General features: G+C 66.2%; 44 protein-coding genes (1 of these 44 running past the window's edge). 22 read left to right on the top strand and 22 right to left on the bottom strand.

Annotated features, from left to right (window positions below):
* The 6 genes from lepA to rpoE form a co-directional block, all read right to left on the bottom strand.
* Positions 1-408, bottom strand: partial view of a translation elongation factor 4 gene (lepA, locus tag ACAW63_RS11220; RefSeq protein WP_275610541.1) — the beginning only. The gene continues 1,392 nt to the left of window position 1, outside the view; the window shows 408 of its 1,800 coding nt (coding positions 1-408); its start codon is at positions 406-408; the stop codon falls past the left edge of the window.
* Between the two features lie 147 nt (positions 409-555).
* Positions 556-1,977, bottom strand: a complete 1,422-nt coding sequence (locus ACAW63_RS11215; protein WP_371233692.1) for a DegQ family serine endoprotease — start codon at positions 1,975-1,977, stop codon at positions 556-558.
* Between the two features lie 36 nt (positions 1,978-2,013).
* Complete coding sequence (locus tag ACAW63_RS11210) at positions 2,014-2,469, bottom strand: SoxR reducing system RseC family protein (RefSeq protein ID WP_371233690.1); 456 nt, start codon at positions 2,467-2,469, stop codon at positions 2,014-2,016.
* Positions 2,466-3,410: a MucB/RseB C-terminal domain-containing protein gene (locus ACAW63_RS11205; protein WP_371233688.1), complete on the bottom strand. Its 945-nt coding sequence runs from the start codon at positions 3,408-3,410 to the stop codon at positions 2,466-2,468. Before ACAW63_RS11205 ends, ACAW63_RS11210 begins: the two co-directional genes overlap by 4 nt.
* Positions 3,411-3,432: 22 nt before the next feature.
* Complete coding sequence (locus tag ACAW63_RS11200; protein ID WP_371233686.1) at positions 3,433-4,020, bottom strand: sigma-E factor negative regulatory protein; 588 nt, start codon at positions 4,018-4,020, stop codon at positions 3,433-3,435.
* 32 nt (positions 4,021-4,052) lie between these two features.
* Positions 4,053-4,637: an RNA polymerase sigma factor RpoE gene (rpoE, locus tag ACAW63_RS11195; RefSeq protein ID WP_015476086.1), complete on the bottom strand. Its 585-nt coding sequence runs from the start codon at positions 4,635-4,637 to the stop codon at positions 4,053-4,055.
* Between the two features lie 460 nt (positions 4,638-5,097).
* Between rpoE and nadB the strand changes: the two genes are divergently transcribed.
* Entirely contained in the window at positions 5,098-6,714 is a 1,617-nt protein-coding gene (gene nadB, locus ACAW63_RS11190; RefSeq protein ID WP_371233685.1) for an L-aspartate oxidase, read from the top strand.
* Here the strand turns inward: nadB and ACAW63_RS11185 are convergent.
* Together ACAW63_RS11185 and ACAW63_RS11180 are read right to left on the bottom strand one after the other, a co-directional pair.
* Positions 6,683-7,135 (bottom strand): protein YgfX, encoded by a 453-nt coding sequence (locus ACAW63_RS11185; protein WP_371233684.1) that lies wholly within the window; start codon positions 7,133-7,135, stop codon positions 6,683-6,685. The genes nadB and ACAW63_RS11185 overlap by 32 nt on opposite strands.
* Entirely contained in the window at positions 7,119-7,373 is a 255-nt protein-coding gene (locus ACAW63_RS11180; protein ID WP_275610534.1) for a succinate dehydrogenase assembly factor 2, read from the bottom strand. The genes ACAW63_RS11185 and ACAW63_RS11180 overlap by 17 nt, the downstream gene beginning before the upstream one ends.
* A gap of 170 nt (positions 7,374-7,543) precedes the next feature.
* Here ACAW63_RS11180 and ACAW63_RS11175 point away from each other — a divergent pair, with 170 nt between their 5' ends.
* Together ACAW63_RS11175 and ACAW63_RS11170 are read left to right on the top strand one after the other, a co-directional pair.
* The gene (locus ACAW63_RS11175) at positions 7,544-8,485 is read left to right on the top strand and encodes a folate-binding protein YgfZ (RefSeq protein ID WP_371233682.1); all 942 of its coding nucleotides are present in this window, start codon (positions 7,544-7,546) and stop codon (positions 8,483-8,485) included.
* Between the two features lie 168 nt (positions 8,486-8,653).
* On the top strand, positions 8,654-9,490 hold the full coding sequence (locus tag ACAW63_RS11170; protein WP_275610532.1) for an HDOD domain-containing protein: 837 nt from the start codon (positions 8,654-8,656) through the stop codon (positions 9,488-9,490).
* An 85-nt stretch (positions 9,491-9,575) separates the two neighbouring features.
* Here the strand turns inward: ACAW63_RS11170 and ACAW63_RS11165 are convergent, their stop codons facing one another.
* Both ACAW63_RS11165 and ACAW63_RS11160 read right to left on the bottom strand, forming a co-directional pair.
* Entirely contained in the window at positions 9,576-10,985 is a 1,410-nt protein-coding gene (locus ACAW63_RS11165; RefSeq protein ID WP_371233680.1) for a sensor histidine kinase, read from the bottom strand.
* On the bottom strand, positions 10,978-11,649 hold the full coding sequence (locus tag ACAW63_RS11160; protein ID WP_275610530.1) for a response regulator: 672 nt from the start codon (positions 11,647-11,649) through the stop codon (positions 10,978-10,980). Before ACAW63_RS11160 ends, ACAW63_RS11165 begins: the two co-directional genes overlap by 8 nt.
* A gap of 216 nt (positions 11,650-11,865) precedes the next feature.
* Between ACAW63_RS11160 and ACAW63_RS11155 the strand changes: the two genes are divergently transcribed.
* The 5 genes from ACAW63_RS11155 to ACAW63_RS11135 are packed head-to-tail and all read left to right on the top strand — an operon-like array spanning position 11,866 to position 17,257.
* Entirely contained in the window at positions 11,866-13,167 is a 1,302-nt protein-coding gene (locus ACAW63_RS11155; RefSeq protein ID WP_371233678.1) for an OprD family porin, read from the top strand.
* Between the two features lie 26 nt (positions 13,168-13,193).
* Positions 13,194-14,171, top strand: a complete 978-nt coding sequence (locus ACAW63_RS11150) for a tripartite tricarboxylate transporter substrate binding protein (protein WP_275610528.1) — start codon at positions 13,194-13,196, stop codon at positions 14,169-14,171.
* 54 nt (positions 14,172-14,225) lie between these two features.
* Positions 14,226-14,693 carry a tripartite tricarboxylate transporter TctB family protein gene (locus tag ACAW63_RS11145; protein WP_371233677.1) on the top strand — a complete coding sequence of 156 codons (468 nt, stop codon included), beginning with the start codon at positions 14,226-14,228 and terminating at the stop codon, positions 14,691-14,693.
* 10 nt (positions 14,694-14,703) lie between these two features.
* Complete coding sequence (locus ACAW63_RS11140; RefSeq protein ID WP_371233676.1) at positions 14,704-16,221, top strand: tripartite tricarboxylate transporter permease; 1,518 nt, start codon at positions 14,704-14,706, stop codon at positions 16,219-16,221.
* Positions 16,214-17,257 carry an AbrB family transcriptional regulator gene (locus ACAW63_RS11135; RefSeq protein ID WP_371233674.1) on the top strand — a complete coding sequence of 348 codons (1,044 nt, stop codon included), beginning with the start codon at positions 16,214-16,216 and terminating at the stop codon, positions 17,255-17,257. The genes ACAW63_RS11140 and ACAW63_RS11135 overlap by 8 nt, the downstream gene beginning before the upstream one ends.
* A 225-nt stretch (positions 17,258-17,482) precedes the next feature.
* Here ACAW63_RS11135 and ung read toward each other — a convergent pair whose 3' ends face one another.
* Positions 17,483-18,175 carry a uracil-DNA glycosylase gene (gene ung / locus ACAW63_RS11130; RefSeq protein ID WP_275610524.1) on the bottom strand — a complete coding sequence of 231 codons (693 nt, stop codon included), beginning with the start codon at positions 18,173-18,175 and terminating at the stop codon, positions 17,483-17,485.
* A 75-nt stretch (positions 18,176-18,250) separates the two neighbouring features.
* Positions 18,251-19,129: an AraC family transcriptional regulator gene (locus tag ACAW63_RS11125; protein ID WP_371233672.1), complete on the bottom strand. Its 879-nt coding sequence runs from the start codon at positions 19,127-19,129 to the stop codon at positions 18,251-18,253.
* A gap of 148 nt (positions 19,130-19,277) precedes the next feature.
* On the opposite strand from ACAW63_RS11125, the gene ACAW63_RS11120 reads away from it, so the two are divergent.
* From ACAW63_RS11120 to ACAW63_RS11100, 5 genes are all read left to right on the top strand, one after another.
* Positions 19,278-20,441: an isobutyryl-CoA dehydrogenase gene (locus tag ACAW63_RS11120; protein ID WP_371233671.1), complete on the top strand. Its 1,164-nt coding sequence runs from the start codon at positions 19,278-19,280 to the stop codon at positions 20,439-20,441.
* Positions 20,442-20,678: 237 nt separating this feature from the next.
* A complete protein-coding gene (locus tag ACAW63_RS11115) occupies positions 20,679-21,497 on the top strand; it encodes an enoyl-CoA hydratase (RefSeq protein WP_275610521.1) in 819 nt (272 codons plus the stop codon).
* A gap of 10 nt (positions 21,498-21,507) precedes the next feature.
* Positions 21,508-22,611, top strand: a complete 1,104-nt coding sequence (locus tag ACAW63_RS11110; RefSeq protein ID WP_371233669.1) for an enoyl-CoA hydratase/isomerase family protein — start codon at positions 21,508-21,510, stop codon at positions 22,609-22,611.
* A 180-nt stretch (positions 22,612-22,791) separates the two neighbouring features.
* The gene (mmsB, locus tag ACAW63_RS11105; RefSeq protein WP_371233667.1) at positions 22,792-23,676 is read left to right on the top strand and encodes a 3-hydroxyisobutyrate dehydrogenase; all 885 of its coding nucleotides are present in this window, start codon (positions 22,792-22,794) and stop codon (positions 23,674-23,676) included.
* Between the two features lie 122 nt (positions 23,677-23,798).
* The gene (locus ACAW63_RS11100; RefSeq protein WP_371233665.1) at positions 23,799-24,440 is read left to right on the top strand and encodes an NAD(P)-dependent oxidoreductase; all 642 of its coding nucleotides are present in this window, start codon (positions 23,799-23,801) and stop codon (positions 24,438-24,440) included.
* Positions 24,441-24,671: 231 nt separating this feature from the next.
* On the opposite strand, the gene ACAW63_RS11095 is transcribed toward ACAW63_RS11100, so the two are convergent.
* Genes ACAW63_RS11095 through ACAW63_RS11085 form a run of 3 tightly spaced genes read right to left on the bottom strand, consistent with a single transcriptional unit; the run spans position 24,672 to position 29,586 of the window.
* On the bottom strand, positions 24,672-26,018 hold the full coding sequence (locus ACAW63_RS11095) for an HlyD family type I secretion periplasmic adaptor subunit (RefSeq protein ID WP_371234644.1): 1,347 nt from the start codon (positions 26,016-26,018) through the stop codon (positions 24,672-24,674).
* 13 nt (positions 26,019-26,031) lie between these two features.
* Positions 26,032-28,188 carry a type I secretion system permease/ATPase gene (locus ACAW63_RS11090; RefSeq protein ID WP_371233663.1) on the bottom strand — a complete coding sequence of 719 codons (2,157 nt, stop codon included), beginning with the start codon at positions 28,186-28,188 and terminating at the stop codon, positions 26,032-26,034.
* Between the two features lie 45 nt (positions 28,189-28,233).
* Complete coding sequence (locus ACAW63_RS11085) at positions 28,234-29,586, bottom strand: TolC family outer membrane protein (RefSeq protein WP_371233661.1); 1,353 nt, start codon at positions 29,584-29,586, stop codon at positions 28,234-28,236.
* 342 nt (positions 29,587-29,928) lie between these two features.
* Here ACAW63_RS11085 and ACAW63_RS11080 point away from each other — a divergent pair, with 342 nt between their 5' ends.
* Both ACAW63_RS11080 and ACAW63_RS11075 read left to right on the top strand, forming a co-directional pair.
* Complete coding sequence (locus ACAW63_RS11080) at positions 29,929-40,680, top strand: retention module-containing protein (protein ID WP_371233659.1); 10,752 nt, start codon at positions 29,929-29,931, stop codon at positions 40,678-40,680.
* A gap of 114 nt (positions 40,681-40,794) precedes the next feature.
* The gene (locus tag ACAW63_RS11075; protein ID WP_371233657.1) at positions 40,795-41,127 is read left to right on the top strand and encodes a tryptophan synthase subunit beta; all 333 of its coding nucleotides are present in this window, start codon (positions 40,795-40,797) and stop codon (positions 41,125-41,127) included.
* Between the two features lie 554 nt (positions 41,128-41,681).
* Here the strand turns inward: ACAW63_RS11075 and lapD are convergent.
* The 3 genes from lapD to ACAW63_RS11060 all read right to left on the bottom strand — a co-directional run bounded on the left by lapD (position 41,682) and on the right by ACAW63_RS11060 (position 46,449).
* The gene (gene lapD, locus ACAW63_RS11070; protein ID WP_371233656.1) at positions 41,682-43,625 is read right to left on the bottom strand and encodes a cyclic di-GMP receptor LapD; all 1,944 of its coding nucleotides are present in this window, start codon (positions 43,623-43,625) and stop codon (positions 41,682-41,684) included.
* 15 nt (positions 43,626-43,640) lie between these two features.
* A complete protein-coding gene (gene lapG / locus ACAW63_RS11065; protein ID WP_371233654.1) occupies positions 43,641-44,339 on the bottom strand; it encodes a cysteine protease LapG in 699 nt (232 codons plus the stop codon).
* A gap of 136 nt (positions 44,340-44,475) precedes the next feature.
* A complete protein-coding gene (locus ACAW63_RS11060; protein ID WP_371233652.1) occupies positions 44,476-46,449 on the bottom strand; it encodes an alkyl/aryl-sulfatase in 1,974 nt (657 codons plus the stop codon).
* Positions 46,450-46,547: 98 nt separating this feature from the next.
* Between ACAW63_RS11060 and ACAW63_RS11055 the strand changes: the two genes are divergently transcribed.
* The gene (locus tag ACAW63_RS11055) at positions 46,548-47,459 is read left to right on the top strand and encodes a LysR family transcriptional regulator (RefSeq protein WP_371233651.1); all 912 of its coding nucleotides are present in this window, start codon (positions 46,548-46,550) and stop codon (positions 47,457-47,459) included.
* A gap of 10 nt (positions 47,460-47,469) precedes the next feature.
* Here the strand turns inward: ACAW63_RS11055 and ACAW63_RS11050 are convergent, their stop codons facing one another.
* Both ACAW63_RS11050 and ACAW63_RS11045 read right to left on the bottom strand, forming a co-directional pair.
* Complete coding sequence (locus tag ACAW63_RS11050; RefSeq protein WP_371233650.1) at positions 47,470-47,646, bottom strand: hypothetical protein; 177 nt, start codon at positions 47,644-47,646, stop codon at positions 47,470-47,472.
* A gap of 122 nt (positions 47,647-47,768) precedes the next feature.
* Positions 47,769-48,026, bottom strand: coding sequence for a DUF1145 domain-containing protein (locus ACAW63_RS11045; RefSeq protein ID WP_371233649.1), 258 nt, complete (start codon positions 48,024-48,026; stop codon positions 47,769-47,771).
* A 247-nt stretch (positions 48,027-48,273) separates the two neighbouring features.
* Between ACAW63_RS11045 and ACAW63_RS11040 the strand changes: the two genes are divergently transcribed.
* The 6 genes from ACAW63_RS11040 (at position 48,274) to ACAW63_RS11015 (ending at position 53,562) form a co-directional block, all read left to right on the top strand.
* Entirely contained in the window at positions 48,274-49,350 is a 1,077-nt protein-coding gene (locus ACAW63_RS11040) for a DUF2157 domain-containing protein (protein ID WP_371233646.1), read from the top strand.
* On the top strand, positions 49,347-50,192 hold the full coding sequence (locus tag ACAW63_RS11035) for a DUF4824 family protein (protein ID WP_371233644.1): 846 nt from the start codon (positions 49,347-49,349) through the stop codon (positions 50,190-50,192). The genes ACAW63_RS11040 and ACAW63_RS11035 overlap by 4 nt, the downstream gene beginning before the upstream one ends.
* 99 nt (positions 50,193-50,291) lie before the next feature.
* Positions 50,292-50,522 (top strand): cysteine-rich CWC family protein, encoded by a 231-nt coding sequence (locus ACAW63_RS11030; protein ID WP_371233642.1) that lies wholly within the window; start codon positions 50,292-50,294, stop codon positions 50,520-50,522.
* The gene (locus tag ACAW63_RS11025; protein ID WP_371233641.1) at positions 50,522-51,217 is read left to right on the top strand and encodes a pseudouridine synthase; all 696 of its coding nucleotides are present in this window, start codon (positions 50,522-50,524) and stop codon (positions 51,215-51,217) included. The genes ACAW63_RS11030 and ACAW63_RS11025 overlap by 1 nt, the downstream gene beginning before the upstream one ends.
* A 146-nt stretch (positions 51,218-51,363) precedes the next feature.
* Positions 51,364-52,416 carry a L,D-transpeptidase gene (locus ACAW63_RS11020; protein ID WP_371233639.1) on the top strand — a complete coding sequence of 351 codons (1,053 nt, stop codon included), beginning with the start codon at positions 51,364-51,366 and terminating at the stop codon, positions 52,414-52,416.
* A gap of 399 nt (positions 52,417-52,815) precedes the next feature.
* Positions 52,816-53,562: a murein L,D-transpeptidase catalytic domain family protein gene (locus ACAW63_RS11015; RefSeq protein WP_371233638.1), complete on the top strand. Its 747-nt coding sequence runs from the start codon at positions 52,816-52,818 to the stop codon at positions 53,560-53,562.
* 336 nt (positions 53,563-53,898) lie between these two features.
* On the opposite strand, the gene ACAW63_RS11010 is transcribed toward ACAW63_RS11015, so the two are convergent.
* Both ACAW63_RS11010 and ACAW63_RS11005 read right to left on the bottom strand, forming a co-directional pair.
* The gene (locus ACAW63_RS11010) at positions 53,899-56,772 is read right to left on the bottom strand and encodes an HD domain-containing phosphohydrolase (RefSeq protein WP_371234642.1); all 2,874 of its coding nucleotides are present in this window, start codon (positions 56,770-56,772) and stop codon (positions 53,899-53,901) included.
* Between the two features lie 2 nt (positions 56,773-56,774).
* A complete protein-coding gene (locus ACAW63_RS11005; protein ID WP_371233635.1) occupies positions 56,775-57,608 on the bottom strand; it encodes a substrate-binding periplasmic protein in 834 nt (277 codons plus the stop codon).
* Positions 57,609-57,671: the final 63 nt, after the last annotated feature.

Raw genomic sequence — 57,671 nt, 5'->3', positions numbered from 1 at the left:
CATCTTGTTCAGCACGGGCATGACTTCCAGGCCCTGCTCGATGGCGGTGTAGCAGTTGGCGACCGATTGCGCCTCCACGCCCTGGCCGGCATCCACCACCAGCAGCGCGCCTTCGCAGGCCGCCAGCGAGCGGCTGACTTCATAGGTGAAGTCGACGTGGCCGGGGGTGTCAATGAAGTTCAGCTGGTAGGTCTTGCCGTCCTTCGCGTTGTAGTGAAGGGTGACGCTGTGCGCCTTGATGGTGATGCCGCGCTCACGCTCCAGGTCCATGGAGTCGAGGACCTGCGCCTCCATCTCGCGGTCGGACAGGCCGCCGCAGATCTGGATGAAGCGGTCAGCCAGCGTCGACTTGCCATGGTCGATATGGGCGATGATGGAGAAATTGCGGATATGACTCAGGTCACTCACGGCTGAACACACTCGAAAGGCTGAAGGCGGCAATCCGCCGAAAAATAGCCGGGGAGTTTACTTGAATCCCGCACCGTCCGCCACGCCTGCGCCGGACGGTCAGGCATGAAAAAGGGCGGTGAAGACCGCCCTTTTTCGGTGCCGAGCTTACTCGGCGAGCTTGAAGGTGATGAAGCTCGCACGGCCCTGGCGCAGTACGCGCATGGAGATGGAGCGATCCTTCGGCAGAGACTTGGCGATCTCGGAGAAGGTCTTGGACGAATCCACCGCGCGGTTGTTCAGGTGGGTGATCACATCCCCCGGGCGCAGGCCGATCATCGCCGCCGGACCACCCTGGACCTCCTTGATCACCACGCCGCCCTTGATATCCAGCGACTTGCGCTGCTCGGCAGTCAGTTCCGCCACGGTCACACCCATGCGGTTGCTGCTGCGCTCGGCGCCCTTGCCCTCGACAGCGGCGACTTCGTCATCCTCGTCCGGCAGGTTGCCGATGGTCATGTTCAGGGTCTGGCGCTTGTTGTCGCGGATGACTTCCAGGGTCGCCTTGTCGCCCGGCTTCATGTTGCCCACCAGATGCGGCAGATCGGCCGATTCATTGATGGTCTGGCCATTCAGGCTGAGGATCACGTCGCCCACCTGCAGGCCGCCCTTGGCCGCCGGGCCGTCTTCGACCAGCTGCGCCACCAGGGCGCCGGACGGCTTCTCGAGCCCGAAGGACTCGGCCAGATCCTTGTTCACCTCCTGGATCACCACGCCCAGCCAGCCACGGCTGACCTTGCCGGCCTTCTTCAGCTGATCGGCGACGTTCATTGCCACATCGATTGGGATCGCGAAGGAAAGCCCCATGAAGCCGCCGGAACGGGTGAAGATCTGCGAGTTGATACCCACGACCTCGCCCTGCAGGTTCAGCAGCGGGCCACCGGAGTTGCCCGGGTTGATCGCCACGTCGGTCTGGATGAACGGCACGTAGTTCTCGTTCGGCAGGCTGCGGCCCTTGGCGCTGACGATACCGGCGGTCACCGAATGGTCGAAGCCGAACGGCGAACCGATGGCCAGCACCCACTCACCCACCTTCAGCTTGTCGGAGTCACCCAGCTTGAGGGTCGGCAGGTTCTTGGCCTCGATCTTCAGCACGGCGACGTCGCTGCGCGGATCGGCGCCCACCAGCTTGGCCTTGTGCTCGCTGCGGTCGGACAGACGCACCAGGATCTCGTCGGCGTCAGCGACCACATGGTTGTTGGTGAGGATGTAGCCATCATCGGAAATGATGAAACCCGAACCCAGGGACTGCGCCTCGCGCTGCTGGCCACGGGGCGCCTGGCCCTGACCACGGGGAATGCTGCGCTCGAAGAATTCGCGCAGGCCCGGCGGCAGGCCTTCCAGGTCCGGAATGCCCATCTGGGCACTGGAGCGATCCGGAAGCTTCTGCGTGGTACTGATGTTGACCACTGCCGGCGACGCCTTCTCGACCAGCGGCGTGAAATCCGGTAGTTCGGCGCGCGCAGTGACCGACAGGCTCAGGGCCAGCAGGGCAATCAGCGCAGCCATGCTGCGTTTCAGGGTTTGCATTGACTACAGCTCCCGTGATGTTGATTGGGAAAGACACTAAACCGGGCCGAACGGCCCACCGACCAGCGCACGCAGCACAACCGGTTGCATCGCCGGATCATCCGAATGGCGTCGCCCCAGGCGACGCATGAGCAGCCAGGCCAGCAGGAATCCCGCAAGCCCGGCCGCAATGACCAGAGGTTCCCCGAAACCGAGCCGCGCCGCCAGTAGTGCAAGCGCGAAAAGTCCGAGCAGAGGGGAAAGATAGAAGAGCAGGGCACTCTTCAGAAGGAGGTCTTCGCCCACGCCCAACACGACTTCGTCGCCAGGCGCCAGATTCAGCGAAGACAAGGCGCGCACGAGACCACGCCGGTTACCGACACCCAACCGCCCCAGGATACCCTGGCCGCAGCCGGCGTTCATTGAACATCCCGAGCAGGTGGAGCGGCGCAGCGTTTCGACCCAGACCACTCCGGACTCGACCGCTACCACCCTCCCCCGCTCCTCGATCACTCCGGCCGGGCTCCCGCCGGCCGCATGGACAGCGCCACCCGCTCGGCCGTACCGCTGGGTATCTCGCCGACCACGGTCACCATGGTGCCGCCATCGTCGCTGGCGTAACGCCGGGATACCACTGTCGTCGGGCCCAACTGAGTGCGCGCATCATCGACCTTGGCGCCATGCAGCGGCTCGAGGAACACCGAGAAACGCGCCAGCCCATCCCCGTAGGCCAGGCAGAGCACCTGGTCGTTCGAGACCGGACTGCGTTGCTGCAGGGTGCTGTTGAGGGTGAATCCCGGAGGAACCCACTCCGAATGCCAGCCGGTTTTCACGCCGGCACTCTTGAGCTCCTTGACCGGCTGACAGCTCGAGGTCGGCTGCAGCTCGGCATCGTCAGGCGCCGTGAGATCGATACGGGTGAACTGCAGGCGCTCGATGATCTGCCCCTTGTCGTTGAGCAGCAGGGACTTGAGCGGCAGGCCGGTTTCCTTGTCCAGATGGAGCTCGAAGCCGTAGCGGTGCTGATCACGCGGCAGCACCGCGAGCACAACGGCCGGGCGATCGGCGACACGCGACTCGCCCGCCACACGGATGTCATACCAGGAGGACAGCTCCTGCGGGTTCAGCTTGTGCGAAGGCCAGAGCTCGCCCACCGACACCTGTCCGGCCATACCGCCACCCACGCAGCGGGTGGCGCCATCGACCCGCACGACCTCCTGGCGCGGCCCGTCGGCCTGCACCAGGCGCTCGCGCACCGAACCATCGGCATCGACCCGATGCCAGACATCGTGCGTCGAGAAAGTGCCGCTGCGTTCGTAGACGAAAGTGCCCTGGAAATTCTGTTGCTGATCCGCCTCGGAGAGGCGCTTGATCCAGTCCAACGCATCGGCGGCCTGGACTGGCAAAGCCAGCAGACCGCCGAGGATGAACAGCAGTGCTGTCGTCGCGCGCATGTCGCTCCTTAAGGTCGCAAAATCAGCGGCTTTCCAGGCTCGCGGCGCGTGCGTAAGGCAGAGCGCTGTCAGTACCGTTTACGGCGGACTGTTGCGCATGTTGGCGCAGATAACCCGGAAGACGCTGCTCATGCCAGGTGGTCTGCCCACCCCGGGCATTGGTGATCACCTGCGGCGCCTCGTCCTGAGTGTAGCCTGCCAGAACCGCCGGACCCTGTACCTGCGGCAGAGCGATCTGCTGGGTGGCAGGGGCCTGCTGGGCCAGGCCGTTGGCGACACCGCTGTCCTGGTGGTACAGGCGAACACCGGCCAGCACGGCCAGGGTTACCGACGCGGCGACCGCCAGGCGGCCAAGGTTACGCCAGGGATTGGGCTTGCTCGGCGCCGGCGCGGCTTCATCGACCAGAGCGGCGGACACGGCGGCAGCGATATCCAGCTTTGGCAGTGCCGGCTCCCGGTGCATCACCGCACGGGCCAGTTGATAACGGGACCAGGTGGCCCGCAATTCGGCGTCCTCGCCGCAGGCTGCAAGCACTCGCCGCAGCTCAAGCTCATCCGCTTCGTTATCCATAACAGCGGACAGCGACTCCTGCAGGGCTTCACGACTCATAGCGGTACCTCTCTTGGCTGTTGCCGCTGTATTCAGACTTCTTCATGCAACAAAGGCTGCAAAGCTTTGTCGATCGCTTCCCGCGCACGGAAGATCCGTGAGCGGACCGTTCCCACCGGACACTGCATCACGGTGGCGATATCTTCGTAACTCAAGCCTTCGAACTCACGCAGGGTCAATGCCGTGCGCAGATCCTCGGGCAACTGCTGAATGGTGCGATGGACTGTTTCCTCGATCTCATCCCGCAGCATGGCTCTTTCCGGCGATTCGATGTCCTTCAGGGCATGGTCGCCCTCGAAGAACTCCGCGTCTTCCGCAGTGACATCGCTGTCCGGCGGACGCCGACCGCGCGCCACCAGGTGGTTCTTCGCGGTGTTGATGGCAATACGGTACAGCCAGGTATAAAAGGCACTGTCACCTCGGAAGTTACCCAAGGCGCGATACGCCTTGATGAATGCTTCCTGTGCGACATCCTGGGCTTCCTGGGCGTCATGCACGAAACGCACGATCAGCCCGAGAATCTTGTGCTGGTACTTCAGCACCAGCAGATCGAATGCCCGCTTGTCTCCGCGCTGTACCCGTTCAACCAGTTGTTGATCCTGTTCCTGGGTTAGCATGAATGCTCCTCTACGAACCTGGAGGAGCTTCGAGCACCCTGGTGAATCGTCCTGCCAAGATAGACTCGGGACGTCTGCAAAAGTTCTCCCCTCCAAGCATGCGCCGCACAGTTTTTTCACAGTGGCGGCAACCGGACCCAGACATGCGTCCGAAGCCCGCTGAATTCAACTGTATCGGGCGAAACACCCGCACCCTCTCCGCGCAGTCCAAGCCTGCGCGAAAGCGACTTAAGGTATTTCGGGTTGGAACCGGAACGACTAAAAAAGTTCCGGCGTTTTGCCACGATCCGTCACCCACGATGCAACGCCAAGGCGCCTGGTTTCACGGCATGAGCGGGAGCCCCTTGGAGCCCGCCCTGCGACTGCCGTACGCTGCAGGCGCCTTCGGTGTCATCGGTTCGCCAGTATTGTGCCGTGACACCCTTCTATATACTAGGGCGCCTTTTTGGTGGAGCCGGACATGGGTCAGCACTTCCAGCATGATGTATTGGTGATCGGCAGCGGGGCCGCTGGCCTGACGCTCGCCCTGACGCTGCCGGCGCACCTGCGCATTGCCGTCCTGAGCAAGGGCGAACTGTCCCAGGGCTCGACCTTCTGGGCCCAGGGCGGGGTTGCCGCCGTGCTGGACGACACCGACACCGTCGAGTCCCACGTCGAGGACACCCTGGTCGCGGGCGCCGGCCTGTGCCGCGAAGACGCCGTGAAGTTCACCGTCGAGCATAGCCGCGAAGCCATCCAGTGGCTGATCGAACAGGGCGTGCCCTTCACTCGCGACCACGAACCGGGGCGCGAGGACGGCGGCTTCGAATTCCACCTGACCCGCGAAGGCGGCCACAGCCATCGGCGCATCATTCATGCCGCCGACGCCACCGGCGCCGCCATCTTCAATACCCTGCTGGAGCAGGCGCGCCAGCGGCCGAACATCGAACTGCTGGCGCAGCGGGTCGCGGTCGACCTGATCACCCAGCGCAAGCTCGGCATGAAGGGCCAGCGCTGCCTGGGCGCCTACGTGCTGGACCGCAACACCGGCGAGGTCGACACCTTCGGTGCGCGCTTCACCGTGCTCGCCTCCGGTGGCGCCAGCAAGGTCTACCTTTATACCAGCAACCCGGACGGCAACTCCGGCGACGGCATCGCCATGGCCTGGCGCGCCGGCTGCCGGGTCGGCAACCTGGAATTCAATCAGTTCCACCCGACCTGCCTGTACCACCCGCAGGCCAAGAGTTTCCTGATCACCGAAGCCCTGCGCGGCGAAGGCGGCCTGCTGCGCCTGCCCAACGGCGAGCGCTTCATGCAACGCTTCCACCCCCTCGCCGAACTGGCGCCGCGCGATGTCGTGGCCCGCGCCATCGACCACGAGATGAAGCGCCTGGGCATCGACTACGTCTACCTGGACATCAGCCACAAGCCGGCCGAGTTCATCCGCGAGCACTTCCCCACGGTCTACGAGCGCTGCCTGGACTTCGGCATCGACATCACCCACGAGCCGATCCCGGTAGTGCCCGCGGCGCACTACACCTGCGGCGGCGTATTGGTCGACCAGCACGGCCACACCGACGTGCCGAACCTCTACGCCATTGGCGAAACCACCTTCACCGGCCTGCACGGCGCCAACCGGATGGCGAGCAATTCCCTGCTGGAATGCTTCGTCTATGCACGCTCCGCCGCCGCCGACATCGTCGCCAAGCTCGACCGTGCGCCCGCCCCCGCCGCCTTGCCCGGCTGGGACGCCAGCCAGGTGACCGACTCGGACGAAGACGTGATCATCGCGCACAACTGGGACGAGCTGCGGCGCTTCATGTGGGACTATGTCGGCATCGTGCGCACCAACAAGCGCCTGGCCCGTGCACAGCACCGCGTGCGCCTGCTGCTGGACGAGATCGACGAATTCTATTCGAACTACAAGGTCAGCCGCGACCTGATCGAGCTGCGCAACCTGGCCCAGGTAGCCGAGCTGATCATCAACTCGGCCATGCAGCGCCACGAGAGCCGCGGCCTGCACTACACCCTCGACTACCCGGACCTGCTGCCCGAAGCCCGCGACACTATCCTGGCGCCGCCCACCTATTGCGGCTGAAGCGCAGCCTCACGCGCAGGCGCCGGTGCATGTCCGGCGCCAGGGCATCGGCCGGCACGCAGACGCTGCGCGCCAGCCACTGGCCGGGACGGCGGAAACGCAGCACGACCAGCACCGGCAGCGCCAGGCTGTCCGGCGCCAACTGCACCGGCTGCCAGCCATCACGCTCGCTCCATAGCTGCCAACCCTCCGCACCGTGGCGCAGGGCGCGCACGGACGCCGCGGAGCGCAGCAACACCTGGCGCGGCAGGACGTACCACGCGTGCAGCGCACAGGCCAGCAGGCCGAGCAGACTCAGGGAAACGGGAATGGCGGCGAACAGCAGCGCCAGGACGGCGAGCGACTGCGCACCGAGATAGGCCGCCAGCAACCCGATGGACGGTCGCCAGCGGCATTCGAAGGGGTCACTTCGGCTGGACACGGTCCAGGATCATGCGAACGATATGGCGCAGGTCGGCATCTTCCGGCTCGCCGCGCTGCATGAACCAGCCGAACATGTCCTGGTCCTCGCACTCCAGCAGCTTGCGGAAGCGTGCCTGGTCCTCCGCCGGCAGGCCGGGATAGACCTCCTGCACGAAAGGCACCAGCAGCACGTCCAGCTCCAGCATGCCGCGGCGGCTGTGCCAGAACAGGCGTTTGAGTTCGATTTCGTCGGTCATCTGCAGGTACCTCGAATAACAGCGGGCGATTACATCGGATCGCTCGCACCGCCACGGGCCGGCGCGAGCCGAGCGGCATTATACGCATGCGGCCCGGCTCCCGGCACCCGCTGACAAGCCTCGGTCCGGGCTCTATCATGAGGCCCCTAACTTTCTTCCAGCGAATCGTGATGACTGCCTCCGCTTCCTTCACCGAACTCGATCACGAAGGGATTCTCGCCGTGCGCGGCGTGGACGCCGCCAAATTCCTCCAGGGCCAGCTGACCTGCAACCTCAGCTACCTGGATGCCGAAACCGCAAGCCTCGGCGCTCGCTGCACCCCCAAGGGGCGCATGACCTCCAGCTTCCGCATCGTCGCCGAAGCCGATGGTTACCTGCTGGCGATGGCCCGTGACCTGCTGGAAAGCCAGCTCGCCGACCTCAAGAAGTACGCCGTGTTCTCCAAGGCCAGCCTGTCGGACGACAGCGCCCAGTGGACGCGCTTCGGACTCTACGGCGCCGATGCCCTGCTCGCCGAGCTGGGCTTGACGCTGAACGGCCAGGCCGATCAGGTGGCGCGCCATGACGGCCTGATCGCCATCGGCCTCGGCCATGGTCGCGTCGAACTCTGGGTACCGGCAGCACGCGCCTCCGAGCTGCGCGAGCGGCTGGACGCCCGATTGGCACAGGGCAGCCTCAACGACTGGCTGCTCGGCCAGGTCCGCGCCGGCGTTGGCCAGGTGTTCGGCAGTACCCGCGAGCTGTTCATTCCGCAGATGATCAACCTGCAGGCCGTCGGCGGCGTGAGCTTCAAGAAAGGCTGCTACACCGGCCAGGAAATCGTCGCGCGCATGCAGTACCTCGGCCGCCTCAAGCGCCGCCTGCACCGCCTGCAGCTGGACGGCGACGAACTGCCGGAACCGGGCCGCGAACTGTTCTCGCCGGTGCACAGCACCAGCGTCGGCGAAGTGGTACTGGCCGCCCGCGCCGCACAAGGCGTGGAGCTGCTGGCCGTGCTGCAGGACGACGCCGTGACCGATGGCCGCGTGCGCCTGGGCGAGGCCGAAGGCCAGCCCCTGCGCCTGCTGGACCTGCCCTACACCCTGGACAGCGACCGCGAGATTCAGCGCTGAACGCTGCCGGGTGGGGAGCCCGGCACAAGGCAAGGTGTGAGAAATACCATTTGGTGATCCACCTAACCGACGCGTCATGCGCCGCCGTGCAAAATGCAGCTCGTCCCTACGGGTTGCCCGGCAACACGACTCATCAAGAAGCGTCATCAGACCCAATCAGGAAGTGCCATGAGCAAGCTTGCCGACAAAGTACAACAGGATCTGCTGCGGGCCATCGAGAACGATGAACTGGTGCTGCCAACGCTGCCGGAAGTCGCCCTGCGCGTGCGCGAGGCGGCGGAAGACCCGGACAGCAGCATCCAGGATCTCTCCAAGGTGATTGGCAACGATGCCGCGCTGACCGCGCGCATCATCAAGGTGGTGAACAGCCCGCTGCTGCGCACCACCAAGGAAATCACCGACCTGCAGATGGCCATCGGCCGCCTGGGCATGAACTACACCTGCAACCTGGCCACCGGCCTTGCCATGGAACAGATGTTCCAGGCCACCTCCGACGTGGTCGACCGCAAGATGCGCGAAGTCTGGAACAAGAGCACCGAGATCGCCGGCATCTGCCACGCCCTGTGCCGTCACTACACCCGACTGGCGCCGGACCAGGCCACCCTCGCCGGCCTGGTGCACCAGATCGGTGCGCTGCCGATCCTCACCTACGCCGAGGAGCACAGCGAGCTGCTGGCCGACTCCATCAGCCTCAACCATGTGATCGAGCGCATCCATCCGATCATCGGCGACCGCATCCTCAAGGCCTGGGACTTCCCCGCGCCGATAGCCTCGGTGCCGGGCCAGCACCTGGACTTCAACCGCGACTCGGTCAAGGTCGACTATGTGGACATCGTCCAGGTCGCCACCCTGCAGAGCTACCTGGGCAGCAATCACCCCTTCACCGAGCTGGACTGGAGCAGCATCCCGGCCTTCGCCAAGCTCGGCCTGGACCCCAACGCCAGCCTCAAGGAAGACGAAGACCTCTCGGCGGCGATGGAAGCCGCGATGAGCATGCTGCAGTAACGAAACCGGGGCGCCCTTGCGCCGTCCGCGATGCACCCGCCCGATAACGGAACCCGCCAGATCTGGCGGGTTTCGTGTTTCTGGCTCAGGCATTTTCCGTCGGGAAGCTCACCCGCACCAGCAAACCACCCAGCTCGCCCTGCGCCAGTTCAATACGCGCGCGATGTGCGCTGCAGATCTCGCCGACGATGGCCAATCCCAGCCCAGTACCCTGCTGGCGGCGGCGATAGAAACGGCGGAACACCTTGTCGCGCTCCTCCGGCGGAATCCCCGGGCCGTCGTCCTCCACTTCCAGGCCGGCCGGCGACAGTACGCGGATGATCACGTTGCCGTCCGCCGGAGCATGGGCAATGGCGTTATCCACCAGATTGCTGAGCAACTCGTTGAGCAGCGTCGGATCGCCCTTCACCCACACCGGATCGTCCGCCTCCAGCGCCAGCGCGACGCCCCGCGCGTAGGCCAGCGGCGCCAGCGCCAGGCCCAGCTCCCGCGCCAGCTGGCTGAGATCGATGTCCTCCCCCGCCCCTTCGGCGATGGCGCGCGCGCCACTTTCGACCCGCGCCAGGGACAGCAACTGGTTCGCCAGCCCGGTCACCCGATCGGTGTTCTGCACGGCGTCCACCAGGGTGGCGCGCCATTGCTGCGGGTCCTGCTCGCGCAGGCCCAGTTCCAGCCGCGCCTTGAGCGCCGCCAGCGGCGTGCGCAGTTCGTGGGACGCCTCGGCGATGAACTGCGACTGCCGGTCGAACAGCCCGCGCAGGCGCACGGTGAAGTGATTGAGCGCCGCCACCAGCGGACGCAACTCGCGCTGCACCCGCACCACCGGCAATGGCCGAAGGTCATCCGGCTGTCGCTCCTCCACCGCCGCGCGCAGGCGATCCAGCGGGCGCAGGCCGGCGCTCACCGCGTACCAGACCATCAGCAGCGCGGCGATGGCCGACAGCGCCAGGTTCAACAGGGTGTCGCCCAGCAGGTTGCGCGCGAGCCGCTCGCGGGCGCCCAGGGTTTCCGCCACGCGGATTTCCGCCATGCCGTTGACCGTCGGCTGGCTGACCGGCTGCAGCAGACTGACCACCCGCACGCCCTGGCCCTGGTACTGGGCGTCGTAGAACTTGGCCAGCGCCGGGTAGTCATCGGTGCGCGGCGTATCCGGTGAGGGAGCGGGCAGGCTCTCGTAACCGGAGATCATCCGTCCCTGAGGGTCGATCACCTGGTAGAAGATGCGGCCGGCGCTGTCGTACTCGAAGGCGTCCAGCGCCACATAGGGCACGTTGGCGCGCAGGGTGCCGTCGCTGGCGTAGAGCCCGTCGGCGATGTCACGCGCCGAGGCCAGCAGGGTGCGGTCGTAGGCGATGTCGGCGGCGTGGCGGGCACGCGAGTAGGTCACCGCGCTGCCGATCAGCAGCAGCACCAGCAGCATGCCGCCCAAGCGCCAGAGCAGTCGTCCGCGCAGGCTGCCGGCGCCGGGAAAGCGCCAGCGGCGCGGCTCAACCATCCTGCGCCTCGAGCAGGTAGCCCAGGCCACGGAAGGTGACGATGCGCACCGAACTGCCTTCGAGCTTCTTGCGCAGGCGGTGCACGTAGATTTCGATGGCATCGGCGCTGGCATCCTGGTCCAGGCCGAACACCTGGGCAGCCAGTTGCTCCTTGCTCATCACCCGCCCCGGCCGGGCGATCAGCGCCTCCAGCACGGCCTGCTCGCGGGAGGTCAGGTTCATCGCCTGGTCGGCCAGGGTGAAGCGCCGCGCGCCGAGGTCATAGACCAGCTCGCCACAGCGCTGCTGCTGTTCACCGCCGAGCACGCTGCGCCGTAGCAGGGCCTTTACCCGGGCTTCCAGCTCGGTCAGCTCGAACGGCTTGGCCAGGTAGTCGTCGGCGCCCAGGTTCAGCCCATGCACGCGATCGCGCACTTCGCCACGGGCGGTGAGCATCAGCACCGGCAGGGTCTTGCCGCGCTCGCGCAGGCGCGCCAGCACCTGGAAACCGTCCAGCCGCGGCAAGCCGACATCGAGGATCGCCAGGGCGTAATCCTCACTGGCCAGGGCCAGGTCCGCGGCTACGCCATCCTGCAGCAGGTCCACGGTCCAGCCGGCGCCCTTGAGCGCCTGGGCGACGCTTTCGCCCAGTTGGGGATGGTCTTCGACCAGGAGGATTCGCACGCGCTTCTACCCCTCGGGGCTACAGGATCTGGCCGGCAGTTTACCCATCCGCAAGCCGCTGTGAATGGGGGAAATTCGCTGAAAACACTGCGAAAGGGAACTGAAAGCCTGGTGAAAGCTTAGCCCGTTAGCATCGCCCCCAAGCGGCGAAGACTGCTCAGAGCGAAAGGCGGCGTGGTGCCCTTTCGTGACAACAACAAGAACCGGAGACCACAGATGACCACTGCCCAGCCCCAGGCTGCACTGGCTGTCCGCAAGCCGTTTTTCCCCTGCCTGTCCCCTGCCCACGCGAGCGCCGTGCTGGCCTTCGCCGGTGTCGCCCCCTTGTGCGATGCCGCAGGTTTCATCGAAGACAGCAGCGCCAGGCTCAGCGCCCAGAACATCTATTTCAACCGTGATTTTCGCGATGGCAGCGGCCAGTCCAAGCGCGAAGAATGGGCGCAGGGCTTCATCCTCGACTTCCAGTCCGGCTATACCCCCGGCACCGTCGGCGTCGGCCTCGACGCCATGGGCATGCTGGGCCTGAAGCTCGACTCCTCGCCCGACCGCACCGGCACCGGCCTGCTGCCGACCCACGACGACGGCCGCGCCGCCGACGAGTACAGCAAGCTCGGCCTGACCGCCAAGTTCAAGGTCTCCAGGACGGAGCTGAAGATCGGCAGCCTGATCCCCGACCTGCCGACCCTGCAACCCAACGACAGCCGCCTGTTCCCGCAGACCTTCGAAGGCGGCCTGCTCAACTCCACCGACCTGCCCGGCCTCGACTTCACCGGCGGCCGCCTGGAGAAGGCCAGGGACCGCGACTCCACCGACTGGCAGGACCTGGCGCTGAACAACAAGAACAAGCGCTTTTCCGGCGGCAGCGCCGAAGGCAACCACTACGACCTGGCCGGCGGCGACTACAAACTCACCGACCATCTAACCGGCCGCTACCACTACGCCTCCCTGGACGACGTCTATCGTCAGCACTTCGTCGGCCTGCTCGCCAGCTACCCGATCGGCCCCGGAAAACTCAGCGCCGACCTGCGCCTGGCGCTCAGCGATGACCAGGGCGCAGCCCGTGGCGGGGAGATCGACAACCGCGCCTTCAACGGCATGCTCGGCTACGCCCTGGGCGCCAACAAGCTCAGCCTCGGCTGGCAGCAGATGAACGGCGACACCGCCTTCCCCTACATCGACGGCAGCAACCCGTACCTGGTGAACTTCGTCCAGGTCGGCGACTTCGCCGACGCCGAGGAACGCTCCTGGCAGTTGCGCCACGACTTCGACTTCGCCGGCCTCGGGATTCCCGGCCTGACCCTGATGAATCGCTACGTCAGCGGCGACGATGCCAGAATCAATGGCATGGACGGCCACGGCAAGGAATGGGAACGCAACACCGACATCAAGTACGTGATCCAGAGCGGCCCGCTCAAGGACGTAGCCGTGCGCGTGCGCAACGCCACCTACCGTTCGAGCTTCGCGCGGGACGCCGACGAGACACGTATCTACCTCAGCTACTCCCTGGCGATCTGGTAAACCAACAACAAGAGAGGAATTGCCCCATGTCCACCGTCCTGCGCAACCTGACCCTCGCCGGCGCCACCCTGCTGTTCGCCGGTAGCCTGATCGCCGAGCCCAAGCGCCCGGAATGCATCGCCCCGGCCTCCCCCGGCGGCGGCTTCGACCTCACCTGCAAGCTGGCGCAGAGCGCCCTGATGGATTCGAAGCTGCTGTCCAAGCCGATGCGCGTCACCTACATGCCCGGCGGCGTTGGCGCCGTGGCCTACAACGCGGTGGTCGCCCAGCGACCGGCCGACGGCAACACCATCACCGCCTTTTCCAGCGGCTCGCTGCTGAACCTGGCCCAGGGCAAGTTCGGCCGCTTCGACGAGAACGCGGTGAAGTGGCTGGCGGCGGTAGGCACCAGCTACGGCGCCATCGCGGTGCCGGCGGACTCGCCGTTCAAGAACCTCGGTGATCTGGTCGCGGCACTGAAGGCCGACCCGAGCAAGGTGGTGATCGGCTCCGGCGGCACCGTCGGCAGCCAGGACTGGATGCAGACCGCGCTGATCGCCAAGGCCGCCGGCATCGACCCCAAGCAACTACGCTACGTCGCCCTGGAAGGCGGCGGTGAGATCGCCACGGCGCTGCTGGGCGGGCACATCCAGGTCGGCAGCACCGACATCTCCGACTCCATGCCACACATCCGCGCCGGCAAGATGCGCCTGCTGGCGGTATTCGCCGAGGAGCGCCTGAAGGATGAAGGCATGACCGACATCCCCACCGCCAAGGAACAGGGCTACGACATCGTCTGGCCGGTGGTGCGCGGCTTCTACGTCGGCCCGAAGGTGAGCGACGAGGACTACGCATTCTGGAAAGGCGCCTTCGACAAGCTGCTGGCCTCGGAAGACTTCGCCAAGCTGCGCGACCAGCGCGAGCTGTTCCCCTTCGCCATGACCGGGCCGGAGCTGGATACCTACGTGAAGCAGCAGGTCACCCAGTACAAGCAGCTCGCCCGCGAGTTCGGCCTCATCCAGTAACGCCCCGCGCGGCGTCGGCGGCCGCCCAAGGTCGCCGACGCAAGGAGTCATCCCATGTCGCAAACCAGCCTCTTCCAGCGGCTGTTCGCCGGCGCCTGGCTGCTCGCCTGCGTCGCCTTCGCCCTGATCGCCTGGAACTACCAGGCGCCCTTCTCCTACGAACCGGTCGGCCCGCGCGCCTACCCCCTGCTCTGCCTGGGTCTGATGGCCGCCGGCCTGGCCTGGCTGATCGTCCGTCCGACGCCGATCAAGCGCGAGGAAGACGAACCCGCGCTGGAAGGCGCGTTGCTGGCCAAGGTGGTGCTCTGCGTTGCCCTGCTGGTGGTCTATGCCGGCCTCTTCGAACCGCTGGGCTTCATCCCGGCCAGCGCCCTGGTCGGCACCTTCATCGCCCTGATCTACGGCGGCCGCCCGGTGGCCAGCGTGGTCACCGCGACGCTGCTCGCCATCGGCCTGTACCTGCTGTTCGACCGCACCCTGGATGTCCCGCTGCCGCTGGGCGTTCTCGAACCCCTGTTCTGAGGAAATGACCATGGATACCTTGAGTTATCTCGGCCAGGGCTTCGGTGTCGCCCTGACCCCTTACAACCTGATCACCGCGCTGATCGGCACCCTGATCGGCACCGTCGTCGGCCTGCTGCCGGGCCTGGGTCCGATCAATGGCGTGGCCCTGCTGATTCCGGTGGCCTTCGCCCTCGGCCTGCCGCCGGAGTCGGCGCTGATCCTGCTGGCCGCCGTGTACCTGGGCTGCGAGTACGGCGGGCGGATTTCCTCGATCCTGCTGAACATCCCCGGCGAAGCCTCCACCGTGATGACCACCCTCGACGGCTACCCCATGGCCCGCAACGGCCTGGCCGGCGTGGCCCTGTCGCTGTCGGCCTGGAGTTCGTTCATCGGCGCCTTCATCGCCACCTGCGGCATGGTGCTGTTCGCCCCGCTGCTGGCGAAATGGGCGATCGCCTTCGGTCCGGCGGAATACTTCGTGCTGATGGTGTTCGCCATCGTCGCCCTCGGCGGCCTGGCCGGTGACCGTCCGTTGAAGACCCTGCTGGCCGCCCTGCTCGGACTGTTCCTCTCCAGCGTGGGCATCGACGCCAACAGCGGCGTGTACCGCTTCACCTTCGACAGCATCCACGTTTCCGACGGCATCCAGTTCGTGGTGCTGGTGCTGGGCCTGTTCTCGGTGAGCGAGATCCTCCTGCTGCTGGAGAAGACCCACCACGGCCACAAGATGGTCGAGGCCAGCGGGCGCATGCTGTTCAACGCCAAGGAAGCGGCCTCGGTCTTCGTGGTCAACCTGCGCTGCGGCGCGCTGGGCTTCATCATGGGCGTACTGCCCGGCGCCGGTGCGACCCTGGCCAGCGCCGTGGCCTACATGACCGAAAAGAAGCTGGCCGGCGACAAGGGCCAGTTCGGCAAGGGCGACATGCGCGGCCTGGCGGCACCGGAAACCGCCATCGGCGGCGCGGCGTGCGGCGCGCTGGTGCCGATGCTGACCCTCGGCGTGCCCGGCTCGGGCACCACGGCGGTGATGATCGGTGCGCTGAGCCTGTACAACATCACCCCTGGCCCGCTGCTGTTCCAGGAACAGCCGAACATCGTCTGGGGCCTGATCGCCTCGCTGTTCGTCGCCAACGTCATGCTGATCATCCTCAACGTGCCGATGGTCCGGGTCTTCACTCGCATCCTTTCGGTGCCGAACTGGGCGCTGGTGCCGGGCATCGCGATCATCACCGCGATCGGCGTCTACGCGGTGCATGCCACCACCTTCGACCTGTTCCTGATGGTCGCCATCGGTATCCTCGGCTACATCCTGCGCAAGCTGGACTTCCCGCTCTCGCCGCTGCTGCTGGGCTTCATCCTCGGTGGGCTGATGGAGCAGAACCTGCGCCGCGCGCTGTCGATCTCCAACGGCGAACTGGGCATTCTCTGGTCCAGCCCGATCACCCTCGGCACCTGGGCGCTGGTGGTGCTCATGCTCGGCCTGCCGCTGTACCGCGCCTGGCGCAAGCGCAGCCGTCGCGCAACGGTCGAGCTGGCCGATGCATAAGCTGGCGAACTGGCGCCTGTTCTGGGCAACGCCCCTGATCGGCGCCCTCGGTGGCTGGCTGGCCTCTCTGGTCGGCTGGCCGCTGCCCTGGATGATCGGCTCGCTGCTGGCGGTGATGCTCAGCCGCTGCCTGCTCGACTGGCCGCTCGCGGAAGTGCCCGGCGCGCGCAAGGCCGGGCAATGGGTGGTGGGTACCGGGATCGGCCTGCACTTCACCCCGGCGGTGGTCGAGCAGGTGCTCGAACATGGCGCCATCGTGGTGCTGGGTGCGCTGGCCACTACCTTGTCGAGCCTCGCCGCCATCGCCGTGCTGCGGCGCGCCGGCGAGGATCGCGCCACGGCGTTCTTCTCCAGCATGCCCGGTGGCGCCAGCGAGATGGTCAACCTCGGCCTGCGTCACGGCGCGCAGTCCAGCCGCGTGGCGGCGGCGCAGAGCCTGCGCCTGCTGCTGGTGGTATTGCTGGTACCAGCGGCCTTCACCTGGCTGCTGGACACCCCGCCGCCAGGCGCGCACTCCGTCACGGTCAGTTGGGGCTGGCTGGCCCTGCTGCTGCCGGCGGGCGCCGTGGTCGCGCTGGTCCTGCAGGCGCTGCGCCAACCCAATCCCTGGCTGCTCGGGCCACTGCTGGTCAGTGCCCTCGCCGCCATCGCCGCCGATCTGCAGATCGGCCTGCCGGCGGGCAGCAGTTCCCTGGGCCAATGGCTGATCGGCAGCGCGCTGGGCTGTCATTTCAATCGCAGCTTCTTCCGCAATGCCCCGGCCTTCGTCGGCCGCAGCCTGGCGTGCACCCTGTGGATGATGCTGGCGGCGGCGCTGGTGGCGGAGCTGATCGGCTGGCTCGGGCCGCTGGATCACCAGTCGCTGATGCTCGGCATGATGCCCGGCGGTATCGCCGAGCTGAGCCTGACCGCCGAGGCGCTGCAACTCTCGGTGCCACTGGTGACGGCGCTGCAGGTGTTGCGCCTGCTGCTGGTGCTGTTCCTCGCCGAGCCCTGTTTCCGTCTCTGGCAGCGTCGCGCCGAGGCGACGGAGTAAGTGCCTGTTCAAGGTCTCGCCGAACGCAGCTCAGGCAAGGCAAAAACAGGCGAGGAAGCGCAGTTTACGAGCTGTAAATGAGCATTCCGAGCCTGTTTTTAACGCCGCATGAGCAAGTGCAGGCAGACATTGAACAGGCGCCAAGTGCCACGCTCGCCGGGCTGAGTTCCCCGGCGATTTCTCCAGGCCCGCCTCGTGCGGGCCTCTTTTTTTGCGGGCGCGCCGTCAGACCGGCGGCAGCGACCAGTCGATGGGCGCCAGGCCGTGCTGTTCGAGGAACTTGTTGGTGCGGCTGAAATGCCCGTTGCCGAGGAAGCCCCGGTAGGCCGACAGCGGCGAGGGGTGCGCCGACTTGAGGACCAGGTGCTTCTGCGCATCGATCAGCTTCTGCTTGCTCTGCGCATGGGAACCCCAGAGCAGGAACACCAGGTTCTCGCAGCGCTGGCTGACCACCTCGATCACCTTGTCGGTGAACAACTGCCAACCGGCCTGGGCGTGGGAACCGGCGCGGGCCTGCTCGACGGTGAGCGAGGTGTTGAGCAACAGCACGCCCTGCTCTGCCCAGTGCTGCAGATAGCCGTGGTTGGGGATCGGCAGGTTGAGGTCGCGCTGCAGCTCCTTGTAGATGTTCTGCAGCGACGGCGGCGTCGGCACGCCCGGCTGTACCGAGAAGCACAGGCCGTGGGCCTGGCCAGGGCCGTGGTAAGGGTCCTGGCCGATGATCACCACCTTCACATGATCCAGCGGCGTGGTGTTCAGCGCATTGAAGATCAGCGGACCGGGCGGGAAGATCACCTTGCCGGCGGCTTTTTCCGCGCGGAGGAACTCGCCCAGCTGCTTCATGTAGGGCTTCTCGAACTCCTCGTGGAGGGCTTCCTTCCAGCTGGCTTCCAGCTTGATCCGATCTTCATTGGTCATGGTGCGTCTGCCTGGTAAAACGAACCGGCACGCTAAGCAAGCGCCCCGGTCAAGTCAAGGCGACCCGCACCGTGACTACCCCGTGTGCAGCGCCCGGTAATGACTGGGCGCCATGCCCACCACGCGCTTGAACAGCCGCGAGAAGTAATAGGCATCTGCGTAACCCAGTTGCTCGGCGACCTGCCGCACTTCCAGGTTGCCCTGGTCGAGCAGGCGGCAGGCGTGGGTCATCTTCAGGCGGATGAAGTCCTGGATCGGCGCCTGTCCGGTCAGCGCGCGGTAAGTCTTGGCGAAGTGAAAGCGCGACAGGCGGAACTGCGCGGCCAGCTCGTCGAGATTCAGCGCATCGTGCAGGTGCTCGCGCATCAGGGCCTGCACCGCCTCCACATCCAGCACGCGCCCGGACTTCAGCCGCGCCCGCGCCGGGCGCAGCGCCAGCGAGGTCAGCAGGCTCTGCAGCAGGTGCGCGGCATGGATGAAGTGCGGCAGGCTCAGGCCCTGCCGGCGCAGCGCCAGCAATGCGTCGAACTCGCCGAGCAGGCGCGGCTGCACACCGACGCGCAGGCGTGGCGACTTGCCCAGCGGGCGCAGGAAGTCCTCGGCCAGCCGCCCTTCCAGATGCACCCAGAAGATCGACCAGGGCCGCTGCACATCTGCGCCATAGGCATGGGCACGGCCCTTGGGCAGCACCAGCAGATCGCCGCCGGCAACCTCGAATCGTCCATCCGCCGTTTCCAGCCAACCGTGACCGGCGCTGCAGTAGATCAACAGATGATCGTCCGGATTCTCCCGCTCCATGCGGTGCCCGACTGCCGCCGGGTAATAGCCCAGCGCCAGCGGATAGCAGGACTGGCCCAGCGGATGACGCTCCAGCGCCCGGCGCAGGCGCGGCGGCGTGATGAAACGGACGCCCTGCTGGGGCAACGGCCAGGACGAGGTGAGGGGACGGGACATGGCGAGGATTCCGCGCGCTTGAATGCCAAGATCGTCCATCTCCCGAGCAAGATCGTCAATCCACAGCCGCCCCTGCAACCGCTATAACCGATGGAAATCCGCGCACCGCGCGACGATGTGGCCGACAAGAACAATCCGAGGTAGCTGCATGCATTTCGATCTGTCCGAAGAACAACGCCTGCTGGTGGACAGCGCCCGCGCCTTCGCCAGCCGCGAACTGGCCCCCCACGCCGCCGACTGGGACCGCCAGCACCACTTCCCGGTGGAGGTGATCCGCCGCGCCGCCGAGCAGGGCTACCTGGGCCTCTACATCGCCGAGGAAGATGGCGGCCTGGGGCTGTCGCGGCTGTCCGCCTCGCTGATCTTCGAGCAGCTGGCCGCCGGCTGCGTCGCCACCACCGCCTACATCACCATCCACAACATGGCCACCTGGATGCTCGCCAGCTTCGGCGACGCCGCGCTCAAGGACCAGTGGCTGCCGGGGATGATCGGCGGCGAACACCTGGCCTCCTACTGCCTTACCGAGCCGGACGCCGGCTCCGACGCCGCGCACCTGCGCACCCGTGCCCGCCGCGACGGTGATGAGTACGTGCTGGACGGGGCCAAGACCTTCATTTCCGGTGCCGGTTCGACCGACGTGCTGATCGTCATGGCGCGCACCGGAGTGGACGGCGCCAAGGGCATCTCCTGCTTCCTGGTGCCGGCCAACGCCGAGGGCATCCGCTACGGCCGCAACGAGGACAAGATGGGCTGGAAGGCCCAACCTACCCGCACCATCACCTTCGAGGGCGTGCGCATCCCGGCGGGCAACCGCATCGGCCCGGAAGGCCAGGGCTTCGTCTACGCCATGAAAGGCCTGGACGGCGGCCGCCTGAACATCGCCAGCTGCTCCCTGGGCGCGGCCCAGGCGGCGCTGGAGCAGTCGCTGCGCTACGTCGAGGAGCGCAAGCAGTTCGGCAAGGCGCTGGCCGAGTTCCAGGCCCTGCAGTTCAAGCTCGCCGACATGCTCACCGACCTCACCGCCAGCCGGCAGATGGTGCGCCTGGCCGCCCACAAGCTGGACCACAAGGACGGCGAGGCGACCCTGTATTGCGCCATGGCCAAGCGTTTCGCCACCGACCGCTGCTTCACCCTGTGCAACGAGGCGCTGCAGCTGCACGGCGGCTACGGCTACCTCAACGACTACCCGCTGGAGCGCTGGGTGCGCGACAGCCGCGTGCACCAGATCCTGGAGGGCACCAACGAGATCATGCGGGTGATCATCGCCCGCCGCCTGCTGGAACAGGGTGGGATGCTGGATCGCCTGCTCTGAAGGCTCTTGTGTAGGAGCGAGGGGGACGCCTTCGTTATTGCTCGCGAACAGTCTCCGCAGCGGGGTTGGTTCGCGAGCAAGCTCGCTCCTACGAAAAGTACACAACTGCCGCACTGGAAAAACCGCCCGCCCACGCGGGCGCAATCGAACAGATAGGACATGGACGCGCCCCATCGCGCGCGCCTAGAGTCCAGGCACATGCGTCCGCCCGCCGGCGGCACCGACAAGGAGATGCCCATGAGCAACGCCCTCGAGCCCTACAAGCCCGGAGTCTTCGACCTCACCCACAAGCTGACCGTGGAAAAGCACGGCCATACCGCGCTGATCACCATCAACCACCCTCCGGCCAACACCTGGGACCGCGACTCGCTGATCGGCCTGCGCCAGGTGATCGAACACCTCAACCGCGACGACGACATCTATGCCCTGGTGGTAACCGGCCAGGGCCCGAAATTCTTCTCCGCCGGCGCCGACCTGAACATGTTCGCCGACGGCGACAAGGCCCGAGCCCGCGAGATGGCCCGCCGTTTCGGCGAAGCCTTCGAGGCGCTGCGCGACTTCCGTGGCGTGTCCATCGCCGCGATCAACGGCTACGCCATGGGCGGCGGCCTGGAATGCGCCCTCGCCTGCGACATCCGCATCGCCGAGCGCCAGGCGCAGATGGCCCTGCCGGAAGCCGCCGTGGGCCTGTTGCCCTGCGCCGGTGGCACCCAGGCGCTGCCCTGGCTGGTGGGCGAAGGCTGGGCCAAGCGCATGATCCTCTGCGGCGAGCGCGTCGACGCAGACACCGCGCTGCGCATCGGCCTGGTCGAGCAGGTGGTGGATACCGGCGAAGCACGCGGCACCGCCCTGCTGCTGGCGGCCAAGGTCGCCCGTCAGAGCCCGGTCGCGGTACGCACCATCAAACCGCTGATCCAGGGCGCCCGCGAACGCGGCCCGACCACCTGGCTGCCGGAAGAGCGCGAGCGCTTCGTCGACCTGTTCGATGCCGACGACACCCGCGAAGGCGTCAACGCCTTCCTGGAAAAACGCGAGCCGCATTGGCGCAACCAGTAAGGGACTGATCATGAACGTGATGTTCGAAGAGCGCCCCGGCCTGCACGGCTTCCGCATTGGCATCGCCACCCTCGACGCCGAGAAGAGCCTGAACGCCCTGAGCCTGCCGATGATCGAAGCGCTGAGCCATCAGCTGGGCGTCTGGCAGAACGACCCGCAGATCGCCTGCGTAGTGCTGCGCGGCAATGGCGGCAAGGCCTTCTGCGCCGGCGGCGACGTGCGCAAGCTGGTCGACGCCTGCCGCGAGCAACCCGGCGAGGTACCGACCCTCGCCCGCCGCTTCTTCGCCGACGAATACCGCCTGGACTACCTCATCCACAGCTACGGCAAACCGCTGATCTGCTGGGCCCACGGCTACGTGATGGGCGGCGGCATGGGCCTGATGCAGGGCGCCGGGGTACGCATCGTCACTCCGTCCACCCGTCTGGCCATGCCGGAAATCAGCATCGGCCTGTACCCGGACGTCGGCGCCAGCTGGTTCCTCGCCCGCCTGCCCGGCCGCCTCGGCCTGTTCCTCGGGCTGACCGCCACGCAGATGAACGCCCGCGACGCATTGGACCTGGACCTGGCCGACCGCTTCCTGCTCGACACCCAGCAGGAAGACCTGATCGAGGGCCTGGTGCAGCTGAACTGGCGCGAACAGCCCGCCGTGCAGCTGCACAGCCTGCTCCAGGCGCTGGAGCACGAGGTCCGCGGGGAACTGCCGCAAGCCCAGCTGCTGCCGCGCCGCGAGCGCATCGATGCGCTGCTGGACTGCGCCAACGTGGTGGAAGCCTGGCACGCGCTGGCACCGCTCACCGAGGACAGCGATGCGCTGATCGCCAAGGGCGCGAAGACCCTGGTTTCCGGCTGCCCGCTGACGGCCCGCCTGGTCTGGGAGCAGATTCGCCGCGCGCGCCATCTGTCGACGGCCGAGGTGTTCCGCATGGAGTACGCGATGAGCCTGAACTGCTGCCGCCATCCGGAATTCCCCGAAGGCGTGCGCGCCCGGCTGATCGACAAGGACAACGCCCCGCACTGGCACTGGCCGGATATCGCTGCCATACCTGATGCTGTGGTGAATGCGCACTTCGACGCGACCTGGGAGGGCGAGCATCCGCTGGCGGATCTCTAGGTCCCTTCCCCCGTAGGAGCGAGCTTGTGAACCACAGGGATGTGGGAAATGCCGAAATCCGTCGGGAACGGATTCGGCCTCGCGAACCGGCCTCGCAGCGAAGCCGTTCGCGAGCAAGCTCGCTCCTACAGGTATCTACCTTGCGCTGGAGTGCCTGTGGTTCAACAGGAGGAAACCAGCATGCAAACCATCGCCTTCATCGGCCTCGGCCACATGGGCGCCCCCATGGCCGCCAACCTGATCAAGGCCGGCTACCTGCTGCGCGTGTTCGACCTGGTGCAGAGCGCCATCGACGGCTTGGTCGCCCAGGGCGCCAGCGCGGCGCGCAGCGCCCACGACGCGGTCGACGGCGCCGACCTGGTGATCACCATGCTGCCGGCCAGCCAGCACGTCGAGGGTCTCTACCTGGGCGCCGAAGGCCTGCTGACACATATCACTCCCGGCACCCTGGTGCTGGAATGCTCCACCATCGCCCCCGCCTCCGCGCGCAAGGTCCACCTGGCCGCCGCCGAGCGCGGCATCCCGATGCTCGATGCACCGGTCTCCGGCGGCACCGGCGGGGCCGTGGCCGGCACCCTGACCTTCATGGTCGGCGGCGACGCCGAGGTGCTCGAACGCGCCCGCCCGGTGTTCTCTGCCATGGGCCGCAACATCTTCCACGCTGGCAGCGACGGCGCCGGCCAGGTCGCCAAGGTGTGCAACAACCAGCTGCTCGCCGTGCTGATGATCGGCACCGCCGAATCCCTGGCCCTGGGCGCCGCCAACGGCCTCGACCCGGTGGTACTGTCGGAGATCATGCGCCGCAGCTCCGGCGGCAACTGGGCGCTGGAGGTCTACAACCCCTGGCCCGGCGTGATGGAAACCGCCCCCGCCTCGCGTGGCTACACCGGCGGCTTCATGGCCGCGCTGATGACCAAGGACCTGGGCCTGGCCCAGGAAACCGCGCAGGTCAGCGGCAACAGCACCCCCATGGGCAGCCTGGCCCTGGCGCTGTACCGGCTGCTGGTGAAGCAGGGGCATGGCGAGCAGGACTTCTCGGTGGTGCAGAAGCTGTTCGACCAGTAGCCGGGCGATTGTGAAGCAGGGCTTACGAGTGCATGGCGGCGACGGCCGTTTATCCGCAGCCGTCCAGCACCGAAGATGAATCACCGGCCGCACCCCAGCGGCACTTCTCGAAAGGTGATTCCATGAACATTGCCCTGATCGGCGCCACCGGCCATGTTGGCCATTACTTCCTCGAAGAGGCCCTGCGTCGTGGTCACCGGGTGACCGCCCTGGTACGCGACCCGGCGAAACTGCCGGCGCGCGAGCACCTGAAGGTGGTTCAGGCCGATGTCTACGATCCGGCCCAGGTCGCCCATGCCGTCGCCGGCCAGGAGGTGGTGATCAGCGCCTTCAACGCCGGCTGGGGCAATCCGGACATCCGCGATGCCCACGCCAGGGGCAGCCGCGCCATCCTCGACGGGGTGAAGGCCGCTGGCGTGAAGCGCCTGCTGGTGCTCGGTGGCGCCGGCAGCCTGGAGATCGCCCCCGGCCAGCGCCTGGTGGACAGCCCGGAATTCCCCGAGCAATGGAAGCAAGGCGCACTGGGCGCGGCCGATGCGCTGGACCAGTTGCGGGCGGAGAAGGAACTGGACTGGGCCTTCCTCAGCCCGGCGATGCTGCTCGACGGCGAAACCCGCACCGGCAGCTTCCGCCTCGGCGGCGATCAGGTGTTGTTCGATGCGCAGGGCGAGAGCCGTATTTCCCTGCCGGACCTGGCGGTGGCGATGATCGACGAGGCCGAGCAGGCCAATCATCACCAGCAGCGGTTTACCGTTGCATATTGATGGCTCGGCGCATTTTACTGGGCTGGGGCGGCGCTAGTTGTTCGTCTTGTTCGGTGTTCTTGCGCCGCTTCGGCGTGCTCGGATGTTTCTTGTTTCGCCCCCTCGGGCGAAACAAAAAGTCTCATCCCCCACCGAAGCGGCGCAAAAACACCCAAACGAAAAACATCGCAGACAGAGTCCGCTCCTACGAAGACCGGGCAACCCGAGCCGCAGGAGCGGATGCAAAGTCGATCACCGCTCCCGCAGCGCCTCCGCCTTGGCCCGCAGGATGGGCTTGAGCAGGTAGCTCAGGATGCTCTTCTTGCCGGTCATGATGTCCACCGTGGCGATCATGCCGGGGATGATCAGCAGCGGCTTGTCATCGGTGCCCAAGTGGCTTTTGCGGGTGCGCAGCTTGATCAGGTAGAAGCTGTTGCCATCATCGTCGGTGACGGTGTCCGCGCCGATCTGCTCGAGGTCCGCCTCCAGCCCGCCGTAGATGGTGTAGTCATAGGCAGTGAACTTGACCATCGCATGCTGCCCCGGCCGCAGGAAGGCGATGTCCTGCGGACGGATGCGTGCCTCCACCAGCAGGGTGTCGTCCAGCGGGACGATTTCCACCAGATCGCTGCCCGGCTGGATCACGCCGCCAATGGTGTTGACCAGCAGCTGCTTGACGATGCCGCGCACCGGCGAGGTCACCAGGGTTCGGCTGACCCGGTCCTCCAGCGCCTTGCCGGTTGCCTCGGCCTTGCTCAGTTCAGTGCGCGCCTCGTTGAGTTCCTTCAGGGCGTCGCTGCGGAAGCGCGAGCGGGTCTCGGCGACCTTGCGCTCGACTTCTTTCACCGCGGCCTCGGCGCGGGGAATCGCCAGGGTGGTGGCGTCGAGCTGGCCACGGTTCTCCACTTCCGAGCGCTTCAGGCGCAGCAGTTCCACCTGGGACATGGCGCCCTGCGCCACCAGCGGCGCGGACATGGAGATTTCCTGGCGCAACAGCTCCAGGCTGTTGCGGTATTGCGCCTGCTTGGAGACGAACTCGCGCAGCTCCTGCTGCTTCTGCACCAGTTGCTGCTCGAGGCCGGCGACCTCGTCCTTGAGCTGCTGCTGGCGGCTGTGGAACAGCGCCTCTTCGCTGCTGGCCTGGCCGGGCACCTTGGCGCGCACGTCGTCGGGGACGTTCAGCGCGCGGTCTTCGACCTCCGCGGAGAGTCGCTCCACCCGCAGGAACATGGCCAGGCGGTCGGCCTCGGTCTCGCCGACGTTGGACTGGAAGCGGGTCGGGTCCAGGCGCATCAGCGATTCGCCGGCCTGCACCACCTCGCCTTCGTGGACGAAGATCTGCGAGACGATGCCGCCTTCCAGGTTCTGGATCTTCTGCACCTTGGACGAGGGAATGGCCTTGCCTTCGCCACGGGTCACCTCGTCGATCTGGGCGAAGTGCGCCCACAGGCCGAGGAACAGGACGAAGCCGATCAGCACCCAGATGGTCAGGCGCACCACGCGCGGCGCGTCTTCCACCAGTGCCTTGCTGACTTCGGGAAGCGGCTGGCCGGAGAGGTTGTCGCCGCCCTTGAAATAACCGCCGATGCTGTGGCGAATGCTGCCTTTGGGATCAAGCGACACTGATCTGCCCCTTCTTCAATGCGTCCATCACCACGTCCTTCGGGCCGTCGGCGATGATGCGTCCCTTGTCGATGATCACCAGGCGATCCACCAGGCTGAGCATGGAGGCGCGGTGGGTGACCAGCAGCAGCGTCTTGTCGCCGATGATCGAATGCAGGCGCTGCTTCAGGCGCTCTTCGCCGGCGTTGTCCATGGCGCTGGTGGGTTCGTCGAGCAGCAGGATCGGCGGATCGAGCAGCAGCGCGCGGGCCAGGGCGACGTTCTGCCGCTGGCCGCCGGACAGGTTCAGGCCGCGTTCGCCGACCTGCAGCTCGTAGCCCTGCGGATGCAGGCGGACGAACTCGTTCACGCCGGTCAGCTCGGCCACTTCCAGCACCCGCTCGTCATCCACGTAGCGCGCCCCGCAGACCAGGTTGTCGCGCAGGGTGCCGCTGAACAGGCTGATGTCCTGCGGCACGTAGCCGATGTTGTGGCGCAGCTCGCTGATGTCCAGCTGGCGCACGTCGGCGCCATCCACCAGCAGGCTGCCCTTGTCCGGTTGGTAGAGGCCGACGATCAGCTTGGCCAGGGAGCTCTTGCCCGAGCCGCTGCGGCCGACGATGCCGACCTTCTCGCCGGGGCGGAACTGCAGGTTGATGCCGTGCAGCGCCGCCACCTGCTGGTTCGGGTAGACGAAATCCAGCTCGCGCATCTCGATGCCGCCGCGCAGTTGCGAGCGGGTCAGCGGACGCTCGTCGGCGCTGCGCTCCTGCGGCAGTTCCATCATCTGGTTGGTGGTTTCCATGGACAGGCGCGCCTGCTGGTAGCGCTGGATCAGCCCGGAGAGCTGGGTCAGCGGGCCGAGGGCGCGGCCGTTGAGCATGTAGCAGGCGATCAGGCCACCCATGGACAGGTCGCCGGCGATGATCAGGTAGACGCCGCCGATGATCATCACCACTCCGGCCAGCGCCTGGATCAGCACGGTGCTGTTCATCGCCAGGGACGACAGCAGCTTCACCCGCAGTTCCAGGCGGCTCAGGGTGCCGATGGTCTGCTCCCAGAGGTACTGGCGCTCGCTCTCGGCGTTGTTCACCTTCACCGCGTCGAGGCTGGCCAGGGTCTCGATCAGGCTCGACTGGCGCTCGGCGGACAGCGCCATGGTGCGGTTCATGGTCTCCACCAGCGGCTTCTGCAGCATCCAGCCCAGGCCCGCGGCCAGCGGGAAGGCGACCAGCGGGACGAACACCAGCGGCCCGCCGATGATGCCGATCACCAGCAGGATCAGCAGGGTGAACGGCAGGTCTATCAGGGTGGTGAGCGTCAGCGAGTTGAGGAAGTCGCGCAGCGTCTGGAATTCGTGGATGTTCTGCGCGAACGAGCCGACCCGAGCGGGCCGGTATTTCATGCTCATGCCGACGATGCGCTCGAACAGCGTCGCCGAGATGATCAGGTCGGTCTTCTTGCCGGCCAGGTCCAGGCACAGGCCGCGCATGGTCTTGAGCAGCAGGTCGAACAGGTAGGCGCCGCTGATGCCGATGGCCAGCACCCAGAGGGTGGCGGCGGCCTGGTTGGGTACCACGCGGTCGTAGACGTTCATCACGAACAGCGGCGCGGCCAGGGCGATCAGGTTGATCAGCAGGCTCGCGGCCACCGCGTCGACATACAGCCAGCGCGAGCGCTTCAGGGTGTCGCGGAACCAGCTCTTGGCACGGGGAATGAGCTCGCCGTGCTGCAGGTCGAACTTGTGCTGCGGCTGGGCGAAGAATGCCTGGCCGCTGTAATCCTCCAGCAACAGCTCACGGGACACGCGCACCTCGCCGCCGTCGCTCTCGCTGAGCAGCAGGCGCGCCTGGCCCTCGCCTTCCCAACCCAGCAGCACCGCGCAACGCCCCTCGCGCAGCAGCAGCATGGCCGGTAGCGCAAGCACCGGAATCTGCTCCAGGCGCCGTTGCAACAGGCGTCCCTGCAAACCCGCGCGGGCCGCTGCGCGCGGCAGCAACTCGGCGGTCAGGCGTTGCTCGGGCAGCGGCAGGCCGCTGGTGAGCATGGCGCGGCTGGCCGGCTTCTGGTGCAGTTGGCAGAGCGTCAGCAGGCTGTCCAGCAGCGGGTCATCGAGCAGACCGCGCGGATCGTGACGTGAGGAAACTCGACTGACTTCTTGATCCACGCGGGAGCACTCTAGGTTGGGGCTGGCTTGGGGCCGGAGACCTGATCAGTTCAGGCCCGGCAGCTGGACTTGCGGCTTGAGGTCGGTGCTCACCACGGTCGCCATCGGCGCCACCACGCCCTGGCTCTTGAGCAGCTCGCCCAGAGTGGCCTTGATGCGGTACTGGGTGAACAGCTCGGTGTACTTCAGGTCGACGGCGCGACGCGACGCGTTGAACAGTTCGTTCTCGCTGTCCAGCAGGTCGAGCAGGGTGCGCTCGCCGATGGTGAACTGCTGCTGGTAGGCCTCGCGCACACGGGTGCTGTAGTCCACGTACTGACGGGCGATCGGCAGCTGCTCGCGGGCGTTTTCCAGGGCGTTCCAGGACAAGCCGAGTTCCTCGTTCAACTGGCGCAGGGCGTTGTTGCGAATATCCAGTGCCTGGGTGGCCTGGTACGACTTGGCTTCCAGCTCGGCCTTGTTGCTGCCGCCGGCGAACAGGTTGTAGCGCATGCGCAGCATGGCCTGCCATTCGTTGTTGTGGCCCGGATCGCCATCGATGTTGTTATCGGCACCGCGGGAAAGTTCTGCATCGAATCTCGGATAGAAGGTCGACTTCGCCGCTTCGTACTGCTTCTCCGCCGCCGCCACGTCCGACTCCGCCGAACGCAGGATCGGACTGTTTTCCAGCAGTTGGCGGCGCGCCGCCTGCAGGTCCGCCGGCAGTTGGCCGTTCAGGCCGGAGGGGTCGGCCAGGTCCACCGGCTCGCTGCCCACCACGCTGAAGTAGTTGGTGCGGGCATCGGCCAGGTTGGTCTTTTCGGTGAACAGGTTGTTCTGGGCCTGGGCCAGGCGTGCCTCGGCCTGGTCCTGGTCGGCCAGGCGACCGACGCCGCGCGCGCTGCGCAGGCTGATCTGGTCGTACACCTGCTGGTGGCGCTTCAGGTTGGCTTCGGCCAGACGGACCATCTCCTGGCGGCGCAGCACGTCGGTGTAGACCTGGGCCACTTCCAGCGCGGTGCGCTCGGAGGTGCCGAGCAGCGCGTAGGCGCGGGAGTTCACGGTGGCCTGCTGGCGCCCCACTTCGCTGGAGGTGGCGAAGCCGTCGAACACCATCTGCTGCAGGCGCAGACTGGACTCGCCACGGTTCATGGTTTTCCAGTGGTCATTGCCCTCGGCCCGGGTGCTGGGCGAGTCGGTGCCTTCGCGACCGTAGCCACCGAGCAGGTCAACCGACGGCAGATAGCCACCCTGGGCGGCGCGCAGCTGCTTGTCGGCGGCCAGCCGGCTGTTCACGCCAGCCTGGATTTCCGGGTGGTAGTCGATGGCCTTCTGCATCGCCTGGTTGAGCGTATCGGCATGGGCGGGAAGCACGAATGACAGGGCAAAGGGCACTACTTGAGCGAATCGCAGACGCATGAGGAAAACATCCTTATCAGTGAGATTGCGGCAGCGATTCGATTGCCGCAAAGCGCGTCAAAAGACCGGCGAATACGCTGCAAGGACCCATCGAGAAACGTGACCCATTTCACGAAAAATATTTTGGACAGCACTTCGATATCAAAGTGACATCGATTTGCCAATTGTTTAGGATGGCACGCGAATGGTCAATAGATTGGCATATAAGCAATTTCGTTTTGACATAAAGCCAATTTGCTGACGCCAAATATTTCGCTCTGAATGACAAGGAATGCCCCTGGCGCCGATACGGAAAACGGCCGCCCGGCCGGCACACCAGGTAAGCCTCATCAGGAGAAGTGCATGAGCAGCGTCGTCGCCGTCGTCAAAAGCATCATCGGGCAAGTAGTCGCGGTATCTCCCGAAGGCGCCCAGCGCGTCTTGGTCGAGGGTGACCGCATCTACCAGGGTGAGCAGCTGGTCACGGGCGCCGCCGGCGCCGTGACCCTGGATACCGGCAACGGCCGCGTGGTCGACCTGGGCCGCGACAGCCAGTGGAGCGGCACCGACCAGCCGCACGTGGCGCCCGCGCACGCGCAGGCACAACTCTCCGTACCGAGCACCGAGGACCTGCAGAAAGCCATCGCCGCCGGCCTCGACCCGACCCAGACCCTTGCCCCCACCGCGGCCGGTCCGACCGCGTCCACCGGCGGCTCCGGCGCTGCAGGCGGCGGCCACAGCTTCGTGATGCTCGGCGAGACGGGTGGCCGGGTCGACCCGAACATCGGCTTCTCCACCTCCAACGACGGCCAAGCCTTCGGCCGGCAGCAGCAGGAGCTGGGCGGGCAAAGCCAGCGCGGGCCGAACCACGACCCGCGAGGCCAGGACACCACCCTTCGCACCGATGAAGACACCCCGGTCAGCGGTCGCCTGCGCGCCAACGACCCGGACGGCAATCCGCTGCGCTTCGACCTGGGCGACGCCCCGCGCAACGGCACCGTCGTGGTCAACGCCGACGGCACCTACACCTACACCCCCGGACAGAACTTCAACGGCAACGACAGCTTCACCGTGGTGGTCGATGACGGCCAGGGCGGCCGCGACACCATCACCGTCAACGTTGGCGTCACCCCGGTGAACGATGCACCGGAGGCCGCCAACGACGGCCCCGTCGCCGTCACCGAAGACACCCCGGCCGCCGGCAACGTGCTGACCAATGACCACGACGTCGACGGCGATGCCCTGACCGTCACCGGCTTCAGCTTCGGCGGCAGCAACTACGCCGCAGGCCAGACCGCCACCCTCAATGGTGTGGGTTCGCTGGTGATCAATGCCGACGGCAGCTTCACCTTCACCCCGGCGCAGAACTACAACGGCCCGGTGCCGAGCGCCACCTACACCGTCAGTGACGGCCGGCTGACCGATACCGCGCAGCTGAACTTCGGCGATGTCAGCCCGGTGAACGATGCACCGGTCACTGCCGACCAGTCGCAGACCACCGCGGAAGACACCCCGGTCACGGGCCAGATCGTCGCCACCGATGTGGATCAGGACACGCTCAGCTACACCCTGAAGCCGGGCACTGAACCGGCTCACGGCACCCTGGTGCTGAACCCGGCGACCGGCGAGTACACCTACACCCCGAGCAAGGACTACAACGGCAGCGACAGCTTCACCGTGGTGGTGAGTGATGGCAAAGGTGGCTCGGTCGAATCGGTGGTCAACCTAACCGTGACTCCGGTGAACGATGCACCGGTCACTGCCAACCAGTCGCAGACCACCGCGGAAGACACCCCGGTCACGGGCCAGATCGTCGCCACCGATGTGGATCAGGACACGCTCAGCTATACCCTGAAGCCGGGCACTGAACCGGCTCACGGCACCCTGGTGCTGAACCCGGCGACCGGCGAGTACACCTACACCCCAGCCAAGGACTACAACGGCAGCGACAGCTTCACCGTGGTGGTGAGCGATGGCAAAGGCGGCTCGGTCGAGTCGGTGGTCAACCTCAACGTCACCCCGGTAAACGACGCGCCGGTCGCCCGGAACGATGGTCCGATCTCGGTGACTGAGGACGCCCCGGCCGCCGGCAACGTGCTGGCCAATGACAGCGATGCCGACGGCGACAAGCTGACCGTCACCGGCTTCAACTTCGGTGGCAAGGACTACGCCGCCGGCCAGACCGCAACTATCCAGGGCGTCGGCAGCCTCGTCATCAATGGCGACGGCAGCTTCACCTTCACGCCGGCCCAGGACTACAACGGTCCGGTGCCGAGCGCGACCTACACTGTCAGCGACGGCAGCGCCATCGACACCGCGCAGCTCGACTTCGCCGACGTCACCCCGGTGGACGACGCATCGGTACTGGTTGCCGACACCGACAGCGTCGCCGAGGACACCCCGGCCGCCGGTAGCGTGCTGAGCAACGACCACGATGTGGACAACACGCTGAGCGTCACTGGTTTCAGCATCGATGGCGTACAGGGCAGCTTCACCGCCGGACGAACCGCGAACATCGGCGGCGTCGGCTCGCTGGTGATCAATGCCGACGGCAGCTACATCTTCACCCCAGTGCAGGACTACAACGGCGCGGTGCCCGAAGTTACCTACACCACCAACACCGGCAGCAGCTCCACGCTGAACATCAGCGTCACGCCGGTGAACGATGCGCCGGTAGCCCTGAACGACGGCCCGGTAGCGGTCACCGAAGACACCCCGGCTGCCGGCAACGTACTGACCAACGATAGTGACTTCGACGGCGATGCCCTGACCGTCACCAGCTTCAGCTTCGGCGGCAACAGCTATGCCGCTGGCCAGACCGCGACCATCAACGGCGTTGGCAGCCTCGTCATCAAGGGCGACGGCAGCTTCGCCTTCACCCCGGAAGCGAACTACAACGGCCCGGTACCGAGTGCTACTTACACCGTCACCGATGGCTCGCTGACCGCCACGGCCGACCTGAAATTCGCCGATGTCACTCCGGTGAACGATGCACCGATCGCCCTGAACGACGGCCCGGTAGCGGTCACCGAAGACACCCCGGCTACCGGCAACGTACTGACCAACGACAGTGACGTCGACGGCGATGCCCTGACCGTCACCGGCTTCAGCTTCGGCGGCAACAGCTATGCCGCTGGCCAGACCGCGACCATCAACGGCGTTGGCAGCCTCGTCATCAAGGGCGACGGCAGCTTCGCCTTCACCCCGGAAGCGAACTACAACGGCCCGGTACCGAGTGCTACTTACACCGTCACCGATGGCTCGCTGACCGCCACGGCCGACCTGAAATTCGCCGATGTCACTCCGGTGAACGATGCACCGATCGCCCAGAACGACGGCCCGGTAGCGGTCACCGAAGACACCCCGGCTACCGGCAATGTGCTGACCAATGACAGCGATGTCGATGGCGACAAGCTGACCGTTACCGGCTTCAGCTTCGGCGGCAACAACTACGCAGCAGGCCAGACCGCCACCCTCCAGGGCGTCGGCAGCCTCGTCATCAATGGCGACGGCAGCTTCGTCTTCACCCCGGAAGCGAACTACAACGGCCCGGTGCCGAGCGCCACTTACACCCTCACGGACGGCTCGCTGACCGCCACGGCTGACCTGAGCTTCACCGACGTCACCCCGGTTAACGACGCCCCGGAAACCGCCGACCAGTCCAATACCACTGCCGAAGACACGCCGGTCAACGGTCAGATCGTCGCCACTGACGTCGACCACGATACTCTCAGCTACACCCTGAAACCGGGTGCCGAACCGGCCCACGGCAGCCTGGTGCTGAACCCCGCCACCGGTGAATACACCTACACCCCGGCCAAGGACTACAACGGCACCGACACCTTCACTGTGGTCGTCAGCGACGGTAACGGTGGCGTGGTGGAGTCGGTGGTCAACGTCAACGTGACGCCAGTGAACGACGCCCCGGAAACCGCCGACCAGTCCAAGACCACAGCCGAAGACACGCCGGTCAACGGTCAGATCGTCGCCACCGACGTCGACCACGACACTCTCAGCTACACCCTGAAACCGGGTGCCGAACCGACCCACGGCAGCCTGGCGCTGAACCCGGCCACCGGTGAGTACACCTACACCCCGGCCAAGGACTACAACGGCACCGATACCTTCACCGTGGTCGTCAGCGACGGCAACGGTGGCACCGTCGAATCGGTGGTCAATCTCACCGTCACTCCGGTGAATGACGCGCCGGTCGCCCTGAACGACGGTCCGGGCGCCGTCACCGAAGACACCCAGACCAGCGGCAACGTGCTGACCAACGATAATGATGTCGATGGCGACAAGCTGACCGTTACCGGCTTCAGCTTCGACGGCAACAACTACGCCGCCGGTCAGACCGCCACCCTCCAGGGTGTCGGCAGCCTCGTCATCAATGGCGACGGCAGCTTCACCTTCACCCCGGCGCCGAACTACAACGGCCCGGTGCCGACCGCCACCTACACCGTCAGCGACGGCCAGTTGAGCTCCAGCGCCGAACTCAGCTTCGCCGATGTCAGCCCGGTGGACGATCCGTCGGTTCTGACCCCGGATAGCAAAACCGTCGCCGAAGACAACCCGGCCACCGGCAACGTGCTGACCAACGACCACGACGTGGACAACGCCCTCAGCGTCGCCAGCTTCAGCATCAGCGGCGTCACCGGTAGCTTCAACGCCGGCCAGAGCGCAACCATCAGCGGCGTCGGCAGCTTCACCCTGGGCAGCGACGGTGATTACAGCTTCACTCCGGCCGCGAACTGGAACGGTTCGGTCCCGCAGATCACCTACACCACCAGCACCGGCAGCAGCTCGACGCTGAATATCACCGTCACTCCGGTGAACGACGCACCGGTCGCCCTGAACGACGGTCCGGGCGCCGTCACCGAAGACGCCCAGGCCAGCGGCAACGTGCTGACCAACGACAGCGACGTCGACGGCGACGCCCTGACCGTCACCGGCTTCAGCTTCGGCGGTAACGACTACGCCGCCGGCGATACCGCGACGATCAACGGCGTAGGCTCGCTGGTGATCAACGGCAACGGCAGCTTCACCTTCACTCCGGCCCAGGACTACAACGGCCCGGTGCCAACCGCCACCTATACCGTCAGCGACGGCCAGTTGAGCTCCAGCGCCGAACTCAGCTTCGCCGATGTCAGCCCGGTGGACGATCCGTCGGTTCTGACCCCGGATAGCAAAACCATCGCCGAAGACAACCCGGCCACCGGCAACGTGCTGACCAACGACCACGACGTGGACAACGTCCTCAGCGTCGCCAGCTTCAGTATCGCGGGCGTCACCGGCAGCTTCACCGCCGGCAGCACTGCCACCATCGCCGGCGTGGGTGAGTTCAGCCTGGACAGCGATGGCCAGTACCGCTTCACACCGGTGGCGGACTGGAACGGCTCAGTCCCGCAGATCAGCTACACCACCAATACCGGCAGCAGCTCCACGCTGGACATCACCGTCACCCCGGTGCAGGACAAGCCGGTCGCCAACGACGATCACTTCACCATCGCCGAAGACACCCCGCTGAGCTTCAACATCGGCGACCTCAGCGCGCTCACCGGCAACGACACCGATGCCGATGGCGACCATCTCTCCGTCTACATGGTCAGCAGCCCGGTGAACGGCACGCTCGACATCGTCGGCGGCCAGTTGGTCTTCACCCCGACGGCCAACTACAGCGGCCCGGCCTCCTTCACCTATGGGATTCACGACGGCAACGGCAACGTCGCCACCGGTACCGTGCATATCACCGTCACTGCGGTGGATGACCCCTCCGTGCTGGTCGCCGACACTGGCAGCGCAGAAGAAGACCACTCCGCCACGGGCAACGTGCTGAGCAACGATTCGGACGTCGACAACCTGCTGAGTGTTGCCAGCTTCAGCATCGCCGGCCTGTCCGGCAGCTATGCCGCCGGCTCCGTGGTCAATATCGCCGGCAAGGGCGAGTTCACCCTGGGCGCCGACGGCCAGTACAGCTTCACCCCGCAGCCCGACTGGAACGGTGCGGTGCCCCAGGTCACCTACACCACCAATACCGGCTTCAGCAGCACCCTGGACGTCAGCATCACCCCGGTCAACGATGCGCCAGTGGCGCACGATGATCACTTCACCATCGCCGAAGACACGCCGCTGACCTTCAACTTTGGCGACTTCGGCGCTCTGACCGGCAACGACACCGATGTAGACGGCGATCACCTCTCCGTCTACATGCTCAGCAGCCCGGTGAACGGCACGTTCGACATCGTCGGCGGCCAGCTGATCTTCACCCCGGCGCCGAACTTCACCGGTCAGGCCTCCTTCACCTATGGCGTCCATGACGGCCACGGCGGCATCGACACCGCCACCGTCTACATCAACGTCACCCCGGTGAACGATGCTCCCAGCACCGCCGACCAGGCCGTCAACGGGCCGGAAGACACCCCGATCCCCGGCCAGATCCCGGCCAGCGACATCGACGGCGATACCCTCAGCTACGCCGTGGTCAGCGGCAAGGAACCGGCCAACGGCACCTTGTCCCTGGACAGCGCCACCGGCCAGTACGTCTATACGCCGAACGCCAACTACCACGGCCCCGACAGCTTCACCGTGGGCATCAGCGATGGCAACGGCGGTTATGTCGAATCCATCGTGACGATCAATGTCACTCCGGTGAACGACGCACCGATCGCCCGCAATGATGGCCCGGTATCAGTTACCGAAGACACCCCGGCCAGCGGCAACGTCCTCACCAACGACAGCGATGTCGACGGCGATGCCCTGAGCGTCACCGGCTTCACCGTCGGCGGCAACAGCTACGCCGCCGGCGATACCGCCACCCTCAGCGGGGTCGGCTCGCTGGTGATCAACAGCAACGGCAGCTTCACCTTCACCCCGGCGCCGAACTACAACGGCCCGGTGCCGACCGCGACCTACACCGTCAGCGACGGCAAGCTCACGGCCACCGCCGACCTCAGCTTCGCCAACGTCACCCCGGTGGACGATCCGTCGGTTCTGAGCCCGGATAGCAAAACCGTTGCCGAAGACACCCCGGCCAGCGGTAACGTGCTGACCAACGACCACGACGTGGATAACCTCCTCAGCGTCGCCAGCTTCAGCATCGCGGGCGTAAACGGCAGCTTCAATGCCGGCCAGAGCGCGACCATCAGCGGCGTCGGCAGCTTCACCCTGAGCGGCGACGGCAACTACAGCTTCACCCCGGAGAAGGACTGGAACGGTGCGGTCCCGGAGATCACCTACACCACCAACACCGGCAGCAGCTCGACGCTGAACATCACCGTCACGCCGGTGAACGATGCGCCGGTTGCCAACGTCGACAGCGCCACCGTCAATGAGGACAGCTCGGTCACCCTCGACGTGCTGCACAACGACGCCGACGTGGACGGCGACCCTCTGATCGTCACCGGGGCCAGCGCCGGCAACGGCAGCCTGGTGATCAATGCCGACGGCACCGTCACCTACACGCCGAAGGCCAACTTCAGCGGCACCGACACCATCACCTACAGCATCAGCGATGGCAACGGCGGTACCTCCACCTCGACGGTGAACGTGACCGTCATCGCCGTGGCGGACAAGCCGAACCTCAGCCTGGATAGCAGCACCGGCCATCCGCCGGCCACCGGCCTGACCCTGGAAAGCTGGACGGGCCTGGCGCTGGGTAGCAACGGCAGCGGTGCCGCACCTTCCACCCTGCAATCGGTCATCGATGGCGCCGGTACGCCCAACAGCAACGGCTCGATCAACAGCGTGAACAACGCCAGCGTCAGCGCCGGCACCGCCAACAAGGTCAGCGGCCTGATCTTCCTCGAGGCCGGCCACACCTACACCTTCAGCGGCATGGGCGATGACAGCATCCGCCTGGTCGTCGGCGGCACTAACGTCGCCGAAGCCACCTGGGGCGGCACCGGTGGCCAGTTCAGCGGCACTTTCACGCCCACCGAAAGCGGCTACTACAGCCTCGCCCTCTACCAGCACAACCAGAGCGGCCCGGGCAGCTACGACCTGAAAATGTCCGACAACGGCAGTGCGGCGCAGACCCTCGGCACCGGCAACGCGCTGGTCTACCACAACACCGGCGAGCTGACCGGCGCGGGCGAGCGCCTGGGCGACCTGGTCGGCAGCAATGGCCAGGGGCACTACACCGTCTTCGGGCCCAACGAAGGCAACGAAGACACCAGCATCCCGCTGTCGAAGATCAATGCGGCGCTGGTCGATACCGACGGTTCGGAAAGCCTGTCGATCAGCATCAGTGGCATCCCCAATGGGGCCACCCTGAGCGACGGCACCCACAGCTTCACCGCCGACGCCAGCGGCGGCAGCGTGGACGTCACCGGCTGGAACCTCTCCAACCTGACCTTCACCCCGCCGAGCAATGCCAACGGCACCATCACCCTGCAGGTGAACGCCACCTCCACCGAGGCAAGCAACCACGACCAGGCGACCACCACCCTGCCGCTGGACATCCGGGTGCATGCGGTCAACGACGCCCCCGGCGGCACCGACAACAGCATCACCCTCAACGAAGACGGCAGCCGCACCTTCAACGCCGCCGACTTCGGCTTCACTGACGTGGACCAGGGCGACAGCCTGAGCGCCGTACGCATCGACGGCCTGCCGACCGCCGGCAGCCTGACCCTCAACGGCGTCGCCGTGATCGCCGGCCAGGTGATCGCCGCCAGCCAGTTGGGCGGCCTGGTATTCACCCCGGAGTCCAACGCCAGCGGCAGCCATTACGCCGACTTCACCTTCTCGGTGAAGGACAGCGCCGGCGCCTTCGACCCGACGCCGAACACCATCACCCTGAACGTCAACTCGGTGAACGACGCGCCGCTGTCGGCGGATGCCACGGCCAGCATCTATATCGGCAAGACCTACACCTTCGGGCTGAACGACTTCGCCTTCAACGACAGCGCGGACGGCCAGTCCCAGGGCATGCAGGCCGTCATCATCAAGGCCCTGCCCGATACGGGCACCCTGTGGCTCGACGGCAGCAAGGTCGTCGCCGGCCAGGCCATCGCCCCCAGCGCCATCGCCGGCGGCAAGCTGACCTTCGTACCGGACGCCGCGGGCAGTAACGCGCACTTCGACTTCGCCGTGCAGGACGGCGGCGGCACCGCCAACGGTGGCGTAGATACCTCGGCGACCCACGGCTTCGACATCCGTGTCGGCCAGGTACAGATCCCCGGCACCGATCCCAACGGCGACAACATCCTGACCGGCGGCCCGGGCGACGACGTGATCCTGGGCGATGTGGGCGGCACCCTGACCGTCACCCAGCCGGGCACCAACTACAACATCGCCCTGATCGTCGATACCTCCGGCAGCATGGGCTACAACCTTGCAGGAGTCTCCGGCACGGCCTACGCCGACTCGCGGATGAAGCTGGTCAAGGACGCACTGATCAACCTCGCCAACCAGCTCAAGGGCCACGACGGGGTGATCAATATCGCCCTGATCGGCTTCGACAGTACCGCCAGCATCAAGGTCAGCGTGAATGACCTGACCGATGCCAACATCAAGCTGTTGACCGATGCCATCGGCAACTCGCAGTACGAGGGCCTGCAGGCTGGCGGCGGTACCGACTACCAGGAGGCGTTCGGCCAGGCGGTGAACTGGTTCAACGGGCAGCAGAACGGCAACGAGAACGTCACGCTGTTCCTCACCGACGGCGACCCGACCGAGTCCACCGGCAGCGGCACCCTGATGCAGAACACCACGCAGGCCTTCGCCGGCCTGTCGGCGCTCAGCGAGGTCCGCGCGATCGGCATCGGCACCAACGTCAACGAAGCCACGCTCAAGTACTTCGACAACACCTCGGTCACAGGCACTGGTTCGGTGACCTACTACAAGGGCACCACCCTGTTCGACTTCGAGGGCAGTACCGCTTTGCCCAGCGGATGGACCGGGCACACCGATGGCAACGGCTCGGTCAGCATCAGCGGCGGCAAGCTGCAAATGATGGACACCCACGTGAAGAGCGGCTCCAGCACCGTCGTGAGCTCGAACCTGACGGTTGCTCAGGGCAAAACCTCGACCTTCAGCTTCGACCTGGTCAAGAACATGATGAAGGGCGACCAGTTCACCTGGACGTTGGAGAAGCAGAAGGCCGACGGTAGCTGGGGCCAGGTCGACCAGGACACCCTCGACTCCAACGATAACGGCGGCACCCTCACCACCATTGCCGTAGGCGCGGGCACCTATCGCCTCGAATTCGAGCTCAACGACAACAGCGACAAGGGCAAGGACAATAACGCCACCGTCACCATCGACAACATCTCGCGCAACGACCAGGTCGCAGCCCCGGTCGGCCAGGTCGATATCGTCACCCAGGCCAACCAGCTCAATGCCGCCCTGCACGGCGGTTCCAGCAGCTCGGACCTCGCGCCCTCGGGCAACGACACCGTCCACGCAGGCTCGGGCAACGACATCGTCTTCGGCGACAGCATCAACACCGACAACCTGCCCTGGGGCGTCAACGGCAACCCGGTCAAACCGGCCGAGCTGCCGGCGGGCTCCGGCGTCAGCGCGCTGTCGGCGTTCCTGGAGCTGAAGAACGGCCACGTGGCGACCTCCGAGGAGATGTACAGCTTCATCAAGGAAAACCACGCGCTGTTCAACGTCGACGGCGACACCCGTGGCGGCAGCGACAACCTCTACGGTGGCGACGGCAACGACATCCTCTACGGCCAGGGCGGCAACGACTTCCTGTTCGGCGAGGGCGGTAACGACATCCTGCTGGGAGGCACCGGCAGCGACCAGCTCACCGGCGGCCAGGGCAACGACATCCTCACCGGCGGTGCGGGTGCCGACACCTTCATCTGGAAGGCCGGCGATATCGGCAACGACACCATCACCGACTTCAATGCCGGTGAAGGCGACCGCATCGACATCAGCGACCTGCTGCCGGATGCCGCGCAGAACGACATCCTCAGCTACCTGAAGGTAGACACCAGCACCTCGACCCTGCAGGTGAGCACCACCGGCCAGGTCAACAGCGGCGCGGACGTCACCATCAAGCTGAGCGGCGTGGACCTGACCAGCTACGGCTCGACCTCCACCGAGATCGTCAACAAACTGGTGGCGGGCTCCGATCCCGTGGTCAAGACTGAGCATCACTGATTCCCCGTTGCCGCCAGGCGACGAAAGAGTCAGTCTCAGCCATCGCGCCAGCGGCGCCATCCTTTGCGATGGCGCCGCTGGCGTACTTTCACATCCGACAATGGGGACGGGTCGATGCTGTACATCCAGCGCAACGCCGAAGGAAAACTGGCGCGCGTCGAAGACGCCGAGTTCGACGGGATGACCGGAACGCTGCCAGCCGACCATCCGGACATCCTGGCCTGGCAGGCCGCCGAGAGCAGCCTGCTGCACCTCAAACAGAGCGACCTGGACATGATCCGGGTGCTGGACGACCTGATCTCGGTGCTGATCGCCAAGGGCGTCATTCGCATCACCGACCTGCCGCCGGCCGCACGCTCCAAGCTGCTCAACCGTACCCAGGCCCGTGAGGCGCTGGGCGGGTTGACCCGGCTGATCAATGACGATGAGGAAACGGGGCTGATCTGAGCCCCGTTTTCATTGGCAGGGAAAGGCACCCTGCAAAACCTGTCGGCGAGGCGCTTTTCTGTAGGAGCGAGCTTGCTCGCGAACAGTTCGCAGGGCAACTCGGGTGTTATCCACCGTCCTGTTCGGTGTTCATGCGTCGCTTCAGCGTGCGCGGGTATTACTTGTTTCGCCCCCTCGGGCGAGTCACTTTCTCAAACGCGAGAAAGTAACCAAAGCGCTTGCCCCTGCATCCGGTTTTTCGCTTAGGCGAAAAATACCCTCGTCGAACCGGAGTTTCAGGGGCACGCCGCGAAGGGCCATCCCTGGCCCATCGCGGCTCTCGCGACATCCATGTCGCTCAACCCCTGAAACTCCGGTCCAACGAGGCCTCCTGAAAGGGGCGGTCCGGAGTGCGTTGAGATTTCGCTGGAAGTCCTAAATAGCCAGAGCCAAGAGCACAGCGCGCTGAATCTGCTTTCGTAGGAGCGGACCTTGTCCGCGAAATCCCTCGCGGATGAATCTGCGCCGACAGGCGAGTACCAGTGTATTGCGCAGGCTCCTAAAAAAGGCAGCAATCACCACGGCGCCGGCCCACCAAACAACTGCCCCTGCGCCCCCTGAATCCCCATCTCGCGCAGCACGCGGAACTCCCCTGCCGTCTCCACCCGCTCGGCGATCAGCGGCAGGTCGATGCTGTGCGCGGCGCGCTGCATGGCTTCGATGAACAGGCGCTTGTCGTTCTCCTGGTCGATGGCGCGGATGTGGCTGCCGTCCACCTTCAGGTAGGCCAGGCCAAGGCGGGCCAGGTTGCCGATCATGCTGAAACGCCCACCGAAATGCTGCAGGCTCAGGCGGTAGCCCAACTCGCGCAGGCGGCGGGTCAGGATTTCCAGCACTGCCTGGGCCGGCAACTGGTCTTCCTCCAGCTCCAGGGTCAGGCGCCCGGCGAACTGCGGGTGCTGGCGCAACAGGTCGAACACCTTCCCGGTGGCCCACTCATCGCGCAGCAGCGCCGCCGACAGGTTCAGCGCGAGCGGCCGGTCGTGGCGGGCCAGGTCGGCGAGCACGCTTTCCAGCATCAGCAGGTCGAGCCGCGCGGTCCAGCCGAAGCGGTCCAGCCAGGGCAGGAAGCGTCCGGCGGCGATGTGGCCGCCCTGCCCGTCCGGCAGGCGCGAGAGCACCTTGTAGTGCAGTATCCGGGTGGGCTCGTTGCAAGCCACCACCGGCTGGAAATACAGCTGGAAGCGCTTGTGGGCCAGGGCCTGGCCCAGCAACTGGTGCCAGGCATGGCGCTCTTCGGCGACCGGGCTCGCACCGCCCTGCAGGAATGCCCAGCAGCGTTCCCCCTCACGCTCGGCCAGGGCCAGCGCCTCATCGGCCAGCACCAGCAGCGCCTGCGCCGACTCACCGGAAACGAAAGGCACCAGCCCCATGCTCGCCACCGGGCTCACATCGCTGGCCCCGGTGCTGGCCAGGGCCGCCAGCATGGTCTCCAGGCGCATCGCCAGGGCAGGCGCGTCCTCGGGCATCAGCCCCGGCGCCAGCATCACGAACTCACCGCCCCGGCTGCGCGCCAGGGTCAGGCCGGCGCCCAGGTCCTGTCCAGCCAGGCGCAGCTGATCGGCCACCGCCTTGAGCAACTGGTCGACACGCTGGCCGCCCAGGCGCTGGTTCAGGCCGGCCAGGTCACGCACCCGCAGGACCAGCAACAGCCCGCTGCCGACCTGGTCCTCGGCGCTCAGACGGGCGTGTAACTGCATATCGAAGAAGCGCCGGTTGCCCAGGCCGGTCAGGCTGTCCAGGTAAGCCTCGTCGCGCAGCCGTTCGCTGCGTTCGGCCTGTTCCTGGAACAGCGCCTTGAGCTTTTCCACCATCTGGTTCATCGCCTGCACCACACGGCGCAGCTCGGGAGTACGCGGCAGCTCGGGCACGCTGAGGAACTCGCGGCGGGCAATGGCGTGGGACTGCTCCACCATGTAGTCCAGTGGCTTCAGTTGGCGGCGCAGCAGGACCGCCCCGAGCACGCCGCTGGCCACCCCGCACAGGGCCAGCCACAGCAGGCTGCCCAGTGCGCTCTGCCAGAGCTTGGCGATGGCGAACATCGGGTGGCTCAGCACCTCGACCCGCGCCGCCTGGGTCCAGCCGCGGCTGACGATGGCGTCACCGCCGGCCGAATGCAGGTCGATCAGCGCAACGAACCACTGCGGCACCCTGGCCGCCACCGCGTCCGGCACGCCGGTGCGCTCGACGATCACCTTGCCGCTGGCCAGGTCGACCACGCGGATGCTCTCGAAGTAGCCGCTGTCGAAGATCGAGCTGACCATCAGCTCGACCATCGCCGGATCATCGATGTTCGGCGTGAGCGACAGCCCCAGCGCCGTCGCGGCGTCCTGGGCGTGGGAGCGCAGCTGGTTGACGTACTGCTCGCGGGAGCTTTCCAGGCTGACCATGAAGCTGCCGCTGAAGGCGACCACCAGGAACAGGCAGATGGCGATGAGCAATTGTTTGAACAGGGACATAGTGTCTCCACGCTCTCATTCGTTCAGGGGAAAGCCTTGGGCTTTCATTTTCTTCAGCAGGTCCTGCCAGCGAGACAGCCGCTTGCTGTCGCCGACCTGCTTGCCGCCGCTGGCGTTGGCCAGCCACAGCCCTTCACCGTTGAAGGCGTACACCGGTTGCAGGTCGGTGCGCTGGCTGGCCGGCAACAGGCTGCCGATCAGGTTGTCCAGCACCAGCGGCACCGCATCGGGGCGGGGGTAGTACGTCAGCACCATGTGCGCCTGGTTCAGGCGCAGCGCCTTGACGTAGGTGATGCGCAGCTTCTGTGCCGGCACGCCGAGATGCCGCAGGCTGATGTACTTGGCGATGGCGAAGTCCTCGCAATCGCCAGCGCCCTTGAGCAGCGCCTCCACCGGCGTCGCCCAGTAGTCCACGTCGCCCCACAGGCTGATGTCGTCGGTGAAGCGCAGTTGCGCGTTGAAGAAGCGGTTAACCGCCTGCAGCTGCTCGCCCTCGGGCAGGCCGCCGGACTCCTCGAGCAGGCGCTGCCAGGCGTCAATACGCGCCCGTCCCTCCCCCAGCGGGCCATAGAGCGATTCGGCGCGCTGCGCGATCAGACGGAAGTCCCAGGCATCCGGTTGCGCGCCGGCCAGCACGGCGAGCGACACCGCCAGCGCCAGGAGCAGGGCTGCGGGCCGATAACGGCGCAACGCACGGATGGAAGGGCTGGACACGATCGCGACTTCTCGACTGCGAAGACGCACGCCTGGCCAGGCGTACGCCGGAGCGGCATGGTGCAAGCTGGTCGCGAAAAAAACAATGGCACAATGCAATCAAGCACTGTGCCATTGTCGGTCCGGCAGGAGGGGATCAGCTCTTCTGCGTCGGGGTGACGATGTCGAACCAGAAGTCGAAGTCGTCGAGCATGCCGAACAGCTTCGCCAGCAGCAGCGGATTGCCCGAGCTCTTGAGCTTGCCCTCGAACACCAGGCGCACTGGCGAGACTTCCTTGAGCAGCAGGCGGTTGAGGTCGGCGCGGTCGATGGTGACGGTCTGCCCGGCACTTTCGCTCTGCACGCCCTTGATGTTGTTCAGGTGCGAGTTCTTCAGCTCCAGCAGGTACTGCTCCTTCACGTCCGGCAGCACCAGGTTGATGCTCAGGTCCTCACCCTCGGCCTTCTGCGCATTCAGGCGCACGCCGAGGTAGTCGAACAGCAGGCCGGTATCCATCGCCGCCAGGGCGTCGGAACTGGTGACCCGCAGCGACGGCTGGTCACGCGGCACGCCGTTGCGCAGCTCCTGCGCGGCCACCAGGTAGCTGTTGCGCCAGCCGGCGTTCTCCGACTGGTAGCCGAGCTGTTCCAGGGCGTCGGCCTGCAGGTCGCGGGCGGCCTGGTTGGACGGATCGGCGAAGACCAGCTTGTTGACCACCTCGACCACCCAGCGGTACTCGCCCTTGTCGTAGGACTGCTTCGCCAGTTGCAGCAGGTGATCGGCGCCGCCCATGAACTCCACGTACTTCTTCGCCGAGTCCTCCGGCGCCATCGGGTTGAGGGTCGCCGGGTTGCCGTCGTAGTAGCCCAGGTACTTGTTCACCACCGCCCGCACGTTGTGGCTGACGCTGCCGTGGTAGCCCCGGTTGTACCACTCGTTGGCCAGCTCCGGCGGCACCTGGAAGCGCTCGTGGATCTGGTTGATGGTCACGCCCTGGTTGGCCAGGTACAGGGTCTGGTCGTTCAGGTAGCCATACAGGTCGCGCTGCTTTTCCAGGGTGCGGACGATATCGTCGTGCCCCCAGCGCGGCCAGTTGTGCGAGGCGAGCAGCACCTCGGCCTTGTCGCCGTAGCGGTGCAGCGCCTCGTTGATGTACTTGCTCCAGCCCAGCGCGTCGCGGGTCTCGGCGCCGCGCAGGGTGTAGAGGTTATGCAGCGTGCCGGTGACGTTCTCGGACATCAGCAACGCCTTTTGCTGCGGCAGCCAGACGTTCATTTCGGCCGGCGACTCGGTGCCCGGGGTATTCTGGAAGGTGACCGGCACGCCGTCGATCTCCAGCTCCTGCAAGTCGCCCTCGATCACCTTGGTCGGCGCCAGGATGCTCAACGGCCCGCGCGCCACGGCCTTGCCGATGGCCATGTCGACCTGGCCCTGCTCGCCCTTGGGCAGCAGGGTGCCGTACTGGAAAGTGGCACGGCGGATCATGGCGTTGCCGGCCAGCACGTTCTCCTTGATCGCCGCTTCCATGAAGCCCTTGGGGGCGATGATCTGCACCTCGCCCTTGTCGACCTGCTCCGGGGTCACCAGCCCCTTCACCCCGCCGAAATGGTCGACGTGGGCGTGGGTATAGATGACCGCGCGGATCGGCTTCTGTCCCAGCTCCTGGCTGACCAGTGCATAGGCCGCCTTGGCCGTGGCCGGGGTGGTCAGGGTGTCGATGACGATCCAGCCGCTCTTGCCCTCGACGAAGGTGATGTTGGCGAGGTCGAAGCCGCGCACCTGGTAGACGCCGTCGACAACCTTGTACAGGCCGTACTTCAAGTTCAGCAGGGCCTGGCGTTGCAGGCTCGGGTTGATGCTGTCGATGTCCTTGCCGGCGTTGAGGAAGTCGTAGCTGCCCAGTTGCCAGGCGATGCTGCCGTCATCGTTCTTGATCACCAGGTTCTCCGGGCGCTTGATCAGCCCCTTCTCCACCCGGTCGAAGTCGGCGCGGTCGGAGAACGGCAGCGACTCGCGCACCTTCTGCTGGGCGGCGATGGTGAACTCGGTGGGCGGCTTGGGCTGCTCGGCGGCGGCGAGCAGGCCGGGGCAGAAGCTGGCCAGCAGAACGGCGGCGGAAAGACGGGACATCGGAGGACTCCGGGATTTTGTTGTTGTGCTCGCACTATGCCGGCCGTCGCGCTAATAATTCCAATGCATTCCAATTTCATAATCCATGCAGGAAGCGCATGAGTGATCTCCGCCAGCTCCGCCATTTCGTCGCCCTCGCCGAACACGGCCATTTCGCCCGCGCCGCCGACGCGGTGAACCTGAGCCAACCCGCCCTGTCGCGGAGCATCCAGGCGCTTGAGGGCCAGTTGAACTGCCAGCTGGTGGATCGCAATCCGCGTGGCGTGACCCTCACCGCCCACGGCCGGCTGGTACTGGAGCACGCCCGCCGCCTGCTGGCCGGCGACCGCGCGCTGAGGAACGCCGTGCTGCAACTGGCGGACCTGGAGACCGGTGAGCTGCGCCTGGGCGCCGGCCCCTTCCCCGCCGCGCGGCTGATGCCGCAGGTGCTCGCGCGCTACAGCAGCGTGCACCCGAAGGTGTCGGTCCTGCTCTCCATCGAGAACTGGAGCGAACTGCACCAGCGCCTGCTGGACGATGAAATCGAACTCTTCATCGCCGACTACCGCGAACTGGAAGGCGACAGCCGCCTCGACATCCTGCCGCTGCGGGTACACCAAAGCGTGCTGTTCTGCCGCCCGGGGCATCCCTTGATCGGCACGAAACCGTCAGTGGAGCGCCTGCTCGACTACCCACTGGCCGGCCCGCGCCTGCCGCGCGACGCCCAGGAGCGCCTGGCCCGGAACCTCGGGCGCGAGCAGCCGCTGAGCGTGCAATGCGACGACGTGCTGATGCTCAAGGAGCTGGTGAAAGGCAGCGACGTACTTTGCCTGGCCACCTGGGACGTGGTGGCCGACGATGTAGAGGCAGGGCGCCTGGCCGTGCTGCCCTGGCCCAACCGCGACGACGCTTCAGCGCGTGGCTCCGCCTACGCCCTGATACGTCACGCCAGTCGCAGCCTGTCGCCGGCGGCCAGCCAGTTCGTCAGTTTATTGCTGGAAGAGGACGCGGCGTTTCGCGCCGCGCCCTGACGGTCAGGGCTCAGCGACTCCAGCCCTCGTAGCGATCGTGATCGCGGTCGTGGTAGTCCCGGCGGTAATCGCGGTGCGGGCGGTCATTCCAGCCTCGGTCATGCCAGCCGCGATCGTGGTCGTATTCGTGAATCACGCAACCGGTCAACGGAAGGATGAGCAGTACAGCAGCGAAGATGCGACGCATGGCGCCTCCTGAAACGAGCCGGCAGCCCCGCGGGAATGCGGGGCGATGATTCTCCCGGTCTCACAGGATCAGACATTTCAGCCAGGCGCCGGTGCGGCTGCGCAAAGTAAAGCTTTGGTAAATCAGCCGTTTACAGTTTCCAGACGGCGCTGACGGCGGCTCTGCAGGTGCAGCACGCCGAACAGCAGGACCTGCAACTGTTCCCCCGGCGAGCGGCGCCGCGCCAGCAGCAGCACCTCGCCGACATGCACCAGCAGCATCACGCCGGACACCCAGAGCAGCGGGCGATGCAACTCGCCGAACGGGTAGACCAGGTTGAGGACGGCGGCGAGCCAGAACATGGCCAGCGCACCCTTGGCGAAGCTCAGCAATTCGGACATGAGGTTGTTTCCCTGTATGAAGGTCGGTGCAGTCTGCCGGCCGCCTCCTCCTCGGCGCTCCTGTCTTTCGACTGGCCGCACATCTCGTTGGGCCCCTCGCTCCCAGAGGTACGCACCGATGCGCTCTTCGTAGGAGCGCCCTTGCTCGCGAACCCTACCCCACACCTCCCCCCGCTGGCTGACCACCTCATGGAAGCCCCCCTGGCATGAGCTAGAGTCCAAGCATCACCCGTCGCAAGGATCGGCCATGCCCGAACTCAGCCACCAGCAGGCGCAGCGCCGCGTCGATGACATCCTGGCCTTCGACCGGGAACTGCGGCGCCTGCACGACGAGGGCGCGCTTACCCTCGACGCCACGCAACGCGAACGCCTGCACGCTCACCAGCAACGCCTGCTCGCCGACTACCGCGCGCGCTTCGACATCGACCGCGACAGCCAGGACCAGCGGCTGTCCCTTGGGATGCGCGTGGCCTCCTTCCTCGGCGCGCTGGCCCTGGCGGCCAGCCTGTTCTTCCTGTTCTACCAGTTCTGGGGGCTGTTCGTGGAAACCGCCCAGGTGGCCGTCCTCATCGCCGCCGCACTGGGCAGCCTGCTGCTGACCCTCGTCCTGCAGCGTCGCGACGCCTCCGGCTACTTCGCCAGGCTCGCGGCCATGCTGGCCTTCGCCTGCCTGGTGCTGAACGTGGTGATGATCGGGCAGATCTTCAACATCACCCCCTCGGACAAGGCCCTGCTGCCCTGGGCCGCCTACGCCCTGCTGCTGGCCTACACCTGCAACGCCCGCCTGCTGCTGGCCGCCGCGCTGATCTGCGTGATGGGCTACGTCGCCGCACGGGTCGGCACCTGGAGCGGCGAGTACTGGCTGGATGTGGGCGAGCGCCCGGAAAACTTCTTCCCCGCCGCCCTGCTGATCTTCCTCGTGCCCTCGCTGGTCGGCCAGGGACGTTTCGACGGCTTCGCCGCGATCTACCGGGTATTCGGCCTGCTCGGGCTGTTCCTGCCGATGCTGGTGCTGGCCAACTGGGGCGGCGGCAGCTACCTGCCGCTGGGCTTCAGCACGGTGGAAAACCTCTACCAGGTGCTCGGCTTCGTCGCCTCGGCGCTGGTCATCTGGCTCGGCGCGCGCCGCGAATGGCCGGAGGTGGTGAACACCGGGCTGACCTTCTTCGTGGTGTTCCTCTACACCAAGTTCTTCGACTGGTGGTGGGCGGTGATGCCCAAGTACCTGTTCTTCCTCGTGCTGGGTCTGTGCGCGGTGCTGATCCTGCTCGTGCTGCGCCGCCTGCGTAACGTCCACGGGCTGCTGGGAGGGAATCAGCCATGAACTGGACCCGCACCCATGCGCTGCTCGGCGGCGTCTCGCTGATCCTGCTGGTCAACGCCGTGGCCCTGGGCGGCGTGGCCTGGAACCGCTCAGGCACGCCGGACAGCCAGTCGCAACTGAGCCAGCGCGAACTGGCGCACAACAGCACCTGGCATAACGAAAACAGCGGCCTGAGCCTGCGCCTGAACTGGCGCTTCCCCAGCGAGGACGAAGGCGCCGGCCCGCACAGCCGCGCCTGGGAGCCGCGCATCACGGCCAAGCAGATGGCCGGACTCGGCTTCCGCATGCCCGAACAGGTGGACGACGACAGCGCCCGCCAGTTCGACCGCCAGCAATCGCGCGCCGCCCTGCTGGTGCTGGAACTGGACGGCCCGCTGTACCAGCGCGAACTGCAACTGGCGCGCAAGCGCCTGGACGAAGCCCGACAGGCTGCCTCCGCGGCGCCGGGCAACCCGAAGCTGGCCTACGAACTCAAGGACAGTCAGAGCGCCCTGAAAAGCGAAGAGAAGTACGCCTCCCGCCTGCTGCTGAAAGACGTCGGCCTCGACCTGCAGGCCCTGCGCCAGCGCTACCCGGACCGCCAGCGCTACCTGATCGTGCATGGCCGGGTGCGACCGATCTCGCTGTTCCACGAACACATCTGGACCCTCGGCGGCACCGCCAGCGCCCTGGGCGTGGACAGCATCAACGTGCCGCAGCGCTGGCGGCAGGCGCTGGAAGAGGACAGCTGGCAGGCGGACGAGGACCGTGAGCGGATGCAGCGCTTCAATGCGCAGATCGCCTTCGGCCAGCGACTGGAGCCCTGGATCGAACGCATCGAGGTCGCGCCGAACGGCTCCTGACCGGCGCCCGCCGCGTCGATCCGAATCCGCTTGCGCAAGGCGCACGGGCGCTGCACCCTGTGCGCCCGCATCGCACCGTCTGCCTCGCACCACCCGGTCATGAACGACGTCACTCCCGATCCCAGCCGCTGCCCGCTCTGCGGCCAGTCCAACCGCTGCACCCAGGCCGACCCGGCGCTGGAAGGCCAGGCGTGCTGGTGTTTCAGCGAGCGCATCGAGCGCAACGCCCTGGAACGCATCCCACCCGAGCTGATCGACCGCGCCTGCCTCTGCCCGCGCTGTGCCGCCGGGCTTGCCCCCCAGGGCCAGGACGCCGACGAGAACCGCTGATGCGCCTGGACCGATTCATCGCCAACCTGCCCCGCTTCAACCGCCAGCAGGCCCGCCAGTTGCTCGCCGAAGGCCGCTTGCGCGTCGATGGCCAGGTGGTGCGCGACGGCCTTCACGAAGTCCGCGAGTTCAGCCGGGTGGAGCTGGACGATGAGCTGCTGCAGGTCGGCAAACCCGCCCGTTACTTCATGCTGCACAAGCCCGCCGGCTGCGTCAGCGCCACCCGCGATGCCGAACACCGCACCGTGCTCGACCTGCTGGACGAGCCGGACAAGCACGAACTGCACATCGGTGGCCGCCTGGACTACAACACCACCGGCCTGCTGCTGATCACCAACGACGGCCAGTGGTCGCGGCGCATGACCCTGCCGGGACGCAAGCTGCCGAAGGTCTATTACGTCGAAACCGAAGACCCCATCGAAGCGCACTACGCGCAGACCTTCGAGCAAGGCCTGTACTTCGCCTTCGAGGACCTCACCACCCTGCCGGCCCAACTGGAAATCCTCGCCCCGCGCGCGGCGCGCCTGACCCTGCACGAAGGCCGCTACCACCAGGTCAAGCGCATGTTCGGCCACTTCCAGAACAAGGTGACGCGCCTGCACCGCGAGAGCATGGGCAGCCTCATGCTCGATCCGGCATTGCAACCCGGCCAGTACCGCGCGCTGACGGCGCAGGAGATTGCCGAACTGGGGTGAGCCTCGCCCCAATGCCGCATGCACGCCCCACGATCACCTGCACACCAAGCCCGGCCAATCCCCCGCAGACCGTTCAGCCCGGCGGTTTGCAGCCTCCGCCACGGCTTGGCTAAGCTCCAGGCAAATCCGCGTCCCAAGGAAAGGTGATGAAGAAACTGTCGGTCGCTCTGCTGCTCTCCCTGAGCGCCAGCTTCGCCCTTGCAACCCCGAGCAAGCCCTCGCCATTGTCCGACCTGCAGGCGGCACTGAAGACGCTCAAGCCCGGGCAGTTCCTCTGGTATCCGGAAATCTCCCCGGCCGGCCCGGTCACGCTGGTGGTCAGCCTCACCGAACAGCGCGCCTACGTATACCGCAACGGCATCGCCATCGGCGTGGCCACCGTCAGCACCGGCAAGCGGGGCAAGGAGACCCCCACCGGGGTGTTCACCATCCTGCAGAAGAAGGTCGAATACCATTCCGACCTCTACAACAGCGCGCCCATGCCCTACATGCAGCGCCTGACCTGGGACGGCATCGCCCTGCACGCCGGCAACCTGCCCGGCTACCCGGCCTCCCACGGCTGCATTCGCCTGCCCATGGCCTTCGCCAAGAAGCTCTACGAGGTCACCGGTTTCAGCACCACCACCGTGATCATCTCCGACGCCAAGAGCTCACCGGTGGAGGTCTACCATCCCGGCCTGCTCGCCCCCATCGTCAGCGACGGGCGCCCCGCCGGCCCGCACGACGACAGCGGCATGGTGATACCGTTCTGGAGCGATCCGGGGGCGGAGAAAGGCCCGCTCTCCGTACTGATCAGTCGCGCCGACCGACGCGCCTACGTCTACCGTGGCGGCCTGCAGATCGGCACCGCGCCGGTGGCCTTCGAGCATCCGGAGGAAAAGACCGGCGTCGCCGCCTTCTCGCTGATGGCCAAGCCCACCCAGAGCGACATCGACAGCCTGAACCCCAGCCTGCGCTGGACCACCGTGCAGGTCAGCGACCCGCAGAAAGGCCTGACGCCCGCCGAGCAACTGGGCAGGTTCAGCATGGACCGCGAGTTCCTGCGCAACCTGATGGCGAGCATGGATGTCGGCAGCACCCTGATCATCACCGACCTGCCGTCCACCCGCAGCACGCGCAGCAACCCGGACTTCACGGTCATCACCACCAACGACCGGCAGGCGGAACAGAAGCCGGTGAAGAACCAGCCGGTAAATTGAAGCCATGGAGCGGCGCAGCCTTCACCCCGCACCGCTCCGGATTTCCCTGACATCGCCTTCAGCGTCCACAGCCCCGTGGCGGCGTGCGTCCGCTATGCTTGATAGCAGGGGGCCACCCTTGATGCTGGCCATGCCTCAACGTCCGGATCGACGGTACTCATCAGCCTGCCGCCGCGGCCGAAGAAGTTCGAAACAGCACCCGTTCCCGAAATGCCCACAGGCCAACTTCGCAGCCCGGCATTCCTGCAGCAGACGGGGTTCGACAGCGTCAAGCACGCGCATTTACCGACAGGCGGCCTAGGAAATGGTTAAAAAACAACCACACCACTGGTCAAAAATCACGCACAATGCGGCGTTTCCCAGAAAAAACCATATCGATTCAACGGGAATGTCGTATTCATGCTGACTTTTTCGAAGTTACGGGGGATCTTCCGGATCACTGTCGCCAGTGCCGCGCTCTTCGCGTTCGGTAGCTGGCAGAGTGCATCCGCCGCCCGCCTGCCGACGGCCGAGGAACTCCACCGCCTCGCTCCCGCCACCAACACCGAAACACTGCGCCTGGCGCTCAACGCCCTGCAGTGCGCCAGCACCCAGCTGGGCGGCGACAACCAGCTGCTGACTGTCATCGACTACTCCAAGCCGTCCCGCGACAAGCGCCTGTGGGTGTTCGACCTCAGGCAGCGCAAGTTGCTGTTCGAGGAGTGGGTCGCCCACGGCAAGAAGAGTGGCGACGACATGGCCACCTCCTTCTCCAACCTCCCGGAGAGCAACCAGTCCTCCATCGGCCTCTACCAGACCGGCCAGACCTACACCGGCAAGCATGGCCGCTCCCTGCGCCTGCTGGGCCTGGAGCCGGGCTTCAACGACAACAGCGAAGAGCGCGCCATCGTCATGCACGCGGCCGCCTACGCCGACCCGAAGGTTGTCCCCGGCCTCGGCCGTCTCGGCCGCAGCCTGGGCTGCCCGGCGGTACGTCCGCAGGTGGCGCAGAAGCTGATCGACACGGTGAAGAACGGCAGCTACGTGTTCGCCTACTACCCGCAGCAGCAGTGGCTGAAGACCTCGCAGTTCCTCGCCGGGCAGAGCTGCACCGTGGCGAAGAACCCGCAGATCAACCGCTACGCGCAGAACCTGGCCAAGCGCTGAGTGGCGGTTCGCGAGCAAGCTCGCTCCTACAAGGCGTCACGGTGAAAGGTGACGTTTGCGTAGGAGCGGAGCTTCTCCGCGAAGCGTTCAGCGCGCGCCGATGTTCGCGGAGAAGCTCCGCTCCTACAAAATCAAGAGCCTCTCGACCTGCCCCTGATTGCGCACCTCTCCCGGGAGCGTAGGGCGTATAACGTTCAACGTTATACGCCGTTTGACCCTGGGTTCAGGGCACTCCGAATCTGACCACGGAGCCACGCGCCATACCACTCCGGGCTCTGCCATGGAGCCAACGATGCGCTCGGTGTATCGGCGTACAACCGCGAACGGTTGTATGCCCTACGCCTTCACCCCCTCCAGCACCTGCAGCATCGCCTGCACATCCACCGCATCCATCTGCTCCGGCCGCAGGAAGCGTTCGCCGTACTCCAGGTAAACCCCCTGGATCAGGAACACCCGGAACAGCTCCGCATCGATATGCTGGTCGCGGGCCATGAAGGCCAGGATCTTCAGCGACTCCGACAGGGTCTTCGGCGCCTTGTACGGGCGGTCGGCGGCGGTCAGCGCCTCGAAGATGTCGGCGATCGCCATCACCCGCTCCGGAATGCTCATCTGCTCCCGCGACAGCTTGCGCGGGTAGCCGGTGCCATCCACCTTCTCGTGGTGGTTGGCGGCGATGGTCGGGACCCGGCGCAGGTGGCGCGGCAGCGGCAGGGTGGTGAGCATCATCAGGGTCTGGACGATGTGCTCGTTGATCTTGAAGCGCTCCTCCTCGTTGAGCGTGCCGCGTCGGATACCCAGGTTGTACAACTCACCAAGGTTACTCGCGTAGGGCGGCAGGCGCATGTCGAAGCCCCAGACGTTGCGCGGGTCGTCGCGGTCCACCGGTGGCTTGCGCTCGCCCCAGTGCTCGCGGTGCTCGGGCTTGTCGGCGAGCAGGAACTCTTCCACCGGCAAAGTGGGCTCCGGGCGGCCCTGCAGGCGTTCCAGCTCATCGCGGGAGATGCCCAGGCGATCGTCGAAATGACGCAGCCAGCGGCGCTCGCCGATGCGCTTCAGGCGTTCGATATCCTCGTCCTTCATGAACTCGCCGCCGATATTGGCCTGGGCGACGAAGGCGTAATCCTCGCGCAACGCCTCATGCAGCGCGTCCCGCCGTGCCGCCAGCGGGCCGATGTCGTCACCCGCCGCCAGGCCGCGCCAGTAGTCCAGTTCGATATCGCGCCAGATCACCTCGAAGCGCGTGCGGACCTCGTGCAGGCGGTTGTACAGCGTCTCCAGCTTGGTGGCCTTGTCCACCACGTACTCCGGGCTGGTGATCTTCCCGCAGTCGTGCAGCCAGGCGGCAATCTGGAACTCGTAGCGCTCCGCGTCGCTCATGGTGAAGCTGGCGTACTCGCCGTCGCGGGCGTCGATCACCTTCTGCAGCAGCAGGTCCGCCAGTTGCGGCACCCGTTCGCAGTGGCCGCCGGTGTAGGGGCTCTTGGCGTCGATCGCGTCGGCCAGCAGCTTGATGATGGCGTCCAGCAAGCGTTGCTGGGCCTCGATCAGCTGGCGCGTCTCGATGGCCACCGCCGCGGCGCCGGAGAGCTCCTCGACGAAGCGTTTGAATTGCGGGCGCGGCTGGCGGCTGCGAGCGCCCTCCCCGGCCAGTTGCAGGACGAGGACACCCAGCAGTTCATCACTGCGATTGCGCAGCGACACCTCCATGTACTGCCCGCGATTGGCCAGCGCCTGCCCCACCCGCTCGGCCAGCTGTGCCTCGGTGAAACCTTCGATGAGCATCGACTGCGGGTACTGCTCACCGTTCACCGCGCAGGCCAGGCGCAGGCGGCAGTCCTCATCCTCCAGCAGGTACACGGCACCGCCCATGACGCCGGTGGCCTCCACCAGGCGCGAGAGCACCCCTTCGAGCATGCTGTCCAGGTGGGTCTCCCGGCTCAGGGTCAGGGTAATGGCCTGGAAGTTGTGAATGGTGCGCGACATGCTGCCCATCACACGGCTCAGGTCGCGAACCTCGGCAATCTTCGACTTCACCCCGATGGGACGGGCGAAATCGAAGGCGGCCAACGCCCCCACCTGGTCGGCCAGCGCCGTCAGCGGACGCGCGATGCGGCGCCCCAGATACCAGCCGATCAGCAGCAGCACCGATAGCAACGCCGCACTCCACAGGGCCTGATTGAACATCAGTTGCCGAGCGCCGGCCAGCAGTTCGACGGACGGAATGGCGATCAGCACACGCACCTCGCTGCTGGTGAAGTTCGACAGCGGTACCCAGATGCCGTACCAGGCCTCGTCGCCCACCTCGAAAGCCTGGGGCGTACTGGCCGGGATCGCCGCGGCATTCAGCTGGGTCAGGCTGGGCACGCTCAATTCGTCCAGGGTCGCCAGGCGCAAGTCCTCGCCCTGATGGATCAGCAGTCTGGACAGGTCCGGATAGGCGATCACCGTGCCCTTGCCATCCACCACCGCCAGCTCGGTGTGGGCCGTCTGGCGCAGGTCGCCCATCTCGCCGCCGAGGTCGTTGACCGAGGCGTCCATGCCGATCACTGCCGCACCGTCGACACTGCGGTGCGCCAGGGTCAGGCCGATCTCGCGGGTGGTGAAGAACACATAGGGCTGGGTCAGTACCGTCGTGCTGGTGTTGAGCGACTCCTGGTACCACGGCCGCTGCCGGGGATCGAACTGGTAGTCCGGCCGCTCCTGCACCCGCAACAGCTGCAGGTCCCTGTCGTAGAAGCGCCATTCGCCACGCAGCGCACCCTGGTCGTCCAGGGTCAGGCTCTGCACCAGGTACTTCGACTCATCCGGCGCCTGCAGGACGCGGCGCACCTCGGGCACGCGCAGCGCACGGATCAGCATGAACTCGCCGTTCGGGTAGCCGATGTACACCGCGCTCAGGGTACGGTTGGCGCGCAGGTTCTCCACCAGCATCGGCAGGCGCTCCAGGCGCGCCGGCAGGTTGTCGGTCTGCGAGATGGGGTCATGGGTCATCAGCCGCAGTGCGCTCTCCGCCGGGTCGATCAGCCGGCGGATGCGTTCGTTGATGGTCGCCCCCAACTGGCTGGCCGACTCGCCCGCCGCCGACACCAGCGCGCCTTCCACGCCTCGGTAGCCCTGTATCAGCAACGCGCCCGCCAGCGCCAGCATGCTGACGATAATGGCCCCGGCCACCAGCAGCTGCAGCGGAACACCCCGTTTGAATGCCTTCATCATCACCAGCCTCTGTCCGTTGAGCCGTAGCGATATCCGCTATCGAGAAGTTCGGTCGCCATGGCCGGCGACGTGTTGCGTTGCATGATCCTGGCCAGGCTGCCGTCCAGCCACAGCGCCTCCATCAAGCGCAGCCACTCGGCGCTCTGCGCTGGGGTGAAGCGCTTGCGCGAGAGCATCAGGTGATGCGGCGTGGCCGGCCCACTCATCACATCCACCACCCGGAACCGCTCGCGCTCAGGGCGATTGGCTACGGCGCCCTCCAGGTTCAGCTCGTGACCGATCACTCCCTCCACACCGCCGTTGAGCAAGGCGGCGAAGCGCGTCGTGTCGTCATGGAATTCCACCACCCGCCCCTCGCCCCGCAGGATGCGCAGCATGGCGTCGATATAGGGGCCATGCCGGTAGCCGGCGATCACGCCGATACGCGCACCGGGCATGCCGTGGAAGTCCTCCAGCGACTGCAGGTTGCCCAGCTCCGCCGGCACGATCAGCTTGTTGCGCAGGTAGACGTACGGCAGCAGGTAAGTGAAGGCGCGCCGCTGCGGCGTGGCAACCCCGCTGGTGCCCATCTCCAGGTCACCGCTCTCCAGCATCCGCCAGATCTCGTCGCGCGGCCGCACCGAAGCCTCGAACCGGCAACCGCTGCGCCGCGCCAGCTCGGCGATCAGATCGGCATCGATGCCTCCACCGTCGTCGTGAAAAAACACCAGGTTGCGGGTATAGGCAACGCGGATCGGCACCTCGCAGCCGTAGCGATCTGCGGCCATGGCTACCGCACACAGCCAGGCAGCCGGCAAGACCTGCAGATTGCGCAGCATGGGGTGCAGTGCCATTGACCCGCTCCGTCCGCGGTATCGGCCTTGAGAGGAGCACGTCAACGACGCTCATCTGCGGGC

The organism is Pseudomonas sp. QE6 (assembly GCF_041379005.1).
Taxonomy (GTDB): domain Bacteria; phylum Pseudomonadota; class Gammaproteobacteria; order Pseudomonadales; family Pseudomonadaceae; genus Pseudomonas.
This window is presented reverse-complemented; position numbering and strand designations above follow the sequence as displayed.

Excerpts from the sequence above, each read along its gene's own strand:
- ACAW63_RS11035 (WP_371233644.1), top strand. The coding sequence starts at position 49,347 with ATGAACTGGACCCGCACCCATGCGCTGCTCGGCGGCGTCTCGCTGATC.
- ACAW63_RS11115 (WP_275610521.1), top strand. The coding sequence starts at position 20,679 with ATGAGCAACGCCCTCGAGCCCTACAAGCCCGGAGTCTTCGACCTCACC.
- ACAW63_RS11215 (WP_371233692.1), bottom strand. The coding sequence starts at position 1,977 with ATGCAAACCCTGAAACGCAGCATGGCTGCGCTGATTGCCCTGCTGGCC.
- ACAW63_RS11030 (WP_371233642.1), top strand. The coding sequence starts at position 50,292 with ATGAACGACGTCACTCCCGATCCCAGCCGCTGCCCGCTCTGCGGCCAG.
- ACAW63_RS11170 (WP_275610532.1), top strand. The coding sequence starts at position 8,654 with ATGAGCAAGCTTGCCGACAAAGTACAACAGGATCTGCTGCGGGCCATC.
- ACAW63_RS11080 (WP_371233659.1), top strand. The coding sequence starts at position 29,929 with ATGAGCAGCGTCGTCGCCGTCGTCAAAAGCATCATCGGGCAAGTAGTC.
- ACAW63_RS11205 (WP_371233688.1), bottom strand. The coding sequence starts at position 3,410 with ATGCGCGCGACGACAGCACTGCTGTTCATCCTCGGCGGTCTGCTGGCT.
- ACAW63_RS11155 (WP_371233678.1), top strand. The coding sequence starts at position 11,866 with ATGACCACTGCCCAGCCCCAGGCTGCACTGGCTGTCCGCAAGCCGTTT.
- ACAW63_RS11175 (WP_371233682.1), top strand. The coding sequence starts at position 7,544 with ATGACTGCCTCCGCTTCCTTCACCGAACTCGATCACGAAGGGATTCTC.
- ACAW63_RS11135 (WP_371233674.1), top strand. The coding sequence starts at position 16,214 with ATGCATAAGCTGGCGAACTGGCGCCTGTTCTGGGCAACGCCCCTGATC.
- rpoE (WP_015476086.1), bottom strand. The coding sequence starts at position 4,637 with ATGCTAACCCAGGAACAGGATCAACAACTGGTTGAACGGGTACAGCGC.
- ACAW63_RS11165 (WP_371233680.1), bottom strand. The coding sequence starts at position 10,985 with ATGGTTGAGCCGCGCCGCTGGCGCTTTCCCGGCGCCGGCAGCCTGCGC.
- ACAW63_RS11125 (WP_371233672.1), bottom strand. The coding sequence starts at position 19,129 with ATGTCCCGTCCCCTCACCTCGTCCTGGCCGTTGCCCCAGCAGGGCGTC.
- ACAW63_RS11085 (WP_371233661.1), bottom strand. The coding sequence starts at position 29,586 with ATGCGTCTGCGATTCGCTCAAGTAGTGCCCTTTGCCCTGTCATTCGTG.
- ACAW63_RS11045 (WP_371233649.1), bottom strand. The coding sequence starts at position 48,026 with ATGTCCGAATTGCTGAGCTTCGCCAAGGGTGCGCTGGCCATGTTCTGG.
- ACAW63_RS11010 (WP_371234642.1), bottom strand. The coding sequence starts at position 56,772 with ATGAAGGCATTCAAACGGGGTGTTCCGCTGCAGCTGCTGGTGGCCGGG.
- ACAW63_RS11145 (WP_371233677.1), top strand. The coding sequence starts at position 14,226 with ATGTCGCAAACCAGCCTCTTCCAGCGGCTGTTCGCCGGCGCCTGGCTG.
- ACAW63_RS11110 (WP_371233669.1), top strand. The coding sequence starts at position 21,508 with ATGAACGTGATGTTCGAAGAGCGCCCCGGCCTGCACGGCTTCCGCATT.
- ACAW63_RS11180 (WP_275610534.1), bottom strand. The coding sequence starts at position 7,373 with ATGACCGACGAAATCGAACTCAAACGCCTGTTCTGGCACAGCCGCCGC.
- ACAW63_RS11140 (WP_371233676.1), top strand. The coding sequence starts at position 14,704 with ATGGATACCTTGAGTTATCTCGGCCAGGGCTTCGGTGTCGCCCTGACC.
- ACAW63_RS11020 (WP_371233639.1), top strand. The coding sequence starts at position 51,364 with ATGAAGAAACTGTCGGTCGCTCTGCTGCTCTCCCTGAGCGCCAGCTTC.
- ACAW63_RS11025 (WP_371233641.1), top strand. The coding sequence starts at position 50,522 with ATGCGCCTGGACCGATTCATCGCCAACCTGCCCCGCTTCAACCGCCAG.
- ACAW63_RS11040 (WP_371233646.1), top strand. The coding sequence starts at position 48,274 with ATGCCCGAACTCAGCCACCAGCAGGCGCAGCGCCGCGTCGATGACATC.
- ACAW63_RS11055 (WP_371233651.1), top strand. The coding sequence starts at position 46,548 with ATGAGTGATCTCCGCCAGCTCCGCCATTTCGTCGCCCTCGCCGAACAC.
- ung (WP_275610524.1), bottom strand. The coding sequence starts at position 18,175 with ATGACCAATGAAGATCGGATCAAGCTGGAAGCCAGCTGGAAGGAAGCC.
- ACAW63_RS11050 (WP_371233650.1), bottom strand. The coding sequence starts at position 47,646 with ATGCGTCGCATCTTCGCTGCTGTACTGCTCATCCTTCCGTTGACCGGT.
- ACAW63_RS11100 (WP_371233665.1), top strand. The coding sequence starts at position 23,799 with ATGAACATTGCCCTGATCGGCGCCACCGGCCATGTTGGCCATTACTTC.
- ACAW63_RS11005 (WP_371233635.1), bottom strand. The coding sequence starts at position 57,608 with ATGGCACTGCACCCCATGCTGCGCAATCTGCAGGTCTTGCCGGCTGCC.
- ACAW63_RS11060 (WP_371233652.1), bottom strand. The coding sequence starts at position 46,449 with ATGTCCCGTCTTTCCGCCGCCGTTCTGCTGGCCAGCTTCTGCCCCGGC.
- nadB (WP_371233685.1), top strand. The coding sequence starts at position 5,098 with ATGGGTCAGCACTTCCAGCATGATGTATTGGTGATCGGCAGCGGGGCC.
- mmsB (WP_371233667.1), top strand. The coding sequence starts at position 22,792 with ATGCAAACCATCGCCTTCATCGGCCTCGGCCACATGGGCGCCCCCATG.
- lapD (WP_371233656.1), bottom strand. The coding sequence starts at position 43,625 with ATGTCCCTGTTCAAACAATTGCTCATCGCCATCTGCCTGTTCCTGGTG.
- ACAW63_RS11075 (WP_371233657.1), top strand. The coding sequence starts at position 40,795 with ATGCTGTACATCCAGCGCAACGCCGAAGGAAAACTGGCGCGCGTCGAA.
- ACAW63_RS11120 (WP_371233671.1), top strand. The coding sequence starts at position 19,278 with ATGCATTTCGATCTGTCCGAAGAACAACGCCTGCTGGTGGACAGCGCC.
- ACAW63_RS11200 (WP_371233686.1), bottom strand. The coding sequence starts at position 4,020 with ATGAGTCGTGAAGCCCTGCAGGAGTCGCTGTCCGCTGTTATGGATAAC.
- ACAW63_RS11150 (WP_275610528.1), top strand. The coding sequence starts at position 13,194 with ATGTCCACCGTCCTGCGCAACCTGACCCTCGCCGGCGCCACCCTGCTG.
- ACAW63_RS11015 (WP_371233638.1), top strand. The coding sequence starts at position 52,816 with ATGCTGACTTTTTCGAAGTTACGGGGGATCTTCCGGATCACTGTCGCC.